At 42.4% G+C, this 57,180-nt stretch carries 55 protein-coding genes and 1 tRNA gene (1 of these 56 running past the window's edge); 28 read left to right on the top strand and 28 right to left on the bottom strand.

Going from position 1 to position 57,180, the window contains the following annotated elements; genetic code table 11:
* On the bottom strand, positions 1-921 hold a 921-nt coding region (gene tssI / locus Xvie_RS03730; RefSeq protein WP_139838804.1), incomplete at its 3' end, for a type VI secretion system tip protein TssI/VgrG.
* Between the two features lie 899 nt (positions 922-1,820).
* On the opposite strand from tssI, the gene Xvie_RS03725 reads away from it, so the two are divergent.
* Together Xvie_RS03725 and Xvie_RS03720 are read left to right on the top strand one after the other, a co-directional pair.
* Positions 1,821-2,012: a hypothetical protein gene (locus Xvie_RS03725; protein WP_086108015.1), complete on the top strand. Its 192-nt coding sequence runs from the start codon at positions 1,821-1,823 to the stop codon at positions 2,010-2,012.
* Positions 2,013-2,495: 483 nt separating this feature from the next.
* The gene (locus Xvie_RS03720; RefSeq protein ID WP_086108014.1) at positions 2,496-3,413 is read left to right on the top strand and encodes an integrase domain-containing protein; all 918 of its coding nucleotides are present in this window, start codon (positions 2,496-2,498) and stop codon (positions 3,411-3,413) included.
* Between the two features lie 135 nt (positions 3,414-3,548).
* Here the strand turns inward: Xvie_RS03720 and Xvie_RS03715 are convergent, their stop codons facing one another.
* From Xvie_RS03715 to Xvie_RS03690, 6 genes are all read right to left on the bottom strand, one after another.
* Positions 3,549-5,468 (bottom strand): tetratricopeptide repeat protein, encoded by a 1,920-nt coding sequence (locus Xvie_RS03715; protein ID WP_086108013.1) that lies wholly within the window; start codon positions 5,466-5,468, stop codon positions 3,549-3,551.
* A 182-nt stretch (positions 5,469-5,650) separates the two neighbouring features.
* Positions 5,651-7,297, bottom strand: a complete 1,647-nt coding sequence (locus Xvie_RS03710) for a DUF2326 domain-containing protein (protein ID WP_086108012.1) — start codon at positions 7,295-7,297, stop codon at positions 5,651-5,653.
* The gene (locus tag Xvie_RS03705) at positions 7,287-7,511 is read right to left on the bottom strand and encodes an ABC-three component system middle component 7 (protein WP_086108011.1); all 225 of its coding nucleotides are present in this window, start codon (positions 7,509-7,511) and stop codon (positions 7,287-7,289) included. Before Xvie_RS03705 ends, Xvie_RS03710 begins: the two co-directional genes overlap by 11 nt.
* Positions 7,508-8,269 carry an ABC-three component system protein gene (locus tag Xvie_RS03700; protein ID WP_086108010.1) on the bottom strand — a complete coding sequence of 254 codons (762 nt, stop codon included), beginning with the start codon at positions 8,267-8,269 and terminating at the stop codon, positions 7,508-7,510. Before Xvie_RS03700 ends, Xvie_RS03705 begins: the two co-directional genes overlap by 4 nt.
* Before the next feature lie 343 nt (positions 8,270-8,612).
* On the bottom strand, positions 8,613-9,107 hold the full coding sequence (locus tag Xvie_RS03695) for a tyrosine-type recombinase/integrase (RefSeq protein ID WP_086108009.1): 495 nt from the start codon (positions 9,105-9,107) through the stop codon (positions 8,613-8,615).
* 201 nt (positions 9,108-9,308) lie between these two features.
* On the bottom strand, positions 9,309-10,079 hold the full coding sequence (locus Xvie_RS03690; RefSeq protein ID WP_086108008.1) for a restriction endonuclease: 771 nt from the start codon (positions 10,077-10,079) through the stop codon (positions 9,309-9,311).
* Between the two features lie 657 nt (positions 10,080-10,736).
* Here Xvie_RS03690 and Xvie_RS03685 point away from each other — a divergent pair.
* The 6 genes from Xvie_RS03685 (at position 10,737) to Xvie_RS03660 (ending at position 17,906) form a co-directional block, all read left to right on the top strand.
* Complete coding sequence (locus Xvie_RS03685; protein WP_086108007.1) at positions 10,737-12,518, top strand: ATP-dependent nuclease; 1,782 nt, start codon at positions 10,737-10,739, stop codon at positions 12,516-12,518.
* Entirely contained in the window at positions 12,511-14,286 is a 1,776-nt protein-coding gene (locus tag Xvie_RS03680) for an ATP-dependent helicase (RefSeq protein WP_086108006.1), read from the top strand. Before Xvie_RS03685 ends, Xvie_RS03680 begins: the two co-directional genes overlap by 8 nt.
* 394 nt (positions 14,287-14,680) lie before the next feature.
* Entirely contained in the window at positions 14,681-15,586 is a 906-nt protein-coding gene (locus Xvie_RS03675; protein WP_279625671.1) for an SAM hydrolase/SAM-dependent halogenase family protein, read from the top strand.
* A gap of 757 nt (positions 15,587-16,343) precedes the next feature.
* Positions 16,344-16,790: an antirestriction protein gene (locus Xvie_RS03670; protein ID WP_086108004.1), complete on the top strand. Its 447-nt coding sequence runs from the start codon at positions 16,344-16,346 to the stop codon at positions 16,788-16,790.
* Positions 16,780-17,241: an antirestriction protein gene (locus tag Xvie_RS03665; RefSeq protein ID WP_086108003.1), complete on the top strand. Its 462-nt coding sequence runs from the start codon at positions 16,780-16,782 to the stop codon at positions 17,239-17,241. Before Xvie_RS03670 ends, Xvie_RS03665 begins: the two co-directional genes overlap by 11 nt.
* Positions 17,242-17,363: 122 nt before the next feature.
* Complete coding sequence (locus Xvie_RS03660; RefSeq protein ID WP_086108002.1) at positions 17,364-17,906, top strand: hypothetical protein; 543 nt, start codon at positions 17,364-17,366, stop codon at positions 17,904-17,906.
* A gap of 10 nt (positions 17,907-17,916) precedes the next feature.
* Here the strand turns inward: Xvie_RS03660 and Xvie_RS21990 are convergent, their stop codons facing one another.
* Positions 17,917-18,159 (bottom strand): hypothetical protein, encoded by a 243-nt coding sequence (locus tag Xvie_RS21990; RefSeq protein WP_208612506.1) that lies wholly within the window; start codon positions 18,157-18,159, stop codon positions 17,917-17,919.
* A 137-nt stretch (positions 18,160-18,296) separates the two neighbouring features.
* On the opposite strand from Xvie_RS21990, the gene Xvie_RS03650 reads away from it, so the two are divergent.
* The 4 genes from Xvie_RS03650 (at position 18,297) to Xvie_RS03635 (ending at position 22,314) form a co-directional block, all read left to right on the top strand.
* Positions 18,297-19,220, top strand: a complete 924-nt coding sequence (locus tag Xvie_RS03650) for a DUF1281 domain-containing protein (RefSeq protein WP_086108001.1) — start codon at positions 18,297-18,299, stop codon at positions 19,218-19,220.
* Between the two features lie 108 nt (positions 19,221-19,328).
* On the top strand, positions 19,329-20,012 hold the full coding sequence (locus tag Xvie_RS03645; RefSeq protein WP_086108000.1) for an N-6 DNA methylase: 684 nt from the start codon (positions 19,329-19,331) through the stop codon (positions 20,010-20,012).
* A 162-nt stretch (positions 20,013-20,174) separates the two neighbouring features.
* Positions 20,175-21,206, top strand: a complete 1,032-nt coding sequence (locus tag Xvie_RS03640; RefSeq protein WP_086107999.1) for a TraI domain-containing protein — start codon at positions 20,175-20,177, stop codon at positions 21,204-21,206.
* Between the two features lie 58 nt (positions 21,207-21,264).
* Positions 21,265-22,314 carry a tyrosine-type recombinase/integrase gene (locus Xvie_RS03635; RefSeq protein ID WP_422645942.1) on the top strand — a complete coding sequence of 350 codons (1,050 nt, stop codon included), beginning with the start codon at positions 21,265-21,267 and terminating at the stop codon, positions 22,312-22,314.
* Positions 22,315-22,657: 343 nt separating this feature from the next.
* On the opposite strand, the gene Xvie_RS03630 is transcribed toward Xvie_RS03635, so the two are convergent.
* The 4 genes from Xvie_RS03630 to mutY form a co-directional block, all read right to left on the bottom strand.
* Positions 22,658-22,733: transfer RNA gene (locus Xvie_RS03630), tRNA-Phe, on the bottom strand.
* A gap of 164 nt (positions 22,734-22,897) precedes the next feature.
* Positions 22,898-23,971 (bottom strand): membrane-bound lytic murein transglycosylase MltC, encoded by a 1,074-nt coding sequence (gene mltC, locus Xvie_RS03625; RefSeq protein WP_086107998.1) that lies wholly within the window; start codon positions 23,969-23,971, stop codon positions 22,898-22,900.
* A 107-nt stretch (positions 23,972-24,078) separates the two neighbouring features.
* Entirely contained in the window at positions 24,079-24,351 is a 273-nt protein-coding gene (locus Xvie_RS03620; protein WP_086107997.1) for an oxidative damage protection protein, read from the bottom strand.
* Positions 24,352-24,377: 26 nt separating this feature from the next.
* On the bottom strand, positions 24,378-25,418 hold the full coding sequence (gene mutY, locus Xvie_RS03615; RefSeq protein ID WP_086107996.1) for an A/G-specific adenine glycosylase: 1,041 nt from the start codon (positions 25,416-25,418) through the stop codon (positions 24,378-24,380).
* A gap of 256 nt (positions 25,419-25,674) precedes the next feature.
* On the opposite strand from mutY, the gene trmB reads away from it, so the two are divergent.
* From trmB to Xvie_RS03595, 4 genes are all read left to right on the top strand, one after another.
* Complete coding sequence (gene trmB, locus Xvie_RS03610) at positions 25,675-26,394, top strand: tRNA (guanosine(46)-N7)-methyltransferase TrmB (protein ID WP_086108077.1); 720 nt, start codon at positions 25,675-25,677, stop codon at positions 26,392-26,394.
* Complete coding sequence (locus tag Xvie_RS03605; RefSeq protein ID WP_086107995.1) at positions 26,394-26,720, top strand: YggL family protein; 327 nt, start codon at positions 26,394-26,396, stop codon at positions 26,718-26,720. Before trmB ends, Xvie_RS03605 begins: the two co-directional genes overlap by 1 nt.
* A 28-nt stretch (positions 26,721-26,748) precedes the next feature.
* A complete protein-coding gene (glsB, locus tag Xvie_RS03600; RefSeq protein ID WP_086107994.1) occupies positions 26,749-27,720 on the top strand; it encodes a glutaminase B in 972 nt (323 codons plus the stop codon).
* Between the two features lie 64 nt (positions 27,721-27,784).
* Complete coding sequence (locus tag Xvie_RS03595) at positions 27,785-28,519, top strand: DUF2884 family protein (protein WP_086107993.1); 735 nt, start codon at positions 27,785-27,787, stop codon at positions 28,517-28,519.
* A 185-nt stretch (positions 28,520-28,704) separates the two neighbouring features.
* Here Xvie_RS03595 and Xvie_RS03590 read toward each other — a convergent pair whose 3' ends face one another.
* From Xvie_RS03590 to Xvie_RS03580, 3 genes are read right to left on the bottom strand one after another with little or no spacing between them, the layout of a single operon-like run.
* Entirely contained in the window at positions 28,705-29,523 is an 819-nt protein-coding gene (locus tag Xvie_RS03590) for a class I SAM-dependent methyltransferase (RefSeq protein WP_086107992.1), read from the bottom strand.
* Between the two features lie 11 nt (positions 29,524-29,534).
* Positions 29,535-30,689 (bottom strand): cysteine desulfurase family protein, encoded by a 1,155-nt coding sequence (locus Xvie_RS03585; RefSeq protein ID WP_086107991.1) that lies wholly within the window; start codon positions 30,687-30,689, stop codon positions 29,535-29,537.
* Between the two features lie 12 nt (positions 30,690-30,701).
* Positions 30,702-31,586, bottom strand: a complete 885-nt coding sequence (locus Xvie_RS03580; protein WP_086107990.1) for an LPD16 domain-containing protein — start codon at positions 31,584-31,586, stop codon at positions 30,702-30,704.
* 761 nt (positions 31,587-32,347) lie between these two features.
* On the opposite strand from Xvie_RS03580, the gene Xvie_RS03575 reads away from it, so the two are divergent.
* The 3 genes from Xvie_RS03575 (at position 32,348) to Xvie_RS03565 (ending at position 34,909) form a co-directional block, all read left to right on the top strand.
* Complete coding sequence (locus Xvie_RS03575) at positions 32,348-33,292, top strand: siderophore ABC transporter substrate-binding protein (RefSeq protein WP_086107989.1); 945 nt, start codon at positions 32,348-32,350, stop codon at positions 33,290-33,292.
* Between the two features lie 311 nt (positions 33,293-33,603).
* Positions 33,604-34,089, top strand: a complete 486-nt coding sequence (locus Xvie_RS03570; protein WP_086107988.1) for a YbhB/YbcL family Raf kinase inhibitor-like protein — start codon at positions 33,604-33,606, stop codon at positions 34,087-34,089.
* A 40-nt stretch (positions 34,090-34,129) separates the two neighbouring features.
* Positions 34,130-34,909: an L-threonylcarbamoyladenylate synthase gene (locus Xvie_RS03565; protein ID WP_086107987.1), complete on the top strand. Its 780-nt coding sequence runs from the start codon at positions 34,130-34,132 to the stop codon at positions 34,907-34,909.
* Between the two features lie 63 nt (positions 34,910-34,972).
* On the opposite strand, the gene Xvie_RS03560 is transcribed toward Xvie_RS03565, so the two are convergent.
* Positions 34,973-35,890, bottom strand: coding sequence for a LysR family transcriptional regulator (locus tag Xvie_RS03560; RefSeq protein WP_086107986.1), 918 nt, complete (start codon positions 35,888-35,890; stop codon positions 34,973-34,975).
* A 280-nt stretch (positions 35,891-36,170) separates the two neighbouring features.
* Between Xvie_RS03560 and Xvie_RS03555 the strand changes: the two genes are divergently transcribed.
* Both Xvie_RS03555 and Xvie_RS03550 read left to right on the top strand, forming a co-directional pair.
* Entirely contained in the window at positions 36,171-37,469 is a 1,299-nt protein-coding gene (locus tag Xvie_RS03555) for a 3-isopropylmalate dehydratase large subunit (RefSeq protein WP_086107985.1), read from the top strand.
* Positions 37,466-38,017 carry a LeuD/DmdB family oxidoreductase small subunit gene (locus tag Xvie_RS03550; protein ID WP_086107984.1) on the top strand — a complete coding sequence of 184 codons (552 nt, stop codon included), beginning with the start codon at positions 37,466-37,468 and terminating at the stop codon, positions 38,015-38,017. Before Xvie_RS03555 ends, Xvie_RS03550 begins: the two co-directional genes overlap by 4 nt.
* 59 nt (positions 38,018-38,076) lie before the next feature.
* Here Xvie_RS03550 and hemW read toward each other — a convergent pair whose 3' ends face one another.
* From hemW to Xvie_RS03525, 5 genes are read right to left on the bottom strand one after another with little or no spacing between them, the layout of a single operon-like run.
* The gene (hemW, locus tag Xvie_RS03545; RefSeq protein ID WP_086107983.1) at positions 38,077-39,207 is read right to left on the bottom strand and encodes a radical SAM family heme chaperone HemW; all 1,131 of its coding nucleotides are present in this window, start codon (positions 39,205-39,207) and stop codon (positions 38,077-38,079) included.
* Positions 39,200-39,793, bottom strand: coding sequence for an XTP/dITP diphosphatase (locus Xvie_RS03540; protein WP_086108076.1), 594 nt, complete (start codon positions 39,791-39,793; stop codon positions 39,200-39,202). Before Xvie_RS03540 ends, hemW begins: the two co-directional genes overlap by 8 nt.
* 49 nt (positions 39,794-39,842) lie before the next feature.
* The gene (locus tag Xvie_RS03535; RefSeq protein WP_086107982.1) at positions 39,843-40,406 is read right to left on the bottom strand and encodes a YggT family protein; all 564 of its coding nucleotides are present in this window, start codon (positions 40,404-40,406) and stop codon (positions 39,843-39,845) included.
* 32 nt (positions 40,407-40,438) lie between these two features.
* Entirely contained in the window at positions 40,439-41,260 is an 822-nt protein-coding gene (gene proC / locus Xvie_RS03530; RefSeq protein ID WP_086107981.1) for a pyrroline-5-carboxylate reductase, read from the bottom strand.
* 52 nt (positions 41,261-41,312) lie between these two features.
* Positions 41,313-42,008, bottom strand: coding sequence for a YggS family pyridoxal phosphate-dependent enzyme (locus Xvie_RS03525; RefSeq protein WP_086107980.1), 696 nt, complete (start codon positions 42,006-42,008; stop codon positions 41,313-41,315).
* A gap of 22 nt (positions 42,009-42,030) precedes the next feature.
* Here Xvie_RS03525 and Xvie_RS03520 point away from each other — a divergent pair, with 22 nt between their 5' ends.
* Positions 42,031-43,032, top strand: coding sequence for a type IV pilus twitching motility protein PilT (locus Xvie_RS03520; RefSeq protein WP_086107979.1), 1,002 nt, complete (start codon positions 42,031-42,033; stop codon positions 43,030-43,032).
* Between the two features lie 106 nt (positions 43,033-43,138).
* Here the strand turns inward: Xvie_RS03520 and ruvX are convergent, their stop codons facing one another.
* The 4 genes from ruvX to rsmE all read right to left on the bottom strand — a co-directional run bounded on the left by ruvX (position 43,139) and on the right by rsmE (position 45,934).
* Entirely contained in the window at positions 43,139-43,561 is a 423-nt protein-coding gene (ruvX, locus tag Xvie_RS03515) for a Holliday junction resolvase RuvX (protein WP_086107978.1), read from the bottom strand.
* Complete coding sequence (locus Xvie_RS03510) at positions 43,561-44,124, bottom strand: YqgE/AlgH family protein (protein WP_086108075.1); 564 nt, start codon at positions 44,122-44,124, stop codon at positions 43,561-43,563. The genes ruvX and Xvie_RS03510 overlap by 1 nt, the downstream gene beginning before the upstream one ends.
* 118 nt (positions 44,125-44,242) lie before the next feature.
* Entirely contained in the window at positions 44,243-45,193 is a 951-nt protein-coding gene (gshB, locus tag Xvie_RS03505; RefSeq protein ID WP_086107977.1) for a glutathione synthase, read from the bottom strand.
* A 9-nt stretch (positions 45,194-45,202) separates the two neighbouring features.
* A complete protein-coding gene (rsmE, locus tag Xvie_RS03500; RefSeq protein WP_086107976.1) occupies positions 45,203-45,934 on the bottom strand; it encodes a 16S rRNA (uracil(1498)-N(3))-methyltransferase in 732 nt (243 codons plus the stop codon).
* Positions 45,935-46,257: 323 nt separating this feature from the next.
* Here rsmE and Xvie_RS03495 point away from each other — a divergent pair, with 323 nt between their 5' ends.
* Both Xvie_RS03495 and Xvie_RS03490 read left to right on the top strand, forming a co-directional pair.
* Positions 46,258-46,761, top strand: a complete 504-nt coding sequence (locus tag Xvie_RS03495; protein WP_339373923.1) for a prepilin peptidase — start codon at positions 46,258-46,260, stop codon at positions 46,759-46,761.
* A 184-nt stretch (positions 46,762-46,945) separates the two neighbouring features.
* A complete protein-coding gene (locus tag Xvie_RS03490) occupies positions 46,946-47,761 on the top strand; it encodes an MBL fold metallo-hydrolase (RefSeq protein ID WP_086107974.1) in 816 nt (271 codons plus the stop codon).
* A gap of 1,036 nt (positions 47,762-48,797) precedes the next feature.
* Here the strand turns inward: Xvie_RS03490 and Xvie_RS03485 are convergent.
* Positions 48,798-49,682 carry an MBL fold metallo-hydrolase gene (locus Xvie_RS03485; RefSeq protein ID WP_086107973.1) on the bottom strand — a complete coding sequence of 295 codons (885 nt, stop codon included), beginning with the start codon at positions 49,680-49,682 and terminating at the stop codon, positions 48,798-48,800.
* A 146-nt stretch (positions 49,683-49,828) separates the two neighbouring features.
* Here Xvie_RS03485 and Xvie_RS03480 point away from each other — a divergent pair, with 146 nt between their 5' ends.
* On the top strand, positions 49,829-50,743 hold the full coding sequence (locus Xvie_RS03480) for a LysR family transcriptional regulator (protein WP_086107972.1): 915 nt from the start codon (positions 49,829-49,831) through the stop codon (positions 50,741-50,743).
* Here Xvie_RS03480 and Xvie_RS03475 read toward each other — a convergent pair.
* Positions 50,740-51,669 (bottom strand): LysR family transcriptional regulator, encoded by a 930-nt coding sequence (locus Xvie_RS03475; RefSeq protein WP_086107971.1) that lies wholly within the window; start codon positions 51,667-51,669, stop codon positions 50,740-50,742. The two genes, Xvie_RS03480 and Xvie_RS03475, sit on opposite strands and share 4 nt — an antisense overlap.
* 155 nt (positions 51,670-51,824) lie before the next feature.
* Between Xvie_RS03475 and lysA the strand changes: the two genes are divergently transcribed.
* Positions 51,825-53,096, top strand: a complete 1,272-nt coding sequence (gene lysA / locus Xvie_RS03470; protein WP_086107970.1) for a diaminopimelate decarboxylase — start codon at positions 51,825-51,827, stop codon at positions 53,094-53,096.
* A 60-nt stretch (positions 53,097-53,156) separates the two neighbouring features.
* Here the strand turns inward: lysA and fadE are convergent, their stop codons facing one another.
* Positions 53,157-55,604 (bottom strand): acyl-CoA dehydrogenase FadE, encoded by a 2,448-nt coding sequence (fadE, locus tag Xvie_RS03465; protein WP_086107969.1) that lies wholly within the window; start codon positions 55,602-55,604, stop codon positions 53,157-53,159.
* A gap of 253 nt (positions 55,605-55,857) precedes the next feature.
* Here fadE and lpcA point away from each other — a divergent pair, with 253 nt between their 5' ends.
* A complete protein-coding gene (gene lpcA / locus Xvie_RS03460) occupies positions 55,858-56,439 on the top strand; it encodes a D-sedoheptulose 7-phosphate isomerase (RefSeq protein ID WP_086107968.1) in 582 nt (193 codons plus the stop codon).
* Between the two features lie 49 nt (positions 56,440-56,488).
* Positions 56,489-57,180, top strand: the 5' portion of a protein-coding gene (locus Xvie_RS03455) for a class II glutamine amidotransferase (RefSeq protein ID WP_086107967.1). Its footprint extends 76 nt past the window's final position; only the first 692 of its 768 coding nucleotides appear in the window; it begins with the start codon at positions 56,489-56,491; the stop codon falls past the right edge of the window.

Below are 57,180 nucleotides of genomic sequence, written 5' to 3'. Positions count from 1 at the left end.
GAATTCGGCCGGCCACACGGGATTTTTGAAGGTGTAGTCTTTGAGTTGCACCTGGGCTGGGCGAACCTGTGCCCGGTGTGTCAGGTTGCTCACCGCCGGTTCTCCCAGTGTACTGGTGTCACCCGGCTGGTAGGGCAGCGCAATGCCCGGCGGGACAGAGCCGGCATCATCGGCAAACACCAGCGTATTACGCCCGTTGCCACATTCAAAAAAGTAGAAGATACCTTCTTCCGTTGTCAGCCGTTGCAGGAAAGCAAAGTCACTTTCCTGATATTGCACACAGAATTCCCGTTCCGGGTGGGCATGGCGCAGGCTGAAGACGACATCACGGATACCGTGCTCTTTCAGAATGGTGGTGATAATGGCCGCAATGTTCAGTTGCTGGAAGATCCGCGAATTCTGACGCAGGGTGGTGCGCCACAGATCCGGGCGAATACTCATCTGGTAGGTGGTTTGGTGTAGTCCGGTATTGCCCTGTTCAAAGCTGGCGACGATACCGGTGATACTTCGACTTTCCACGCCATCTTGTGTAATCGTCAGGGTGGCGGTGCGGTCGAGTACCGCCGGAAAGTCGATCGCCGGGTCCGCACTCGCCAGCCCCATTTCCAGCTGGAATGGCTGGGAAAAGTGTTCATTCAGGGTAAAGTCGGTGACGACAAAGGTTTGTGGTGCCAGACTGCCGGCGGTCAGCGTAAATTGCAGGCCGCTGGGCGAACTTTCGCCCCCACCCCCCGGCAACTGGCTGGCTTTTTGCAGGGCTTTGGTGGCGGCGTGCTGGCCATCTGCTGCCCGTTTGGCCAATCCCTGTCCGTGGCCGCCCAACATCCCTGCGGTTTGCTGAGCCAGACGGGCGGCTTGTTGCCCCTGCTCAAACAACTCCTTTCCTTGTTGAAGTTTCGCAATGTGCTTTTTTACTGACATGGTATATCTCCCTGAGATAATGACGGATAACGTTATGGGGCAGGTTATCCAGCCTGATAGCCGTGCAGGCCATAACGTTCGGGCACAAGATTTCAATCAGACTAACGTTGTTTCTGACAAATTCGATAATTAAAAAATCACTACGCGGTGTTATTTCTTTTCCGGCATCCAGGTAAGCTGAAAATTTCACACAGCGGTATTGATATAATTTGAATAAACTTTGATGTCAGAATACATTAGTTAATTCATGGTAAAAATAATGATGGAAAATAATAAATAACGGACAAGTAAAAACCAAATGAAATCAAGTGAAATAAAAACTCTCATCCTACAACGGTGGGATAAAAAATTAAAATGATTGCTGAATTAGCGTGATATGCCATGTTTTTATATATAATAAACTTATTATTTTACAGGATGTTGCCATTAGATAAATAGAGGATGCTATAACACGTTGAATTGAAAATAAAAAATAAAATTTATTCTTTTGAAGGTCATGATCATTTTCATTTTATGATAATGATCGCAAAAAATTATTTTTAAAAAGATGAATACATTTATTAACCCAATTATTAAATGGAATGGTATAACAAAAATAAGTATTTAATTTATGTAAAAGTGTAAATTAAGTTTCTGTTTGAGATAAAGATTAATCTTTCTATAAGATAATTCTCATATGGGCAATATTAAAAATATATTTCTGTCCATTTTGTCGAGAGAGATGTTCGAATTGATGGGAGATACTCAATGAAAAATGAGGGATAGCATAAAGCAAAAGTTTGACCGTTCCTGATGTAATCGTTAATATCTTCTTGTTATCTTAATGATCCCATCGCCTGTAAGGATCACCTCCGGGTGGCGAAATAAAACTCCTGTAGCCTGCAAGGGAGTGCATCATAATGCGGTACATCTGCACACTTTTGGAAGCAGATATCGTCGGACACCTAACCCATCGTCTGGCGATGAAAGTTTCCCAATTTCGTTATGAGATCGGCTTACCACCTAACAGACAGAGCATCTTCTGGCTCACGCTGACCGATACCATTTTAATCGGTATGGCATTCATCTATGTTTTCAATTCATCACGATAAACGTCCCGAAAACTGTGCGGCGTCACTTGCGTAACAGCGCAGCGATTACCAAGTGACGCCGCAAAGCGGCAAACGTCCATAGCCCATCCGGCCTGGCTTTACGACCGATTTGAATCCCGCATTACTCAGTGAAACCACGTAAAACAGACTATTAACCACCCTGCTGTCTGATGGATAAACGATTGTCCTATCGGATTTTCAACCCACTGCCTGATTGCAGGCTGATGCAGTAAAAATTAAGGAGAAATGAATCACGTCAAGATAATGAGGCGTTCATCCTGATGAGATCAGGCACTGAACGGGGAGCATGTCATCGCTGTGCTGAGCACGTCGCGAGCTCCTGCAATAACTCAACACAATCTCACCCTGCTACACATTGTCTGACGCACCACGGAACGGTGAACCTGAACCGACACGCAGGGAATTGTTTTAAAAACGACTAAAAATGAATAAAACAAACGCAAAGTAGCAGAAGAGGCGAGAATGGCGCAGGGATCGACACGTTCAAAGGTTGAGCTGTTCAGAAAAGTTTTTATCACGCATGCCCGACAGGCAGGCGGAAGTTTTGTTACGGTGGCGGATCGGGCGCGGATTGCCCGGCACTTCCTTGATTATTTGAAAGACAATGGCATCAAACTCCGCCAAATGGATAGCCTGAAGGTGAAATATATTGAGCACTACATCGCTGAACGCAAAGCCAACAATATCAGTCATCGGACACTGCAAAATGAAATGTCGGTGCTGCGAGCCATTTTAGCGCAGGCGGGAAAGCATAAGCTGGCTGATCCCGATAATGCCCGCCTGAGTAACCGGGCATTGGGTATCGCGGATACCAGCCGCAAGGGAACGAAAATGGCGCTGGCACTGGCTACATTCCGGGACATTTTTCAGCAGGTGGAACAAAAAGACCGGCGTGTCGCGGCTGTTATGCAACTGGCGTATGTGCTGGGACTTCGTACCAAAGAAGCGGTGGAAGCCTACAAATCGTTAGCGACCTGGAAGAAAGCACTGGAAAACGGGCATACGTCTGTGCGGGTGGTGTTCGGTACTAAAGGGGGACGACCCCGGCAGACGGTCATACTGGATCGGGAAGCCCTGCAACACGCGATTGCTTATGCTGAACGCGAGCAGACCGGGCGTGGCAGTAAACTGATTGATAAGCCGACGATCACGCAGGCCATCGACCGTTACCGCTATATTGTCAGAAGTGCAGGACTGAGCGGTAATAAAGCGCCACACAGTATGCGTTATCATTTTGCTCAGCAATCCGGGGAGCATTATATAGCGCAAGGATTCAGCGAGCGGGAAGCGCTGGCACTGGTCTCAATGGATTTAGGGCATGGTGATGGGCGAGGGCGCTATATTCGGCAGGTGTATTACCAGAATATTGAGAGTGAATAAACTGTATTGGATCACACGGCCTGCGGCTTTATATGAGCAAAGCAACCTTGAATTTTAGGCGATTATTAATATGTTATTGCTAACTCGCTTCTGGACAAAAGAGAGTTAGTTGGTAATAACTCACTGCAACTATTGTCATGTCATAGTATTCAGTTCAAATCCGGTAATACAGAAAACAGATTCTTGTCCTGAAGGCTTATGAGTCAGGATCATACAGGCAAACCCACTAAAGGCATTACGAAAAGCTATGAACCCTTCTTTTTTCCCTCTATTTGTTTGACCATATATTGTATGTTGTTTTGTCGTTATACTGATTTCGGTGAAGTTAGAATACTCACTCACATAGCCTGTGACAAGAACATAATTTCCAAATACTACCCCAGCTTTGAATGCAGTAACTGTATCGGTAAAATCATTAATGTTATCGTAGTCTTGCGTTATAATTGGTGTGTCGATTTTGCCAGCCCACATAATACCAATACCTATTTCTTTACTTCCATTCTTTGTTGTAATCATTTCAACTCCATTATAATTAATGTGATATTTGTTTTGGCTGTAATTAGTGATCGAAATGATGCTTATATCATTCCAACGTAAATCTACAATTACTATGCTTTTCCCCATTGGTAATGAATTCAGTTCATTTTTATATGAATAAATCAAATACAAAATACCTTTTTTATCTCCTTTTTCTAAAAGACACCATGCTTTTCCTAAATTTGCTTCTTTGTTTTCAGGCTGAGATTCTATGCATCGTTCAAAATATCTAAGTGCCTCATCATAATCCCCATAAAAACGCGTAATTTCTCCCTTGCACGTCAATGCATCTGGCATTCCAGGAGCCTGCAATAACGCTTTATCTATATGAATGCTGGCCTCAGTGAATAAACCAATCCTATATAAAATATAGGCTAGAGATATTCTGGCAATGATATTATTTTCATCAGCTGCGATGGCTTCCCGATAAAATTTCTCAGCCATTTCTGGCTTTTGCTTCTTAGCATAACAAGTTCCTATTTGATATAACGTCGACGTATTGCCTGAGTCCTTGTCATTAGCAGAAAGGAATAGTTCGAGTGCTAAATCAACCTTATTGGCATTCAGCATCAGAGAACCTTTAATACTCAGTGCTTCAGGATGTAGGGATTTGAGTGTTAATGCTTTTTCGCACCAAGAAAGTGCCAAAGTGTCGTTATTAAGAAAAGAATATATAGCAGCACAACGGCAATAAATAGACACTGATTCAACAAACTCAGCTAATTTTAGATACTCTGATAGTGCTTCTTGATATTTTTCTTTTACAAGACAATCTTCTGCAAGTGATATTTTGTCATTTACGCTTTTTATTACTTGATCAGGAGCGATTTTTATTCTATTAAAGTGTCCAGACTTAATATCAGGTGTTTGTTTTGTGAACGGCGAGATGACATGGCTCTTTAATATTGAAATAAAGTGATCTTTTGTAAGAAAACCTCTTTCATTTCGAGCTATTAAAATGATATACAACAGTTCACTAAAAGCTCGCCCTGAATCTAAGAGCAATCCTTTTTGAATTCCCCAATCCATAATCCAGTATTTAATAGTCTCCTCAATGTGATCTATTGAGACAGACTCGATATTCCAGTTGTCTTTCATGATGTACAAATCGTCTGGACTGAAATTATGCTTCTGCATGATTTTAATGAAATCACACTGTTTGATTATTTTGTCTACTTTAGTGGCATCCGATGATTGGAAATTCTTGTACTGTTTTAAATACGTAATGAATGTTGAAAGCTTTTTATCAATATCAAGCCCTATTAAGGTTGTGTAGGGTTTTAAATAATTTTTCGCTATTTTATGTGTGATTGTTGAATATTTGACTTGAAAATGCTTAGTGTGAGAGGAAAACAATAGTGTAAAATCATCATCAGTCTCAATCCCAGTGGAGAGAAATTCACTGTTATCTATATTTTTCATTGTAAAATATAGGGTACAGAAACCTTGATACATATCCCCAATGGAAGAGAATGCCCCTCCAGACTTTTTTTTACTAAAATAGCTATCATGAGTCATAAGAATAAAACCAAAAATATTTCCGTATCATCATTTTATATAATAGACAATAAATGGACAATTTCTATTTAGAGTTTTGATTCGAAGCCGCCTGCTTCGGATAAGTTCAAATTGGGCAAACGGAGTAGGCGACTTTTTGTTCGAAATCATTGGCTGCTGACACTGCGAAACAATGCTATTGTCTACTGACGGCGAGAAGGTTCATATGTGTTAGGACTTTTTTTTTCTCTCCAATCCTTAACATATAAAACATCTTGGTTGGTAAGTTTAATTACTTTTTTTTCTTCTAATGTTTCCTTTGTTTTTTGGCCGTATTTTTCTATTTCATCAATTGCTATGAAAGATTGCTTATCTTGTTTTAGATATAAATCAATGAAATGGGAAACGGCATCATTTGCTATATTCTTGTATAAGAGTGAGTCATGAATAAGGATAGGCAGTTTTGTTAGCTCAAATATCGCAATGTCAAGGAGCAATAAGTTTGAATATGCCGTTCCTGTCCCTGTATTATCAATAGTCTTATATTGATAGTTTTTGTCGTTCAACGTTAACTCTGGACTTTTATGATTTTTGCTGTATATGAAAGTAACTAAGCTTTTTATTTTATCGTTGATCAAATCCTCAATAAACTTCAGGATTTTTTCCTTCTCAGACTTTAAGTCAGATTTCATATCGTTGATGGATAACTTTATGTTTTCTTCGGTTTCAAAGTAATTGTTCTCAATAACTGTTTCTTTGTGAGAATTAGATAGATTATACACACGGTCAACGATTATTTCAGGATTATCAATTTTTGATAGAGTTTTGTTAATTCTTTCATCTATTTTCTTGATCTCATCTGTAATTAATTCAAGATCTTTTTGAAGCTCTCTCTCGCTTGCTTTTAATTCTGATTTCAGTATTTTTGTTATATTGCAATGAAACTCTTCTATCTCTGCAATTTTTTCTTCATTCACATCAGGGAAAAATTTTTTGAGGCCAGCGAAGTGTGTACTTTTAATGTGGTTATTCTTATTTAGGTTATTTCTAACTCTAGATAACCTACTAGTGATAGAGGTTTTTCCATCAAGCAATAGATCTTTTTGTTCCTTCAGCTCTAGGAACTCCTTACTTGCTATTTCACTGAGATTGATTGCATACTTTGCAAGATTTGATTTTATTTCTTCAATTTCACGTTGAATCCTATCAATTTCTTTTAGGTTTTTCCTATATTGGGTTTTTGTTATTTTTGGAATAAATTTTTGTCTAAATGCTCCAGATAAAACCTGCTTCTCAGTATTTTTATCTTTTAATTGTTGTGATAACTCCCTGATGGTTGTGTACCTTTCAAAAAGCTTAATTATCTTTTCTATGCATTCTTCACCATTGTTTGATGGATGATCATGCAAAGGCTTTTTAACTTCTAGGTTTTCTCTTCCCCAAATTCTGGAAAACAGGGAAATTATTGCTCTGAATGATAATTCAATTGTTTCTAATTTATATTGAGCCTTAAGAAAAACTTTAAAATAATCTAATGTAATTGCTTCCTGTTCTTCATAATCGTTTGAACAGATATATATTAGGTCTGGTTTAAATGTACCTCTCTTGAATATGTATTTTTCTTTTCCAAATTCATGTATTATGAAATACGAGTGGTGGCCTAAATTTTCAACTGCTCCACCATCATTTTTGATAAATGATTCACCACCAAAAGAAAAATCCACAAGCATCAGTAATGTAGATTTTCCAATTGAATTAGTTGCGACCGAATCACCTAATACAACATTTAATCCCTCATGAAATTTAATAGTTTTGTTCTTGAAAACGTCAGATCGTATTTCAGTTAACATTGGTTATTTCTCCACCATCTCTATTCAACTCGATACGACCAAGAATATATAGCACATCAATACATGCGATAAATTCGCTCACATCTTCAAAGTTTTTTTCTACCTTTTCATATAGTTCGTTTAATCGACTAACTACTGGTAGAGCTTCTAATATATAGTGAAGCTTGCTTAACAATGACTGTTCGAATGAAGTAAACTTATTCGGTGTAATCATTCAAACACCTCACAGTTTTGAATAAAAAAAGATGCCAATATTTCTGCCGCATCACTAGACTTAGGCTTCGTCTTAGAGTTGATCCAAGCCACAATATTCTCAAAAATAATCTGTTGGTCATAACCAAAGCGTTTTTGTTTTAAATAAAAGGTTTTTATCTGCAGGGAAATCATGTCAGATAAATCTGGGTCATTTTGATCAAATGAGGCTAATTTTCCTTTTATAAAAATATAGTAATCTCCTACATTGTTTTTTATTTTTCTCTTTGTAGGTTTTGTTATTGTTTCGTTTAATTTTTCATCAATGTTTTTAGGCTGATATGATATTTCACAATCATCGTTCAGATCATATTCATTGTACAAAGCGTCAATTATGTCACATATTTCATCTTCTATGGCGTAGGTTTTCCATAGTGCTTCCTGACCAGATCTTTGTATTAACCTTTTCTTTATCGCTATTAATTCTCGGTATTCTTCAATTGCTCTTGGTTTGTCAAACTTGCCATGGCAAACCTCGCATAATGGGATTACATTGTCTTCGTCATTAACATCTTTACTTAAACGTTCTTCGCTCTTTAGCAATTCAACTTCAGCATCTGAAGGATTTAGCGGGTAAATATGCGCAATCTCATAATTCTTATAGCTTTTGCCATTCTTTTGGTAAAAGAGAGGTTCATCGCATAGTGGACAAACTCTGCTCACTTGAGCAACTAGGGCAACATTTTGTGCTGATGAGTACTGATGACGTTTATTTCCCATTAATCTAAAATTCCTTGAATTTTCAAAATGTTGACTAATAATTCTAACAACTTATTAGATCCCAAATTGGGGAGGATAAATAAACCCTCCTACTTTTTCCTTTAATAACGAATCCTCCAAAAATTAAAACATGATAACATACTGTTTTAATTTTATTTTTAGGCTAAATCAATTTTGTGATTGGGACAACATCCTATGTAGGAGGATTTACTACATAAGAGTTAATAAAGTTATAGCTTATCATTAGCATGAGTATGGTAATGAAACAGGGTGGACCGATGGGTGTCCGCTAATGCCAAATGGCTTTGGGACAGTGGCCCCCTATAATTCAGGGCCACATGACTTAACAATCTATTCCTTCTGAAAGTCGGAGGGCATCCTCCAATTCAACACCAAGATAACGGATCGTGTTATCTACCTTTGTGTGTCCCAGTAATAGTTGAACTGCACGAATATTCTTAGTTTGAGCGTATACAAGCGTTGCTTTTGTTCTCCTCATCGAGTGAGTGCCATAGAAACTTGGATCCAATCCAAGATTTGATGCCCACGTTCTAACGAGATACCTATAGTATGAGTAGCTAATTGGTTGCTGCTTACGTCTTAAACTTGGAAAAAGATAATTGCCAGCAGTCAAAGAAGCAGAAAGTATCCACTTAATTAAGCTATTCTGAGTCTTAGAGGTAATCTCAAATTGGACTTCAATATCAGTTTTCCGCTGAACATGTTTAACCCTATCAAATACCATACCTTGTGACGAAACATTGCAAACTTTAAGAGGTAGCAAATCACTCGCTAGGAGTTTGCTATCGATTGCCAAATTGAGTAAAGTCAGTTGCATCAGGTTATATTAGAAGCCGAGGCCGCGAGTATGTATACAGAAGATCGGAATACACGACAGGATTGATGTCATATGATGAGTCGATTTATGATTTAATTCGGTGACCGTTTAATATGAAATAACGATTACACAAAATACTAAACAAGGTCTCGTATGTAATCGTTTCTCTTTTTTTCAAACCTCTAATGCATTTTTGGCTGATCAATAACCGCTATTCAAAAATCTTGCTCCCACTTCTTCAGGTGTCAGAATTGTGCCGGGCCATTTCCCTTCATTATCCATTCCGAAAAGCATAACTGATATTTTTACACATCCCTTAGCTATAATTGTGCTTTTTAGAAAAAAGTTTAAAGAATGCTGAGGCAGTCCACGCACTACAAATTTTTCCTTGTCTCTAATGCTTTGTAGAAAGCTCATTGCGTCATTTTTTGATATAAATAATGGAATTATAGTATTTTTAAATCCTTCTCTTATCGACCAATAGTCACCTTGCAATTTCCCATCGCTATAGCCCATCAAAGCCCAAAATGGTTCTCCAACATAACTTTCATCTGGTAAGGCAACTGACTTTAATCGATTTGCTACTATTACATTCAAAGAAGGTAAATCATCAATTGTTAATAATTTTATATTATAATGACTTGCATATTCGATTGCGCCAGACTGATAACCTTCCTTGCTAACAAAAATACCCTGAATATTGCCAATATCCTGAAGTTTACCATGGAAATCTATTACTTCAGATTTTTCTACCTTCCGACCTTTGAATTTACATTCAAAAGCAACCTTGTGGATAACACCAGAATTTTCAAATTGATAATATACATCAATTTCATGCTTCGCATTTGACCTCCCTTTAATGATAGTATTTGAGCTTACAATGACACCCTGATCTTTTAAATTTAATAAAGATGAATAAACAAATTGCACATAACTCTCTAAGCTTTTTGGGGTTTTTATTATGCTTTTCAAAGTGTTTTGTTCCTAAGTTTATTAATGATAAATTTCATTGTATAGATTTCTAAACGGATTTATAGAAATACTATTGCTTTTTTGCTGAAATTTCGTACAGATGTGTCCCTAACATTTCTGGCCCTTAGAATCTATCCCTTGAGGCTACTTTATTTGCTATTTTGGACCTTGGTGACGCTCACAATCCTCACATACAACCTGTACACTCTGGTTGTTCTGTATTCTTTTCTATTGCTCAGCCTTCTACCTACCTTTCTCGCTTTTAATAAAAAAATTGAAAATCATCAAGTTGCGTGAATTTTTTGCGTTCATCAAGGATGAATCATGGACAAAAACTTTTCAGATCACTTGCTAAATTCGGCTTGTATCGAATTAGAATAAATACCAAGGATAAAAACTTCCTCTAAGTTGGTGATCACATTCAATGAACTACTACACTGGATACATATGGGGAAGTGGACAATAAATCCTTGCCGGATAGTTAGCTTTATCATTGAAGGATGCCCAGTAGGTTATGTTTTCAGTATTATTTGGCATTAATGTGCTTCAACTCAAATTCTAGTCTATTAATTTAAATGTAAAATTACCGTTATTAACCTATTGCGAGTTTATGCGGACTTTAGCATTGGAACGCAATTTCTTATAAGGGAGTAAGGTGTGTACTTATCAAACCTAATTATTCGAAACTTCCGTAACTTTGAGTATATCGATATTCCGCTGGTAAAAAACATAGTTCTACTTGGGGAAAATCGAGTAGGAAAAAGCAACTTGCTACACGCGATTAAATTAGTACTCGATTCTTCTTTACCTGACACTGAGCGGCACTTAAAGCTGTCGGACTTGTGGGATGGCTGCGATCTATCAACTTCTCCACAAATAGAAGTACACCTTGATTTCGCAGACTTTGACAGTGATGTGTCACTAGCAGCATTGTTGACAGATTTTCGTAGAGCAGACGCTCCGACAGTGGCGCGACTAAGTTATGTGTTTAGAAAGAAAACTGATCTAACAAAACCTATAACCTCAAGTGAGGACTATGAATTTGTAGTTTTCGGGGGAGGTGATGAGACGCGTTCAATCCCAAGTAGAGTGCGTCGCCGAATATCTTTAGACATGTTACATGCTCTGCGAGATGCAGAAGGACAACTTGCATCTTGGCGTAACTCTCCTCTTCGGCCATTGCTTGAAGATGCCATTGCGTCGGTTGATCGCGCTGACCTAGATGGTGTCGCCAGCGACCTTGAGTCGGCAAACTCTAAGGTAGAATCATTTGACTCAGTCAGGAAACTTGAAGACTCACTGAGACATAGAATTTCCGAGCTTTCAGGAACCACCCAAGACATTGATGCCCGCCTTCGTTTTTCTCCTTCAGACCCAATGCGTCTATTTCGTGCTCTTTCTCTTTTTATTGATGGGGGAAAGCGCGGTATAGCCGAAGCTAGTCTCGGTTCAGCTAATGTTGCACTGTTGGCGCTTAAGTTGGCCGAGTTTAGTTGGCTACGTCAGAAAAATGAGCGTAACTACTCGGTGTTGTGCATCGAGGAGCCAGAGGCACATCTTCATCCACAACTTCAGCGTTCAGTTTTTAATAAGCTCTTTAATGACCTTGACTCAGAGCAGTCTCTATTAGTTACAAGCCATTCACCTACACTTGCAGCCGTTGCACCAGTGAGGTCAATAATTAACTTACGACGTCAAGGTGAGTCAACTAAAGCATTCTCGCTTGCACAGCTTCCGGTATCACCTGACGAATTGGAAGATATAGAGCGTTACTTAACAGCAACCCGCTCAGAATTGTTGTTCGCACGAGGTGTTATTTTTGTGGAGGGGGATGCAGAAGAAAATCTGCTGCCTGTATTCGCAGAGGCTCTCGGACATAATTTGGATCAACTAGGGATTACGGTTTGCAATGTAGCAGGCGTCAATTTCAAGCCTTATGTAAAATTGGCAGCTGGTTTAGGTTTACCCTTTTCGGTAATAACCGACTGGGATCCACTTGATGGAACTAGGCAGCCTCTAGGTGTTGAGCGCACATTAGGTATTTGGGATGCTTACTGCCAAGTTTCAGGAAAAATACCATTAACCGATGAACAAAAAAAAATATATAGCTCAACTGTCGATTTTGATACGTTCTACACTCAATGGTCATCTGCAGGAATTTTTCTGAACGATCAAACCTTTGAGGTAGCTGTAGCAAATACCCCAAGCCTTCAAGGTGCTCTTTTGGATATATTGAATGAGCAAGGATTTGGTTCCACACGAACCAAAAGAATCAACTCATGGAGAACTAGTCAGTACATAGATCCCTGTCATCTTCTTTCAATGGTATCTGATATAGGGAAAGGACGATTAAGTGGTAAGCTCACTAGAAAGGTTCATGGGTTGATGCCTCCACAATACATTACTTCTGCAATCAACTTTATGGTTTCTTATGTCTAAGCCTAGAGTTCTTGAGTTAGCTTTAGAAGAGCTAAATAATAACCCTGAACAACAGCAAGCTGTCTATGCAAGCGGTCACTGTATTGTTCTTGCCGGACCTGGGAGTGGAAAAACTAAAACCCTAACTATAACTATGGCAAGACTCTTATCGGATGAAGTTAAGGAACCTCGTGGTGTAGCATGTATCACTTATAATAATGAATGCTCCCTCGAGCTAGAGTCCCGTTTGGTTAAGCTTGGTATCACCACCAACGAACGTGTTTTCATCGGCACTGTCCATAGCTTTGCTCTAACTCAAATTATCTCGCCATATGCCCGCTGCATTCCTGGACTTTTGCCGACGGACTACCGCATAGCAACAAAAGTAGAGTGCCGCACCGCGGTCGTGCTTGCTTACAGCAAAGTGTTCAATGACGGAGGAGACCCTCACCAGCGCTGGAGAATGGCTGAGCAAAAGCGTCGGCAAGACATAGATAGAAATCTTCCAAATTGGCGAGGGCGTAATGAAGAATTATCCCACTTCATCGAGGCCTACGAGGCAGAGTTACACCACAAAGGACTCATCGATTTCGATGATATGCCCCTAATTGCCTATCGAATGGTTAAGGATCATCTTTGGATAAGGCGAGCTTTGCTATCTCGCTTTCCTATATTACTAGTTGATGAATACCAAGACCTAGGTCACGCTCTTCATGAGCTGGTAATGCTGCTTTGTTTTGAAGGAGGTATTCGTCTATTTGCTGTAGGAGATGCAGATCAGTCTATTTATGGCTTTACTGGTGCAAATCCAGAGCTTTTACAAGAACTTACTTTCAGACCAGATGTGTCCACTGTAAGGCTTCGCTTTAATTATCGTTCTGGAAGTAAAATCATTCGAGGATCTATTGGTGCACTTGGCGAAGAACGAGATTACCGCGGACTGGATGGATCAGCCGAAGGTGAAATAAGCTTTTGCTCCGTTCAAAGCAATATAGGTGGCCAAGCAACCTATATCGCTCAAACGTTATTACCCCATTTACTTTCCAAAGGAATAAAATCTGAGCAAATAGCGATTCTTTATAGAGCAGCTTGGCTTGGAGATAAGGTTGCGGGAGCACTTGATTTTACTGCAACACCATATTTGCGAACAGATGGTAATGCACTGATAACTAGGAGTTCAAAGTTAGCTCGCTTTATAGAGGCTTGTGCAAATTGGACAACTGGAGGATGGATTGAAGCTTCCCCTACATTTCAGCGATTGCATAGAGAAGCTTGTTCACTAGTTTATGGCGGTAGTGTGACGGATACTGAAAAGAGCTTGCTCTCGCAGCAGTTAATGAATTTTCTTCACAGCGGTATTGGTATGAACGAATTCACTCACTCATGGCTACACCGCTTTTGGATTGAGTTGATCGAGCCATGGAAATTGGTATGCCGTAATGTCCACCAAGAGTGGGATCTTTGCTTAAGGCTGCTTGAGCGAACAGATCCTAAAAATGACCAAGATATGCCGCTCAATATTTTTGCTGGTCGTATAGAAGATTCAGGTCGAATAACCCTAAGTACTTTGCATAGTGCTAAGGGGCGCGAGTTTGATGCTGTAATTATGTTTGGTGTCAATCAAAATGAGCTACCCAGCCAGCGGGACTTGCAAAATGAAAAGAGTCTTAGAGAAGCTCGCAGGCTATTTTACGTGGGAGTAACACGCCCAAGATTATATTTGTCTTTTGTATTCCAAAAGGACTTTTACTCCCCATGGATACTAGATTTGTACAATAGAATTAAGTAACCATTTGGTTCGTTTAATGGCTTAAGCCAACAGTATCAATATGGTTTCATCCCACTAAACTTTTACCGTTGCAACAAATACAATTTAACTATGCCATAACTCACTTTGGGGCAAAAGCGAGTTAGTTGTACCAATGTGATTACCAAATAAGACTCGATCTGACACTATTGATGATCTGAGCTAGACCTAATCTGATGAGATGGACGCCCCGTATGGCATCAAATGTACCAAAATGAAATAAATATATTGTGAGATCTCTGACTTCGACTGACAGATCATTTTTAGCTATTTAAATTGAACGCTTAAAGGTGTTTACTGTTCCATTGTTCCCAAAATCCCTATGAACTGTATATTTTGTCTCCCGTTATTAAATGAAAAGGATTCAGTTATGGATATTCGAACTACTCTCCAGGCTGCGAGTCTTTCTCTCGCTCTTGTAAGTACGGTTACTGTTGCCAATGAAGCCCTGGTGTTTCAGACAGATTTCGGCCTAAAAGATGGGGCAGTATCGGTTATGAAAGGGATATCTTTCAAGGTGAATCCTAGCCAGCCTATTTATGATCTAACACATGAAATTCCACCTTATAATATTTGGGAAGCTTCATATCGCCTTTACCAGACTCTACCATACTGGCCCAAAGGGACTGTCTTTGTAAGCGTGGTGGATCCGGGAGTGGGCACTGACAGGCGCTCAGTGGTTCTCAAGACACAGAGTGGTCATTACATAGTCTCACCGGATAATGGAACATTGACCTTGGTAGCTGAACACTTTGGTATTGAATCTGTACGTCAGATTGACGAGAAGTTCAACCGTGTACCTGGCTCTGAAAAATCATATACTTTTCATGGACGTGATGTATACGCATATACTGGGGCACGACTTGCTTCAGGTATTATTAGCTATGAACAGGTGGGGCCGCTGTTACCAAATAAAGTAGTAAAGATCCCTTATCAGACTGGTGTAGCTGAAAGGGATGGAACTCTTAAGGGTACTATTCCAGTTCTAGATGTACGGTTTGGTAACGTCTGGAGTAATATCAATGACAGCCAGGTCAGTAAGGTGGGTATTCACAAAGGGGATAAGGTCTGCATTAAAATAAGTGAAGGGGATAAGATCCGGTATGAAGGCAAAGCCCCATATGTCAGCAGCTTTGGTGAAGTTCCTGAAGGTCAACCTTTGGTGTATCTCAACAGCCTGCTACAGGTATCGGTAGCACTCAATATGGATAACTTCGCTGCCAGATACCAAGTGCAGTCTGGTGATAACTGGCGCATCAGCCTAAAAAAGTGCTCAGATTAAAGGGAACTGGCAACTACACAAAATGCTAATTAAGGTCTGGGTTTTCCACTATATTTACATGCACCTTTGATTACTTAACCCATTACTGGTCTGGCGCAGCAGGTATTCCCGTGGCGAACGGTCAGTACACTGTGCAGATGCTGCCCGCTCAAAGAATCTCGGGCAGTTTTGAGCGAATAGCCGACTTAACTTAACACATTACTATGGTGCAAACTTACGTTGTGTTTCGGTTATGCACCATAAAGCCAATTAGTTGAGTCTTTCTTATTAACTCTTTTAATTAGTCATTAGATTTTCTAGGTGACCCCATCCAGTTTAACTTTTTTAACAGGAGTAGTGTGCAACACATTTTGGGGCATAAACGTGTTAGACCAAACGGCCTGAATGGGTCACCGCGTATTGACAGGCTCTCTCTGACGCCCAAAAATTTCGTCGTGCTCCTGACATTATTTTTTGTACCGGGAAATGAATTACCCATTGACCTGATGATTTTCGTTTATTAGCGTAGTCAGACTTATCCATGATCCGGTCGCTTGTGAGGATCACCTTCGGGCAGCGACAGCAACACTCCTGTAGCCTGCAAGGGAGTACACCACGGTGTGGTACATCTGCGCCCCTTTGGAAGCAGATATCGTCAGTCTGATGACGATGAAGGTCGCTTAATCTCATCCATAATGGCCAACCGGCCAGTCACCCAACGGGGAACACATTTCCCATTGGGTCAGGTGTTCTCCGTTGTTTTTATCAGGAGAATACTATGCAACAACATACCCCCCCAGCCACGGTGCACACTGTGTCTCCGGCTGAACGCTCCCCTTTTGCTGACATTTTTCCGCACACCGGTTCACTGGAACTGATGTTGCTGGAGCACACGTTCATTAAAGCTGCTGCCGGGCTGTGTGACGATGACCGGTGTGACCGATGGCAATACCGCAAGGTGTCAGACCACATCGCCTATATCGTGCCGGCCCGGTTGGAGCCTGCGGTGGTCAATGTGAGTACGACGGACTTTAAAGGTGAAGTCTCCGCCGATGCCTTTGGGCTGATGGTGACCCTGAGCGTATTAAGTTATCTGACTGACCTGATGAAGCTGGACGGATATGCTGAGCGGCTTTGCACCCTGCGTGAATATGCGCGGCAACATCCTCAGGCTCAGTGTATCCGGGCGGCTCTGGGCTTAAAAGGAGAATGTGATGCCGGATAATGAACTGATGCTGCTGGACAGTCTGGCCCTGTCGGTCGTGTTCCCCGACAAAACTCCACTGGAACGGTTGTTTCTGGGTTTCCTGCTGGCAAATACCGCCTCACAGTTGTGTGGTGAATATCGTCCTGAGCAATGGAGCAGCCGGTACGTGTCTGGATCCCTGACGTATATGATACCCACCGCGGCAAAAACCTATTCGGTTTATCTGCCGGAGACGACACTGACGGCCACGTTATCTGCGGATGCGTTTGGTCTGGCTGTCACCGCGATTGTGTTTGCCCGTATTGCTGAGTTAGATGAACCGAATGCCGATGCGTTTCGGTTCTGCGAACTACGCGAATACGCGCTGCACCATCCGGAAACCGGGCTGCTGCGTGCGGTACTGGCGATGCAGCCCAAAGAGGAAATCATCAGCTCGTCACTTATCCATAACAACCATAATCATCACTGACGTTATCAGCCCATGAGGTTGTTAACCCTTTTCTTTAGCGCCTGACCGGGGAGCCGACAACATCTTCCTGTTACCGGGCGGGTGTTGTCTTTTATTGACCTCAAATCAAGGAGAGCCACACCATGAACCCGATTTTTTTACCTGCGCCGGAGAGCACGACACCGGCGTCGCAGGAAGCTATTTTTATCGTACAGGTCACCGGCCTGATACAGCATCCCCAACGACCTCAATCGCTGCGGGAGGAAACTCTGACCGTGTGTGAGACCGACTCGGTCACCGAAGCGGTACAGCGGCTGAAAGTGATCCATCTTTTGGGTGACTGGCCGATACCGGAAATGCCCTCAGCTCAGTGCCGGCGGGCTTTTTTTCCACTCACGGTGATGATTTATGACGCCAAAGATAACAAGGTGCTCGGTGGCCGCTTTTATGACGAGATTGTCTGGGCACAGCCGATCACCGTGACATCAGAGCGTTTATCACTGGTGCAGAAACAACAGCGCTTGTGTCAGTCGGCCACGTTTGAGCTGAGCTGGCAGAATGCCGAGGCGGCGCGTGTCTTGTGGCATGAGGCGAATTTACTGTCGCTGCATGTGGTATCGCCGCGTTATCAGCATCATCATGAAGTGCAGGATATTCTCCGGCACAGCACAACCCTCAGCGTTTAAAGGTGGGGTATCACCCTGGCACCTTTACGTTTAACGGTCTGGCGCCGCGCTGCTGAAACGCCATTCTGGCCTGAGCCTGAACGATACGGTGTTGTGTGAAACCGATACGGTAGCCGGACTCATGGCTCACGGCATCCGGTCCTCTGACGCCATTAATGACTGAGTGGATAAATACGATTTTACCCGGCTGAACGCCCCCGGCAATGACGCCCGGCACACCGTATCTGGGTGTGTATGATGAACTGATGGTCATTTTCGACAGTCAGGTTGCCGATATCTTCAGACGGGATTTCAACTGACACTTTCTTCAATCATCCATCGGGGGAACTGACTCCCGTGGGGGGAACAGTTTCTCCGGTTTTTAAACTTAAAAATCAAAGGAAATTAACCATGGCAGAATGGGTCACTAATCAACTGGACGTCACCGGTAAATCCGTTTGTCTCGATGTGATGCAGCAATGGGTTTGTGGGGAAGAATTTCCCCGTTACCGTCAGGCGGTCTTGCAGAGTCTGCGCCTGTTTCTGGCGGGCTGTGCGGGGATACTTAAACCCACCAAACCCCTCACTTACACACCGTATCCGGAGCTGGTAAGGGGCATGGCAGCGCCGACCGCGCAGAATCTGGCGTTTGAACAGTGGCTGGCGTTGTTGCAGGACAATGTGCTGCTAACCACAGAAAACATGAAGCGGATTGACAGTATCTACCGCCAGTCGGGCTTAAGCCTGCTGCGCTGGGAGAATGTGCCGGCGTCAGCGCGTGACATGATTGCCCGCCTGCTGACCCGTCAGTATACCGACTGGTTTGGTGTGGTGGGCTGGTCTGATAATCTCGATATCGGCGCGTGCTGGGAGAAGCTGGCGGTTTACCCGACCTCGGCTCAGCCCTGCGATATGCTGATGATACGACCGACCCGGCTGGCTCCGGAGATTAACGGCAACAGTGGCTTATTAAAAGGAATGACCACCACAGCGCAGTGCTACGATGAGCACTATGGGCTGGAATGGCCGTTCGGTCATCATGTCCGCTGGGAACGGCGTAATGTCAGCAGCTTAACAGTACATTTTGACACGCCGTGGGTACCGCCTTCGGCGGAACTGATGGGCGGGCTGTCATCGGTGTTTGACTGTGAAATCCGCCACTGGTACAGCGAACCATCAGGCCAGTTAAAAGGCTATGATTGTTATGACCAGGGTGAGCATGTGGACAGTCATAACGGGCAGGTAGGACACGAAAACCGTCCGGCACTGTATCTGGTTGACGGAGACAAAACCGACATGCCACGGGCCTTACCGGCGATGGCCGTCGGGCAGTAATTTTTTGTTCAACGCAGTATCCACTTATCTTGACTTCAACCGAAAGGGGAAACACATTCTCCTTCCGGGGTGTGTTTTCCTTTTTGACTCTTATCAGGAAAACACGCCATGGCTTCTCGCCCTGACTACCAAAAAGACTTTATTTCGCTGTTTAAACAAACCGCCCGTTACCGTAACCGTTATCGGGTTTTTCAGGATTTTTGCAACTGTGCGATGGCGGCCATTCACAACAAATACTGTTTCAGTGAGGAACTGGAACAGTTCTATCTGAAAACCATCAACAAGTATGAACGGGAAGATATTGACCGGATTGTGGAACTTTTCTCAACTACCGTGCTGGCACTGGCGGAAGAACCCGGTGATTTTCTCGGCAGTGTGTTTATGCAACTGGAACTGGGCAATAAGGAACTTCAGCAATTCTTTACACCCTGGAGTGTTGCCAGAGTCATGGCACAATTGCAGTTGAATGAGGTGTCTGAATTGTTGCAGACCCGACCCTTTGTCACCTTCCACGAACCTTGCTGCGGTGCGGCCTGTATGATGTTGGCGGCTGCCGAGGTATTAAGGGAGCAGGGACATGATCCGTTGTCCAGTATGTGGGTGTCTGCGATTGATATCGACCCACTGGCGGCAGTGATGGCCTATATCCAGCTTTCCCTGACGGGTATTCCGGCGGCGGTCACGATCGGTGATGTGCTGAAGGATCCCGGCAGCCAACGAACCCGCTACACACCGGCCCATTATCTGGGCAATTGGTCACAGCGTTTGCAGGCCTATGAAAAAGCAGCCTGATTTCTGTTTTCATCTTCTTGATTTCACTACTGCGCCTTTCGGGGCGCTTTTTACGTTTAAGGGTAAGTCATACAAACAATTTTCATTTTCGCAAAAAGAGTTTCGCCTTGTTTCAGAGTGGGATTGACCGACACTGAGCCAAATTTGACAAGGAGAAAAGTGATGTTTACACGTTTTAAATCGCACTTTACCCGCTCGCCAGCATTACAGAAAAAATCATCAGGGCAAAAAACGAGCGGGGCCTGTGATAACGGGGACTATTTCCGGCCACAATCAGTGGAGGCGTTGCTGGCAACCCCCTTGCGCCATCAGTGCCTGCAACAATTGTGGCAAAACAGTACGCTGCCTGAAGGGTTGTATCAGCGTTTTTATCTCGCCCCGATTAAACAATTATTGGGCAGTGTTCAGCAGATACCTGCCTCTCCGGAAGGAAAATGGTCAGGCAGTGGCGGATTTGCTGACCTGACACTGCAATTTACCACTTGTGCCGTGCGGTTAGCGAAGGGACATTTGTTGCCGCCGGGTGTGGCACCGGAAACGCAGGCCGCACAGGGAGTTTTATGGCAGGCGGTGGTGTTCTGGGTGGCGTTGTTTTACCACCTGCCTTTGTTGCGGCAGCTCGAAGGGGAACTGGAAGACGGGCAGGTCTGGCAACCGGGCATCGGTATTCCCGACAAACCGTTTCGTTTCCGTTTCCGTGCACCGGAGAACATACCGTCGGCTCCGCAGGAAGTGTTGCTGGCTGCCTGTCTGTTACCGGAAAAAGCCATGATGTGGCTGGTGACTGTACCGGAAGTCTGGCACTGTCTGATGCAGCATCTTAACGGGCGTCCTTCCTCTGTCCCGCTGATAGAGGCATTGCTTCAGGCCGCTGCCGGGCAAGTTCAATCCCCTTTGCGGGGGAAACAGGCGGTTTCTCCGTCTCCGGCGAAGGAAGCGGCGTTCTCTGCCGAAGGCAATCCGGTACCGGAAATCACATCCTCGCCTCCTATCAGTGAAATCACAACCCCACCGGCACCTGTGTCTGACGATACCCTGACATTATTATCCTTATTTCAGTCACCGTATGCATCTTCTCTGCAAAATCAGAGAAAAAATCACCACGCCGACTCGAAACTGACCAAACGGTCAACACGGGAGAAAGAAAGTGTTGCCCCTGACAGTCACCTGCACTCATCATTTAAAGATAAATAATTCAAATGGTTATTTGTATTTTATTGCCGCGAATTGTTTTTGGACAGGAAACGGCAGGATGAGCCGAGGAAAAAATAACATGTTGCACACCGTAGACACCCTCAGTTGGGAAGAATTATTAGAAGAGTACTTTTTTTCACATATCCTGCGACCGGATACCGAATGGAGTTATCGCAAGGTCACACGGGGTTTTATCCGGTTTATGGGAGAAGCCGCATCACCGGCACAGGTTATTCACCGGGATGTGCTGCGGTGGCGGCGGCACCTTCTGGTGGAGAAAAAGCAGTCAAGCCATACCTGGAATAATAAGGTGGCTCATCTGCGGGCGATTTTTAATTTCGGTATGGAGCGAAAACTGCTGCCTCACACCGAAAACCCGTTTAACAACGCCGTGACTAAAAAAGAGAAGAAAAAGAAGAAGATTTTGAGTCAATCGCAGATAAACCGCATTAATCTGTTGATGGGCAAGTTTGCTGAGGAAGAAAGAGTCGAGATGCCCCCACGGGGAGGGCGTTGTGCCCTGTATCCGACCTGGTATTGGTCAACAGTACTGGCGACATTGCGTTTTACAGGAATGCGTCAGAACCAGTTACTGCACCTACGGCTGCGGGATATTAATCTGGACAGCAATTATATTGAACTGGGGCTGGAAGGCAGTAAAAACCACAGTGAATGGGAAATACCGATCATTCCGCCGCTTAAACGCCGGCTGACAAAATTAGTGGAAAGGGCAGTTGCTGCCGGTGCGAAAGCCCACGATCCGATTTTCGATCTCAGCCGGTTGAGTGTCCCGCACCCAAGCCGGCTTTCCCGTTACCAATACGATATCAACCGGGAAAAACAACAGCTCCGTTCTTTCTTTCGCCGGCTGTCCAAAGAGTGTGATTTTGCGGTCTCGCCTCACCGTTTTCGTCATACGTTGGCGACGACCCTGATGAAATCGCCGGATCGTAATCTGCCGCTGGTGAAACGCTTACTGGGGCACCGTAATGTGGCGACCACGATGGAATACATTGATCTTGATATGGAAGTGACGGGCAAAGCGCTGGAGCGGGAACTGGGGTTGTATACTGATTTTGTTGATGAGCATGCCGATGAGAATGAATAAAACGGCGTAAAAAAGACAGGGCAGGTCTCAGACAGGATTGAGGTGGAGGTGTGAGTGAACTGCCCTGCATCAATAGGGATGGTATGAAAAATGGCTAATATCGATCCGGCATCCCGTAAAGTTTTTCCCTTACTTGACATCAGAATCAATTACTGAAATCATTACCTTAAACGAGAAAATGGTAACTGTTAAAACAGCTACCCTGTTATCTTGTCTTAAATGTTCTTTTCAACTAAACAGTACAAATTGAACTGATTAGGATTTAACATTTAATTAACGATTGATTCTTTTTTGCGCTTTTGTCAGGGAATTTAACAACCTAGGACAAACCCGCATGGAAATTTGGTGCCCGGACTCGGAATCGAACCAAGGACACGGGGATTTTCAATCCCCTGCTCTACCGACTGAGCTATCCGGGCTAACGGGGCGCATTAAACCGTATTAAGCCTAATCCGTCAAATATTTTTTGCATAAATTTATTCGCATGTTCTTAAATTGCACAATAAGTTATAAATATAACCAAAGTGGAGAGAAAGTAGTCTCTCCATTTTGTTATTTAATGACCAAACTAATTTGTTACCAACTATCTGCGATAGCTTTTCTGGGCATTATTTACTTTCATTAAATAGCGACGTGATTCGGCAGAAGGATGCTTATTGGTCAGAGTTTCATAAATATTGCCCGGTTCCATTGAGTTGATGATCTGAGCCGCTTTTTTCCTGTCACTGGAGAATACGCGCAATACACTGCCTGCACCGCCATTATAAGCAGTGATAACAGCGTAGCGACGTGCGGTAGCGTTTTTGATTTCACCTAAATATGTATTTTGCAATATTGATAGATAGGCTGTACCAGCATCAATGTTGTTTTCAGGATCAAAGAGATAGCTGCGGCTAGGCTGGCCTGACTTTCCTTGCATTTTGAAAATATCTCGTCCGGCTGTGTGCTGCATTACCTGCATAAGTCCCAAGGCATCAGAACGGCTGACGGCATAAGGGTTAAAACTGGATTCAGTCTGAATGATGGCAAGGATCAGTGATTCATCAACGCCATATTTAATGGATGCTTTGCGAACTATAGGAAGGTATTTATGGGCGCGTTTATCTAAATGGTTAGGAACCAATTGCATGGTGACTGACCAAATGATGTGTAGCCCCGATTGGCGTTTTTGCAATTTATTCTGGACTAAATAATTGGCAAAGTGGTTTGCGCGCCATTCCCAGCGAATGGGTTCACCTGTGTTATCCAAAACCTGTCCATATAGAAATGGTTCTTTGCTGATCTGAATATCGTTAGCGTCCGAATAAAGGTCAATGGTTCCCGGATCGTCTCCCATTAGCAAAGTAGTAATGATCGCTTTGCGTAAATGTTCAGTGGGTTCAATTGGGGATATGGTTTCAATCGTGATGCTTCCCGCTTCAAAATTAATATGGCTGCGGGTTTTATATTGATCTGTGTATTTAACGTAATCTTTTGAGCCTGCGATTAAAACTTCCTGCAAACCCCAAATGTTTTCAATATTGTGAGCAAATTGTCCCATCAAAATATCGAAACCATTGGTATCTTTTACATATTCTTCGTTGTATTCAATGTCTTTTTTGCTAGAGCAGGAAATCAAAAGTGGGGCGAGGAGAATCAGAGCCAGCAGTCTTTTCATTTTACAATGCCGTAGGATATTAATGCTGTTGAATATTGAGATTTCGTTAATATTCAATGTTTAGAGCCATACAAAATGGCTCTTATTATGCCAATCGAGTAGTAATATTATTGTTCCGGTGGTGTATAACCATCGATTTGGATGTCATGTCCTTCAAACAGGAATTTTACCATTTCTTGTTCAAGCAGCTTGCGATCTTCTGGATTCATGGTGTTTAGTTTTTTTTCATTAATCAGCATGGTTTGTTTACCCATCCATTGCTGCCATGCTTCTTTAGAAATCTCATTGAAAATACGCTTGCCCAATTCTCCTGGATAGAGCTGAAAATCTTGGCCTTCGGCTTCTTGTTGTAAAAAAGTACAAAAAATGGTTCTGCTCATAATTAATCCTCAAAATAGTGGGCCAATTAACCCAATTGTTGCAAAAGGTACTCAACGGGAGCTGCCAATCCAATTGTTGCTGGCTGGCGTAAGTTATACCAAAGTCCTTTGTTTTCATCCATGCAGGAATCAAAAGATAAAATATCAATTCTAATGGGGACGATATCTAAATGAAAATGACTGAATGTATGGCGAAATGCCGTTAATTGTTCAAGTTTGCTGTGAGAGATGCCTGAATTCTCCAGCCACTTTTCCAGTGATTCCTGATTAGCAAATTGCGGGAAAGCAAATAAACCACCCCAAATACCAGAAAGTGGGCGCTGTTCCAGCCAAACAGTTTCGCCATGTTGCATTAATAAAAAATAGGCTGTTTTTTCAGGGATGCTTTGTTTCGGTTTTTTCCCCGGATAATTTGCCCAGCTATGATCGGCGTAAGCGGTACAACCTGCATTAAGTGGACAAATTTCACATTTTGGTTTGCTGCGGGTACAGACCATGGCACCCAAATCCATCATCGCCTGATTAAAAAACTCGACGCCTTGTTTGGGGGTAACACGTGTGCTGATATCCCATAATTGGTTCTCAACCTCTTTTTTTCCCGGCCATCCGTCAACGGCGTAACAGCGGGCTAAAACACGTTTCACGTTACCATCAAGAATAGGGAAATGCTTGCCTTGAGACAGTGAAAGAATGGCTCCGGCAGTTGAACGCCCTACGCCGGGCAAAGCAACAACATCATCAAATGTTGTCGGAAATTTGCCGTTGTGTAACGTTACAATCTGTTGTGCGGCTTTATGCAAATTACGGGCACGTGCGTAATATCCCAAACCTGTCCACAAATGGAGAATTTCGTCCAATGGGGCAGCAGCCAAAGAGGCAACATCGGGAAAACGTGAGATAAATTTTTGGAAATAGGGAATGACCGTCACGACTTGAGTTTGTTGCAGCATCACCTCTGAAAGCCAGACGTGATAGGATGTTTTTTCCAACTGCCACGGCAGAGTTTTGCGACCATAGCGGTGATACCACTCAAGTACCACCTGTGAAAATTGCTCAGCTTCCATCATTAGAATAATTGTCTTTATATCGGATTATTGTTTCGTGAACAGGATTGCAGCATAGTGTAACCTCAGTGTAAACCCGAACTTTGTTTCGAAGCGTTATGCAAACTCGTATTAAAGTTGTGCTTATGGGCACTGAATATGGACACTGAACTTGATAAACTCAGCCATCTTTGCATAATTGCGCTCTCTTTGGGCAATCCTGCGGTACATAAAATCCCAGACGCCTGAGCAAATGCTTTTAAAACTGACAAAAAGTACCATGATAAATAACGTAATTTCACCGGAATATGATAAAAATGGCAGGGCGTTGCGCCGTGTCCGCAGTTTTGTGCGTCGGCAGGGACGATTAACGAGTCGCCAGCAACAAGCACTTGATAATGTGTGGCCGAAGATGGGGGTGGACTATCAGGCAGAAATATCCAATATGGAAGTGCTTTTTGGTCGTGAAGCCCCTATTGTGCTGGAAATCGGTTTTGGGATGGGTACATCATTGGTTACGATGGCAAGCCAAAATCCAGAGAAAAACTTTTTTGGAATCGAAGTTCATGCACCGGGAGTAGGAGCATGTTTGGCATCCGCAGAAGAAGAGAAGCTCAGTAATCTGCGAGTGATGTGCCATGATGCCATTGAAGTGCTGAACAATATGATCCCAGATCAGAGTTTGGTGATGGTTCAACTTTTCTTCCCTGATCCATGGCATAAGGCCCGTCACAATAAACGAAGAATTGTGCAGCCTGAATTTGCTCAATTGATTAAAAGTAAGCTGAAAATCGGTGGTATCTTTCATATGGCAACCGACTGGCAGCCATATGCAGAACATATGCTGGAAGTGATGAGCGCTGCAGAAGGGTATCGCAACTTATCGGAAAACGGTGATTATGTGCTACGCCCTGATTCGCGCCCGGTCACGAAATTTGAGATGCGTGGTCAGCGGTTAGGTCATGGCGTATGGGATCTAATGTTTGAGAGGATAAAATAATGGCTAAAAACCGTAGTCGTCGTCTGCGTAAAAAATTGCGTATTAATGAGTTTCAGGAGTTGGGTTTTTCTGTAAAGTGGAATTTTCCGGCTGATACATCCGTTGAGGTTGTTGATAGTACCGTTGATATGTTGATTGAAGAGCTGATCGAGCCAAATGGCCTTGCTCTGGATGCCAGCGGTTATTTGCAATGGGAAGGTATTGTCTGCCTGCAAAAAATCGGCAAATGTACTGAAGAACATCGCCAATTGGTAGAGAAGTGGTTGAAAGATCGCGGTATGGAAGAAGTTATCACCTCAGAACTGTTTGATGTGTGGTGGGATTGATTCGCTGTTGTATAAAAAATAGCGCTGTATGCAGGGGCTCCTTGGGGAGCCCTGTTTGTCTGGAGATAAAGTGGTGAAGGTAAGGTTCTCTAATTCGTTATTGGCAGATATCTTAGAAGAAGTACGCCCTTTGATTGGCCAAGGAAAAGTAGCAGATTATATTCCTGCTCTGGCGGAAGTTCCGGTAAATAATTTGGCAATGGCCATTTGCACGGTAGATGGGCAGGTTTTTAAAGCGGGAGATGCAGAAAAACGCTTCTCTATCCAATCGATTTCTAAAGTGTTGAGCTTAACATTAGCAATGACACGTTATAAGGAAGAGGATATCTGGCAACGAGTAAGTACGGAACCTTCGGGGCAGCCATTTAATTCATTAGTGCAGTTGGAATTAGAAAAGGGAATTCCTCGCAATCCGTTTATTAATGCGGGTGCATTGATTATTTGCGATATGCTGCAATCACGTTTGAGTGCACCTAAGCATAGGATGCTGGAGTTTGTCCGCAGCCTTACTGGACAAAAAGATATTTGCTACGATGATGTTGTTGCCCGTTCAGAAATGGAACATTCCAGTCGTAATGCTGCGATAGCTTACCTGATGAAATCATTCGATAATTTTGAGAATGATGTTATTACGGTTCTGCAAACGTATTTCCAATATTGTTCCTTGAAAATGAATTGTGTTGAATTGGCTCAGTGTTTTATTTATTTAGCCAACCAAGGACGCATGATCAGTTCAGGCCAACAAATTTTGAGCCTTCGACAAACTCGCCAGATTAATGCGCTTATGTTGACGTGCGGTATGTACGATGGTTCTGGAGAATTCGCTTTCAGAATCGGTATGCCGGGAAAATCGGGTGTTGGTGGGGGAATTATTTGTGTTGTTCCGGGGGAATTCACCGTTGCGGTGTGGTCTCCTGAATTGGATAAATCCGGTAACTCATTGGCGGGTTGTGCGGCACTGGAAAAATTGGCTGGACGTATTGGACGTTCTATTTTTTAATTTTGCCCGTGCTGATGAAAAGCTATTACATAAAAGAAATACGCAAAAAAAATCAGGAGTACATATGTTTCGCAGAATCACGATTGCTGCATTATTATTTGCGTCTCAGGTAGTTATTACTCAGGCACAGGCGGGTTCTGAATGTCATGCCACTCTTAATGATGACATTATTGTCACACCAAACTCTGTGCAGATTGCAGGGGCGAGCGGAAGCATGAAAATCTTGCCTGATGGTTCCATAGCTCGTGATGGTAAAACGTTATTATTGAGTACAGAACAACGTAACAAAGCCCTGCAATATCAACAGACGGTTCGTCAGGATTTGCCTTGGGTGAAGAAAGAAGCACTGAGTCATTTGGCGAGCGCACGCCAGTCGCTGGATAAAGTGGTTATTGAAACGATGGGCAAGGAAAGTAATATTCGTAACCGCTTATCTCAATTGGAATCTGGTCTCCATAAGCAAATTGATAAAGTGATTGAAACTCGTGCTAATGGTTTTGCATTCAATGCTCAGGCTGTTAAACAGGTCGAATCTGAAGGCAAAAAACTTATCGAGCAGAGCCTTGGCGGCATTTTGCAGGATAGCATTAACGAAATGAGCCGTAAAAATAGCAATCAGAATGGTGACGGCAAACAGATGTTAATGTCCCTCCTTGGTGGATTGGGCGGAATGCAAAATGGTTTCGAAGCTGAATGGAAGAAACAGGAACAAGAGTTAAAGCACTTAAAAGAGGAAGTGTGTAGCAAAGCCAGTAAATTAGAACAACAGCGCATTAGTCTTATGAGTTCTATTAAGTAAATCACAGTATGCCAATCCAAGAGGAATCATTAATAAATTGATTTTTCTTGATTTATTTTGAGAGAAATATTCTCTTACAAAGCAAGGTATTCAGAAACAAGCCGGGCTGGATGCCCGGCGACAGTTAAGTTGAATATACTTCAGAAGCTAAGGCAGCTAATTCACCTGACAAAAATAGGAAACTGTCACGGGCGATAGCCGACAAAAACTGCACGCGACAACCTTTGTTCAACTGAAATTAATTGAGTGGTGGACAAGAATTTCTGCATATTATTAAACGCTTCGTCACCTTCCATTGCGGTAAGCTGTTCCTTGCGCTTTTCACGCGCGACACGCCAGCGTTCACTCAGCTCAACAACGCTTTGTGTGAGATCTTCTTGCATTTCAAGGCAAAGACCAGCTTCTTTGATCAAACGCTCGTTCAATCCGACCGGACTATAGAGGAAATAACCCGGCGTACCCCGCAACATAATCTCTTCTTTACTGAGCATACCCGTTACCAATGTGGGGTCGGTATACAAAAAACGTCCACCTGGTTTCAGTAGCCGATACCATTCGCGCAGCAGGGCTAACCGATCCCAAATATGAATCACGGAGTCGATACACCATAATGCGTCAAAAGTACCATCAGGAAATGGCAAAGGCTGGCGAACATCACTGTCAACAAAGTTGCAGCGGGATTGCAGCTCGAAATCTACCGCAAGTTGTCTGGCAGTAAGAAGGCCATCAGGGTGAATGTCGACTCCCGTCACCCTACAACCGTTGGTTTTTGCCAGAAACAGTGCCGGCCCGCCAGAACCGCTACATACATCCAACACATGCGAGCGATCGGATAGTTTAAGCCATTGCGAAAACTTTCTAAATTCATCAACAGAGGACCAGTTGTTTTGTCCCAAATCTTCTCCATAGGTTTCTTTGCGCACTTCGGAAATGGCTGTGGAAGAAAAACTTCCAAAAGCTCGCTCATAAAAACCAGAACTTGGGGAAGAGGTCTGCATGGTCATGGATAGTTCTCCTAACGAATTGAATTTAACCGGAAGACGAGATGTTCGATTGCGGTATCTAATGCATCATTGTCAAGATCCGGACTTAGGCAAAAACGGACTGATGAACCGGCTTGAGCAGCACTTAAACCGACAGTTGTGAGAACGTATGAGGGTTGTAATTCTGTGGAGTTGCAAGCAGATCCTGACGATATAGCTACTTGATGCAAACCAGAGATGAGTGCTTCCGAAGCAATACCTTCAAATCGTATGTTCACGACATAGGGTGAACTGCAAGAAAGATCTGTGTTTAACACAGCATTTGGTACTTTTTGCAGAAGACGGGTCACAAAATGGTCTCTTAGTGCCGTGACTTTTGTTTTATGTTGAATAAGATTTGACTGAGCCATCTGACACGCAAGACCGAACCCTACAATCAACGGTGTTGGTAAAGTGCCGCTACGCAAATGATTCTGGCCGCCACCATAGATAAAAGGCCTCAAATGTTTTGTGATGCGTGAATCGACAAAGAGCGCCCCGATTCCTTTCGGCCCCCGCAGTTTATGGGCGGAAAGTGATAATAAGTCAACCCCGGTGTCTTTAACATTCAAGGGAAGTTTTCCGACGGACTGAACTGCATCTACATGTAGCCAAGTTCCTGATCGGCGTGTGATCGCAGCTATTTCATCTATCGGCTGAATCGTACCTAGTTCAGAATTCACATGAGCAACACTGATAATACGAGTGTCAGCTGTCAATTTGGTCATGACATCTTCTGGTTGTACTCGACCATTAGCGGCAACAGGGAGGTAGTCGATAGCAAGCTCCCGGCGAGCTAATTCTTTACCAACATGCAGCACAGATTTATGGTCAATGGGGCAAAGCAGTGCTCCCGCAGGAGCACGTTCGTTGTGGGCAAAACTTGAAAAAAGCGCGATATTATTGGCTTCTGTAGCACCCGATGTAAAAACAATTTCTTCTGGGCGAGCACCGATGAGCGATGCAATTTGCTGAGTTGCACACTCGACAGCATATCGGGCACGACGCCCCATCACATGAGAAGAAGACGGGTTACCAAATTCATTGTCCATGTAAGACCGCATGATATCAGCAACTTCTGGAAAACACGGCGTTGTGGCACAGTGGTCCAGATAGATGATGCCATTAGCGTTTTCATTGACATTCATAACAACTCTCCGTCAAGAAGTGAAAACCTCAACGTTAACGAGCTTCGAAAAGATCTCTTCTGGTTGCATTTCTCCGCTTCCTCCTGGATCTGCGACGATGACCTTCATGCCAGACAGTCCATATAGGGAGAGAGCTGTACTTACTCCTGTTTTGACGGGTTGGAAACACTCTCCGGGGGCAAAGATAACCAGAAGACGATGCTGCGCCTTATAGACCTCAGCTATCATTTCGGTAATTTCTCCTGCACATCCGGTAACGCCACAGGTAATGAGAGGTCTATAGTCGCCGTTTTCATCCACAAGGGAGACTTCGGTGCCGGCATTCGGGCCACTATCAAGAACGCGACGTTCTAAGCGTCCGGCTTTGACTAACTTATCGGCGCTTTTTTGGAACCGATATTTCAGCCAGGTTTCCGGATAAGCAATGGGATGCTTTCGGCTTGCAAGTATGTTTTGCTCAGAAAATTGCCCACTACGCTCTAAGACAGATTTGTACGAAGCCGGAAGTTTGTTGAATTGCTCATAGAAGGCTTGTCTTAATTCGGATGCAGATCCGCTGTCGTGCGAAACATATTGCCAATCATTAATGAGTAACAGAAATTTGATTGCGTCGAATTTCTGCTCAAGCTGCTCTGCAACCCGAACACCAAGTTCCCAGCTATATCCCGGAAAAATACCTACACGTCGCGCGATTCTTTCGCGCATGGGTGAGGTATTTTCTTCAATAATCCCCGGAACAAGACACTTTTGTTCTTCGTCAAGGAAAAGCATGAAATGCCCTCCCATAATAACGAGATCAGTATGTGATGTGTCAGTTACTTCGGTAAGAATCAGCTCGAGTAGTTCCGCTTCGGATTGAACCAGACGGTGGCTGTTTGTCATATTGAGTTGTTGCATATGTGCCTATATTTTATTTATTAGTAACTTAAAGGCTGTGCTATAGCTTTGAAAACTGAATGAACAGTTTCAACTTTTTTTCGTAGATCACCGAATTTCACTCACTATGCACACTATTTTCCTACAACTTCAGCAATTATCTATCAGGAAGATAATTATTCATATATTTGCATATAACTAATTAGCTAACAATTAAATGAATATATTATTAGTATTATTTCTATAATATTTTTTATTGCATGATTTCATATAATAATTGCTAGGTTATTAATCTAGAAGTAAATACGGTTGTATTCCTTTTGAGTAATCCATTCGGCGCTTTTAATTTATAGATTATTAACCGAGTTTTATAACCTTTATTATGCTAATCAGATATATATGTTAATGGTTCTAAAGTTCTTAATATGTAATTTTAAATCAGAGTTATTTCGTATATTAAATTAATAAAAATTCGGATGTATTTATTAATGAAATTATTTCATTTCAACAATATTCTATCTGTAGTTTTTATTTGTAATTTCCATTTATAGCGATGCGGATTTCTTACCTGATATGGCATTTATGGGTTTTGGCATTAAGGCAAAGTTGTCCACACTTGGTTGGCAAGACATGTACAGTTAAGTGTAATTCTGAGGATAACTTGGTCGCTTTTGAAGCAAATAAGAATCAATATGAAATTGATTCTTATTTTATTGACATATTGATGTTGCTACCTAGAATGCAAGTCATCTTTTACTAATAGGTTCAATTTAGGTGTAACAATGAAAAAAATCCTGCCAATTGTCATTGCATCATTACTTTCTGTCACCAGTTACTCTGTATTCAGTCAATCTTCAGAATTATTTGCACCGAATTCAATAACAGCTCAGTTTGGTGATTATGTCACGGTAAAGCATCTTTCCGGTGAAACTCAGGTTAAAAAAAATCCAAAGCGGGTTGTTCTGTTTGATTTCGGAACTTATGATTCAATGGCGAAATTAGGGTTATCTGATCGAGTGATTGCGCTCCCAATCAATAATTTGCCCGAATATGTACGTAATGGCGTGCCTGCAAATATGCATAATGCCGGGGGAATGAAAGAGCCGAATTTGGAAAAGTTAGCTGAAATAAAACCAGATTTGATTGTTATTACAGGGCGTCAGGGATCTTTTTATGATCGTTTGTCACAAATTGCACCAACCGTGGATTTAAGCACAGACAGTAAAAATTATCTGCTATCCGTTGATAGTAATCTTAAATTATTAGGCGAATTGTTTAATAAGCAGGAAACTGTTAAAACCCAATCTGCTGATTTGGAGAAAACTATTGCATCCGCACAGGAAAAAGCGAAGGCAGCGAATAGCAAGGTATTGGTACTACTGCACAATGCTGGCGAATTATACCCAAATAATCAACCCATTGTTTACAACGTAATTAAAGCGCCTCGTGCTGTATTACCGGCTAAATCAGACACAGACAAAAGTCGTTCTGTGACGGCAAACATGATTGCACAAGCAAATCCTGATGTGATTTTTATTATCGATCGTAGTAAAGCAATTGGTGCAGGTAAGTTGGAAAAAGCTCAGTTTGAAAATGATCAGGTCAAATCAACCAATGCCTATAAAAACGGTAAGATTGTGTACTTACAGTCTGATCTCTGGTACTTGTCTGGTGGCGGTTTGGACAGTATGACGCAACAGATCAATGCAATTGCTGATGCATTGTAATTTCGCTAATTAATATTTATTTTCCCTGAAATTACTCCGAAACTTAACTATCTGGATTTCGGGGTAATTTTTTATTTTTCTATTGTTAATAAATAATAGGAAAGCAAAGGACAATAAAAATCATTCTTGCAGAATATTTAGAAACTGAGTTTTCCGTAAGAGAATACAAGGAAAAGATACATCATCAAAATATCTTCGCGACTCACTTATTGTTCCTAAATTGAAACAATCAGGCAAAATCATGGCTTAGTCTTGCAGCAGAGAAAAACTGCGCTAGGATGTTTTAAAAGGCATTGAATGGGGACACAAGCATGATTATCAGTTCAGTTGAATTTAAGAATAATGACTTCTTGAAAAAAGAGCATGAATTTAATGAATTTGGTGGTAATGGTGATAGCCGTTCCCCCGAACTCGCTTGGGCAGAAGCACCAGCCGAAACTAAAAGTTTTGCTATTACTGTCTATGATCCTGATGCACCGACAGGCAGTGGTTTCTGGCACTGGGTCGCTTTTGATATCCCCACTGAAACTCAATTCTTACCTGCGAATGCAGGACAAAGTGATGGTAGCAAATTACCAATCGGTACGGTTCAGAGCAGAAATGATTATGGCCTGATCGGTTTCGATGGCCCTTGCCCGCCTGTCGGTGATAAAGCGCATCGCTATATTTTCACAGTGCATGCCTTATCGGTGGAAAAACTGGGAGTTGATGCTGAAACAACAAACGCCGTTGCGCGTTTTATGATCCAAGCCAATACCTTGGCAACAGCTTCTATTACCGGTTACTACCAGCGTTAATTGATTAATAATTCTTCCGTTTCCAGTAGAGGGTATCAATATGAGCAGCAAAAAAATTCAATGGAATAATGGGTTACAGCAGGAAGCGGTAGAGATCCTCTCTAATGACGGAGGAATGATCGTCTGCCCAACCAAAGTTGGCTACATTATCATGACATCTGATGCGCAAGGTCTGGAGCGCAAATTCGAAGCTAAGCTGCGTAATCGCAACAAGCCGGGTGTTGTTTTATGTGGATCTTTGGAACAGTTGAAAGAGCTGGCTCAGCTTAACGCGGAAATTGAAGAGCTTTATCAAAGACATTGGGATGAAGATGTATTGTTAGGTTGTATTTTGCCGTGGAAAGAAGAAGCAGTATCCCGTATCCCAGATGATGGTTCTAAAGATTTGATGATGGATCAACGTGGTACGAGCTGTTTCGTGATTAAATTTGGTAAACCGGGTGAAATATTGGCAAAAGAACTTTGGGAAAAATATGGTAAGTTTTCTTTTGCCAGTTCAGCTAATCCATCAGGTAAGGGTAATCGTGGATTGGTTGAATGTATCGGTGAAAGGATAGAAGAACGGGCTGATTTAATTATCTCTGCCAATGACTACGTTAAATCTATCCAACCAAATGAATCCGAGCAAACCCGTTATGAACAAGGTGTTATGGTTTCAATGGTAGATGAAAATGGTAAATTAATTCCCCTGCAAAAAGGCCAGCGCGATATTGCTCCGTGTCCGGTATTAATTCGCAAGGGGTTGGATGTAAATAAAATCATGGCGATGATGTCCGATATTTTCACGACTTGGGATTACCGCCACGGTAATTATTATTGACCTTTCTTATAGGTTATATCTTTCTTTGGCGGGTGCTAGTTGTACCCGCATCGTTTTCTATCATTACGATTGTTTTCCTCTTTCCAAATCGTGCTTTAGCTTGCGTTGCAAAGAATTTGCAAACTGTTGCACACGCGAAGATAGCGTATTTTCTGATTTAAACAGTATCCATGCTTGATAAATATCCATCTCCCATTCAGAGAGGAGCCGCACTAACTTTCCTTCTGCCACCGCTTCATGAGTAACGTAGTCGGGTAGATAAGCAATACCAGCACCCGTCAGAGCAGAACTCATTAATGCCATACTGTTATTAATGCGGAATCTGCTGCGTACTTCAATATCCAACTTATTTCTCTCTTTACGGAACGGCAGGGAGATGGTATGTGCAGGGCCACGAAATAGAAGGTAATCATAGCGAGGGAGATCTTCAGGCTTTTCTATTGGCGAAAACTGGCTGATGTAGTCTGGTGTCGCGTAAAGCCCCCAGGTAATATCAATCAAAGGCATGACAAGTGGATATTGTGGGGTTTCGCGCCCGATGCTGATAACAATATCGTATTGATCTTCTTCCATATTAATCGTTCTGTCAGTCAGTTCCAGATCTACGCTGATGTGAATATTTCCAGCGATAAAACTATTCAGGGCGGGAACAATACATTGACTGCCAAAGGATACCGGAGCAATCAAGCGCAAACTTCCCATCGGTTCTTCATGGAAATTACGTATAAAATGTTCGGCATTTTGGGCTTCGGTAAGAATTCGGTGACAGTATTGGTAATAACTCATCCCGACTTCTGTCACTTGAATTTTGCGCGTCGTACGGTTGAGTAATTGGGTACCTAATCTTACTTCCAATTGTGCAATCTCGCGGCTGACAGAAGACTTGGAAAGTCTTAACGATCTTGCAGCTTCGGTAAAGCTCAGTGTCTCTACGACACGGGCAAAGACCACCATTGAGGTAAGATTCTCAATATTATTCATGCAATAACCTGATGATTTACTCGTGGGAACCACTCTATAACATATCACATCTCCTATAGTGAGATGCCAATATTCCTTTTTCATGTGCTTGCCCATACGAAAAGGTTATGCAGAAAAATCATGCCAGATTCAACGGGTGAGAATTTCCCATTTTGTGAACAACTGTCCCATACTGGGAACAGTGAACAGCAGGATGGTATTTCCCTACGTTAAGGAGTAGTAATCTTGTTAGGATGACAATCTATCGAGTCTGTTTCAATCTTTCGGAGGGCCATGTGAGATGAGCCAAACTATTACACAAAAAATTCTTGCACGAGCAAGTGGGCGTGAACAAGTCACTCCGGGTGAAGTGGTTTGGGCGAAGGTGGATATTCTGATGTCTCACGATCCCTGCACACCGGGTGTAGCCAGCGTATTTAAAAAGGAATTCGGGCAGGATGCAAAGATATGGAACCCCGAACGTTTTATTTTAATCCCGGATCATTTTGTCTATTCGGCTGACTCACAAGCTAATCAGAACATTCGGGTGATGCGTGAATTTGCCGCCGAACAGAATATAAAATATTTTTACGATGTAGGGACACCCAATTATAAAGGTGTATGCCATATAGGACTCGCAGAGGGAGGGCATACCCGCCCCGGCGAAGTATTATTGGGCACTGACTCACATACTGTTACTGCGGGTGCTTTTGGTGCATTCGCCATTGGGTTGGGGATCACCGATGCAGCCTATGCGTTAGGGACAGGAGAAATTCCTCTCAAGGTGCCGACTACCATTCGGGTAAATTTTACCGGAACTAAACCAGCCCATGTTTTGGCTAAGGACATGATTTTGTCCGTGTTATCAGAGTTAACTGTCGATGGTGCGACATATCAGGCCATCGAATTTGGTGGGAATGTCATTGATGAGTTATCAGTAGAAGAGCGCATGACGATTTGCAACATGGTTGTTGAGTGTGGGGCTAAGAACGGCATTATGGTTCCCAATCAGGCGACTCTGGATTATTTAGCAGAACGAAATAATCTCCCTTTCGAGATTGTTTACCCTGACGAGGATGCACAGTATAGCCGCGTGTTAAATATTGATGTTTCTACAATGCAACCGAAGATTGCCAAACCCCACTCTCCGGATAATGTCGTTTCTATTGAACAAGTTGCTAATGTTGCCATTTCTCAGGCATATATTGGTTCCTGTACGGGCGGTAAGCTGGAGGATTTTGTTGCGGCGGCCCGCATTATCAAAGGGCATAAAGTTATCATTCCGACTTACGCAGTACCTGCAACAAAAGAAGTTTTCCATAAAACGATTACGACCCAAATTGATGGTGTTTCTGTCTACCAAATTTTAAGTGATGCGGGCGTTAAACTTTCCTCTGAGTCAGGATGTGCAGCCTGTTGTGGCGGCCCACTGGATACTTTCGGGCGTGTCAATGATCCAATATCCGTGATATCTACAACCAATCGTAATTTTGTCGGCAGGATGGGGCATAAACGCGCCAATATTTATCTGGCTTCCCCTTACTCTGTTGCAGCCGCCGCTATTACTGGTCAAATAACAAATCCTGAGGAGTTTTTATGAGTGAGTTAAAGGAAAATATCATTCGGGGTGAGATTTATGTATTGGCCGATAATATTGATACTGACCAGATTCTTTCAGCCGAATACCTTCAGGTTAATCCTTCCACCCCTGAAGGGTATGCACAATTAGCTTCACTGGCGATGTGTGGATTGCCTGAAGGTTCACTGCCTTTCATTGACGAAGGCAAGAAAAAAGCCAAATACCCAATTATTGTGGCAGGGCAGAATTTTGGCTGCGGATCTTCGCGTGAACATGCAGTTGCAGCATTAGGTGCCTCAGGTGTAAAGGTGGTTCTTGCTCAATCTTATGCCCGTATATTCTTCCGGAATTGTGTATCAACCGGGCAGGTTTTGCCTGTTGCAGCACAAGAACGTTTGTGTGACAAATTAGTCACAGGGGACAGTATTGAGATTGATATTGAAAACCAGACGGTCATTCTGCTGAAAAGTGGTGAGAAATATCAAATTGATCCAATTGGTGAACTTGCCAATATTGTATCTGCCGGAGGGTTATTTTCTTACGCCCGTGCGACAGGAAGAATTAAATAATGTGGAATAAACTGCACCTGAAAATTAAAAGGTGCAGTTTCTTTTATTAATTTCTTTCTTTAAAGAAACAGTTCCAGTAAGGAATTCAGGAACAGTTTTCCGTGTTTAGTAATTTGCCAATGTGTTTCGCTTTCAGCAATATAGCCTTTAGCCAGCGCTTCATCAATTTGTGGACGAATGGCACTTTCCGGTAACCCGGTGAAATCACTAAAATCCTGACGTGGCATTGATTCCAGCAAGCGAAAACGGTTCATGAAAAATTCAAATGGACGATCTTCATTATCCACTTGATTTTGTTGATCCAAATAACGCCCCTGCATATAACCGCGTGGATGCTTGGTTTTTACGGTACGAAGGATACGGCCGTCTTCAAACGAGATTTTTCCATGTGCGCCACAACCAATTCCCAAATAATCACCGAACCGCCAGTAATTGAGATTATGCTGACATTGATAACCCGGTTTGGCATATGCTGACGTTTCATATTGTTGATAACCTGCTTCTGTCAGCAATTGATGACCTTGGGAAAAAATATCCCACAATGCGTCATCATCCGGTAAAACCGGAGGGCGAGAGCCGAAACTGGTATTAGGTTCAATCGTCAGTTGATACCAAGACAAGTGTGGCGGAGATAGCTCAATGGCCTGACGCAAATCATTCAATGCTTCATTGAGTGTCTGGTTGGGCAAACCATGCATCAAATCCAGATTGAAGCTGCGTAGCCCAAGTCCGTCAGCTAATTTTGCTGCTCGTTTGGCCTCTTCTGGGCCGTGGATGCGCCCTAAACGGATAAGTTTATCTGAACCAAAACTTTGTACGCCAATGGAAATTCGATTGATGCCCGCTTGTTGATAGGCGCTAAAACGATCGGCTTCAACGGTTCCCGGATTGGCTTCCATTGTAATCTCTGCTTGCGGAGAGAGTGGCAGTGAATCTCTGACACCATCAAGCAATCGCTGCATACCTTCGGCACTTAACAGGCTTGGGGTTCCTCCACCAATAAAAATCGTTGATACCTCACGATCACCAACCATTGGCAGATCAGCATGCAAATCAGCCAATAGATGATCAACATATTCTTGGTGCGGCACGTCCCCTTTTAAGGCATGTGAATTGAAATCACAATAAGGGCACTTTTGCACGCACCACGGAATATGAATATAAAGACTCAGAGGTGGCAACTTAAGCATTGCGCATAGCTTCCAACAACATTGCTAATGCTTTCCCTCGGTGTGAAACGGCATTTTTCTGCTCACGAGTTAATTCGGCTGCTGTGCAGTTAAATTCTGGAGCATAAAAAATGGGATCATAACCAAAACCACCTTTTCCGGCAGGTTCACGGGTAATAAAGCCTGACCAGCGACCGTGAAATACCAAAGGAGTAGGATCTTCAGCATGGCGTAAGAAGACCAGTACACAGTTGAATTGGGCTTGACGCTGTTCATCAGGAATATCGCGCATGGCTTCTAATAATTTTTCCAGATTCTCCTGATCAGAAGCATCATTACCTGCATAGCGAGCGGAATAAATGCCGGGTGTACCGCCCAGTGCGTCAACAGATAATCCTGAATCGTCTGCAATTGCAGGTAAACCTGTAACTGCTGCGGCATGGCGAGCTTTGATGATTGCGTTTTCGATGAAAGTGAGGCCCGTTTCATCGGCTGAATCAACGCCTAAGTCGGTTTGAGCTACGATATCTAAGCCAAAGTCAGCTAATAAATCAGCCAGTTCACGAACTTTGCCAGCATTTCCCGTGGCGAGAACAACTTTTTGCATTGCCATTTATTTAATTAACCTATGTATCCAATTGATCTATTTTATCTAATTAACTTGCAAATATTGACATCAACCATTTCGTCACATCGGAACGCAGGGCATTCAATGCGTAGAGAATAAGAATGACAATCATGGCAGAGAAATCAAGGCCACCCATAGAAGGAATAATACGGCGGATAGGAGCCATTAATGGTTCGGTCAATTGCAGCAGGACATAGTCGACTGGATTGCGCCCTTGACTAACCCAGCTCAATAACGCACGGGCGATGACTAACCAGAATACAAGTTTTCCGGCAGCAGCCAGTAATTCAATCACCCCAAACAAGAATATAACACCAGAAGGTATTAGAAATTGTCCTACGGTAAGCCATATAGACAACAAGATCTTGAGAAGAATAAGCGGGTAGGTGAGAACTACAGACGCTGTATCAATGGGACCAATGGCAGGAATGACCCTGCGCAATGGGCGCACCACAGGTTGGGTAATTTTAACGATAAATTGTGCAAATGGATTATAGAAATCACAACGTGCCCACTGCATCCAGACGCGCAGCAATAAAACGGCAATATATAAATCTAGAACTGTAGAAAAGATGAAGTTTAAAGATTGCATGTAGCAGCCCTGATTGAATTAAACCAATTGAATTAAAATAATTTTTCCATTTCCTGAGCCCGGCGGATAGCGGCTTGCATGGCACTGGACACAATTTCAGGCAGCTTACCTTCATAAAAAATGCGCAGTGCTTCAGCCGTTGTACCGCCTTTAGATGTTACCTGCTCACGCAGAATAGCAAAAGGAAGATCTTTTTGCGTCTCAGCAAGTCTAGCTGAACCCGTGACTGCTTGCAGAACAAGTTCTCTGGCTGTTTCGCTGTCAAATCCCAGACGTTCCGCTTCTTGCTGCATTGATTCCATGAACAGGAAAAAATAAGCAGGGGCACTGCCTGCGACGGCGATAATATTGTTGATACCGCCTTCATCGTTTACCCAGCAAACTTTCCCGACACTGCTCATTAATGAAGCAGCAAATTCACGATCAGATTGCTCAATATGTTCTGGCGCAAACAATCCGCTAATCCCTTGCCCGACAAGAGAAGGAGTATTTGGCATAATGCGGATAATATTGAGGTTATCCTGCAAAAGCATATAAAACCGGGAAATTGGAATACCTGCTGCAATAGAAAGAACGAGTTTTTGACTGAAATTGACATGTGAGTGCAATGACTCACAAACTTCCGCCATCATCTGTGGTTTAACTGCTAGAACAATGACATCAGCTTCTTGAGCGTAATGAATATTATCACTTTGACTGTTAATGCCATATTCTTTTGCCAGCACATCACGGCGGGTTGTATTTGGAGAACAGACAGTGATGAGTTCAGCAGGGTAGCCTTTTCTGACTAATCCGGCAATGATGGCATGAGCCATATTTCCGGCGCCAATAAAGGTGATTTTACGATTTCCCATTAAATAATCTCGCATCATTAGTTAGTTTTAGAGGTTAGATCAGTTGGTTACGTTAAGAACTATACTGACGAGCACCGAATATTGCTGTTCCAATCCTAACCAGTGTAGAGCCACAAGTAATGGCGGCTTCCATATCATCCGTCATACCCATTGATAGTGTGTCAACTTGGGAATATTGCCTTTTCAGTTCGATAAATGCTTGTTCCATTTGGCGAAAAATGGTTATCTGGCGTTCAACATTGTTTTCTGGCGCAGGTATTGCCATCAATCCGCGTAAGATCAGGTTAGGTAATCCATTAATAGTTGCGGCTAGTTCCATTAAATCTTCCAATAAAATACCTGATTTGCTCTCTTCTCCACTGATATTAATTTGGATCAGAATATTGAGAGGCCGTATGTTTTCAGGCCGTTGTTCGCTTAACCGCTGGGCGATTTTCAATCTATCGACGGTATGACACCAATCAAAATTTTCTGCAACCAGACGACTTTTATTGGATTGTAATGGGCCAATAAAATGCCATACTAAATCGTCCCGATGATTAAAGAACTGAATCTTTTCAACCCCTTCCTGAACGTAATTCTCGCCAAATTCCCGCTGACCATTGGCTATAGCTTCTGCGATGGCATCCGCAGGTTTGGTTTTACTAACTGCAAGCAAGGTAATTTCTTCTGGAGAACGCCCGCATTTTTGAACTGCAAGAGTAATGCAGTTCCTGACATCCTGAAGATTTTGTTCGATATTGTTCATAATTGACTCAGGAGATAAAAAAATGAATATGGAAAAATTGGTGTCCCTTAGTGTAAAGCATAATGCTTCCGATCTGCATCTTTGTGTCGGGCAAGTTCCAGTTCTGCGCATCAATGGTATGTTATATCCACAGAAACAATTGGAAGAAATTCAATCCCATACCCTTATGGCATGGGGTGAGAAAACATTATCGGAGATGCAGAAACAGCAGTTACAGAAGCACGGTCATGTCGACTTTGTGGTAGTAATGCCAGATAAACAGCGACTCAGGGGAAATCTATTCTATCAACAATCTCATTTATCGTTGGTATTGCGATTGATTGCAGATAAGTGTCCGACATTGGAACAATTATATGTGCCTGACATTATCCAGCACCTTAGTTTACAGGAGGTGAGTGGGTTGATATTAGTGACCGGAGCGACAGGAAGCGGAAAATCCACTACGCTGTCAGCCATGATTAATGCTTTAAATAGTCAGGCTTGTAAACATATCATCACACTGGAAGACCCAATAGAATTTGTTCACCAAAGTCGGAATTGTTTGATACAGCAAAGACAGATTGGTAAGGATGCCACAGATTATCAAACGGCGCTGAAAGGGGCGCTGCGACAAGATCCTGATGTGATTCTATTGGGAGAATTACGAGATAAAGAGACGATTCGGCTAGCGCTGACTGCGGCCGAAACAGGGCACTTGGTTTTGTCGACGCTGCATACCCGTGGTGCCATTCAAGCGATAGATCGCTTAGTTGATGTTTTTTCCGCAGAAGAAAAAGGTTGGATTCGCAGCCAATTGGCCGGAAGTTTAAAGGCGGTTATTTCTCAGCAACTACTTCCGGCCAAAGACGGCGGTAGGGTAGCTATTCATGAAGTTCTGGTCATCAATCAAGCGGTTAGCCATTTGATACGAGAAGGTAAAAATCATCAAATAGCATCATTGATGCAGACTGGTGCTGCTTGCGGTATGCAAACTTATGAACAAAGCCGACAACAGCGCGAGTCTTTGGGATTGTTGGCAGTGTAAAAAAAGTAAAAAGTAGAGGGTAAAGGTCTCTGGCAATTGTTTTAAGATGAACAGCTTGTGGTAACAGCCATGCCTAATGATGAGTATGGCTATTACTGTACGGTTGTTAGCTATATTGCTGCTCAAACCAGCTTTCCAGAATAATAACAGCAGAAGCGGAATCAACCTTACCTTTATTCAGAGCTTTATAGCCACCGTGATCAAACAAGTGAGAGCGTGCTTCCACGGTGGTCAATCGTTCATCGTGTAGCTCCACTTGAACTCCGAAACGTCCATGTATGCGATTGGCGAATTTACGGGCCTGCGCAGTGACAGGTTGTTCTGTGCCATCCATATTAAGTGGTAGACCGACAATAACCAGATCGGGTTGCCACTCTTTGAGTAGTTTTTCAATGAGTTCCCAATTGGGAGAACCTTCATTTGCTTTAAAAGAAGACAATGCTCTGGCTGTACCCGTAATTTCTTGCCCGATGGCAGCCCCAATACTGTGGGTTCCAAAATCAAAAGCAATAATTGTGCGATTTTTCATCAGGCATGTCCTGCTTGTGATGCAAGATTGTGAATACTAACTCCCAGTAAAGAAGCGGCTTCACGCCAGCGGTCAACGATAGGGATATCGAAAATAATCGAAGGTTCAGCACCGACAGTGAGCCAACTGTTTTCCATAATTTCTTTTTCCAACTGACCTGTTTCCCAACTTGAATACCCGAGAGTCATTAAAATATTTTTCGGTTGGCGTGGTGTTCCCAATGCTTCCAGCACATCTTTGGACGTTGTGATCATAGTGTGATCAGAAATCAGGATGCTGGAGCTGAAACCTGATAGTGGCGTATGCAAAATAAAGCCGTGCTCTTCAGACAGTGGGCCACCGGCCATCACTGGTCGATCAAGATTTATGGTATCGTCTCTATCTTCCGGGGCGATATCTAACTTTTGCAAGATACTTTGGATAGAAACTTGAGCTATTGGCTTATTTATGATTAATCCCATTGCCCCATTTTGATCATGTTCGCAGATATAAACTACAGAACGATTGAAATAAGGATCAGAGAGCGAAGGCATGGCAATAAGAAAATGATGCTGTAGATTCATGTGGTTTCTGATAATTATTTTGGCAATGTAAGAATGATTTGGCCCACCAGTATGTGGGCTCTTATTATAAATGGCAAATGTTGCCAAGAAACGAATGTTGTTTAGCCTGTTATGCTATCTATTTTTCCAATCGTTTTTCGATAGCGTTCATCAACATTCCAGTAATGGAAATTTCTGGGAATGCTGTTTCTATTTCACGTACACAGGTTGGGCTGGTAACGTTGATCTCAGTTAAACGGTCACCAATGATATCCAACCCAACAAAGATTAATCCTTTTTCTTTTAGTACAGGCGCAACTGCGCGGGCAATTTTCCAATCACTTTCTGACAATGGGCGAGCTTCTCCGCGTCCACCGGCAGCAAGATTACCACGGGTTTCTCCCTGAGCCGGGATACGGGCAAGACAATAAGGCACAGGTTCTCCATCAACAACCAGTACGCGTTTATCTCCATCTTTAATGGCAGGCAGAAAATTCTGCGCCATACAATAACGGCTGCCGTGCTCAGTCAGAGTTTCAATGATAACTCCTACATTGGCGTCATCTTGCTTCAGACGGAAGATGGAAGCGCCTCCCATACCATCCAATGGTTTAAAAATGACATCGCCATGTTTTTGATGGAACTCGCGTAAGTTTTTAGCATTGCGGGTGACCAGCGTATCGGGTGTCCATTCAGGGAACCAAGCTGTAAACAATTTTTCGTTACAGTCGCGCAGGCTTTGGGGCTTATTAACGATTAGGCTACCTTTGGCTTCTGCTCTTTCCAGAATGTAGGTCGCATAAATGTACTCAGTATCAAAAGGTGGATCTTTGCGCATTAAAATAACTTGCAAAGTATCGAGGGCGATTTCTTGTTCACTGCCAAATTGATACCATTGCTGTGGATTTTCTTCTACTGTGAGTAAACGAGAACGGGCACGAGCCTCTCCTTGATGCAGGTAAAGATCATTCATTTCCATGTAATGAATTTCCCACCCGCGCTTTTGTGCTTCCAGCAGCATGGCAAAACTAGTGTCTTTTTTGATTTTGATGGATGAAATAGGATCCATCACTATACCGAGTTTGATCATTTTTTCTCCTTAACCCAGATCACCGAAACGCACTTGTAATGCAGTAATTGCGGTGAGTGCAGTAGTTTCTGTCCTCAGGATACGAGGCCCTAACAGGATATCAGTAAATTGATATTTTGCGGTCATTTCTATTTCTTCGGCAGACAATCCTCCTTCAGGTCCAATCAGCAGACGTACTTTTTCCACGGGAAGCGGGAGGGTATTGATACTGTGGCAGGCACGGGGATGCAGATTCAATTTTAGACTTCCATCATTTTCCGCGCACCATGCTTCAAGTGGCATAGCGGGTCGAATCTCAGGAATTCGGTTACGTCCGCATTGTTCACAGGCAGAAATGGCAATTTTTTTCCATTGTTGTAATTTTTTTTCTAATCTTTCTGCATCCAGCTTTACACCACAACGTTCAGACAATAATGGAGTAATTGTATTGACGCCTAGTTCAACAGATTTTTGGATAGTAAATTCCATTTTTTCGCCACGGGACATAACTTGCCCCAGATGCAGGTTCAGTGGTGATTCATGATCAGCTAATTTGCCATTAAGGATAGACACTTTGACCGTTTTTTTACTGGTTTCAGTGAGTTCTGCATCAAAAACCTGATTACTGCCATCAAAGAGTTGCAATGCTTGCCCGTTATTCATTCTAAGTACGCGACCAACGTGATTGGCTGCATCATCACTCAAATAAATTTCAGTTCCTGTTGAGAGCAGTTCAGGATGATAGATGCGTGGAATTCGCATATTTCTTCTTTCCTTCTTTTTTCCGGCATGGCGCAAACAGCCACATTACAAAGTTAATTCATGGCCATGATAAATGAGCGTTGTTTGCGTGATCAAGTTATCTCTTAGCTTAAAGAATACAAGACATCTCCTTGCGAGCTGGCTCGCATATTTATTCTGTAATTGCTTTTTTAGTTAAAATTTTATTGCCAATAGCCGGAATAAAAAATTATTATCCATCTTGTCCTGATTGATGTCAGGAAATAGGGAAAGAAGACAATAACAAGGATGTTATTTATAAAGGGATTTTAATTTTTTACAGATGATGAAAAGGATGTGATTCTATCTTAATTAACATACATTATATAATAATTATTTTTTTCTGTAGTGTTTTATTGTTATTGACTGTCATCGATATAAAAACATATTGCTTGCCAGATGTTATCACGCTTCCTCTATTATGGCTTGGGATTTTGTTTAACGTTGATGGTAATTTGGTTTCGATAAAAAGTTCCATATACGGCGCCATATCAGGGTATCTTTTTTTGTGGTTTTTATATTGGTTATGTCGATATGCTTTAAATAAAGAAGGAATAGGTCATGGTGATCTTAAATTAACCGCAGCAATCGGTGCATGGTTGGGTGTGGAAATAATACCAATATTGATGTTGATGGCTTCATTATCCGGACTATTTGGATTTATAATGATTGGAATAAAAAGAAAATCTTTCCCTGAATTTATTGCATTTGGTCCTTATTTATGTTTTTCCGCAATAGTATTGGTTGGTTGTAGTATTTTTGGATACAGTATTCTTGGCTATAGTATTTTAGACAATAGTGTTTTATAACATGATATTGGGCTTTTTTCTGAGTAAATTTTATATTTAATAGGTTATCTATGGCCAGATAGATAACTATGCAACAATTTGAGAGGTGAATGGAAACATCGTTATTGTTTATCGTTGATGGCTTGCATATTTTTTGTAAAAAGTTCATTCTCTTACTACCTTAGTAGAAGGGATGAATTCTATCATGACATTAAAGATAACAGCCTTATTGGAAAATCAAGTTTTTCCACCTTACAAAGGAGTTCTGGTAGCTAAATCTGGATTGAGTTTACTTATTGAGACCCCAAAAACGAAAATTATTTTTGACACAGGGCCGGATGAGAGTTTTATTTATAACTCTAAGAAATTAAATATAGACTTATCTTCAGTTTCAACAGTAGTGATATCACATGGGCACTTTGATCATTGTGGTGGTTTACCTTTTTTCTCTACTGATGCTAAATTGATTTGTCATCCTGAGGTTAAAAATGAAAGATATTATGGATGGATAATTACGAAGAGTATTGAATTGACATTCAAGAAATTATCCAGAAAAGTCAAGTACGAAATATTTGATACTTTTTTTTCTAAGGAAGAAGTTTATATTAATGATGAATTTTTATATTCAGGAGAGATAAAAAGAGACAAAAATAAGCAATATGGTGTCATAAGAAATAAAAATAAAGATGAAAATTTTTCACCAGATTTTGTCAAAGATGAAGGGGTTTTAATTTATAGAGCAACAAGAGGTCTCATTATTTTCATTGGATGTGGGCATCCAGGTGTAATCGATATCATCGAATATTCCAAAAGAATTACTGGAATAAAAAAAGTATACGCAATTATTGGTGGTCTGCATTTACGTTATGCTTCGCCATTTAAATTATGGACGATTAGGAACTACATCAAAAAAGAAAATATACAGCATGTTTATGCGTGCCATTGTAGTGGGGCATGGGGAAGATTATGGTTGTCAAACTCAAAAAAACTGTCTACCGGGCAATCTATTGAGCTTGATTGATAGTATTTAATGGTGAAATAAGTAAGTTGATATTAAGGGTGGATAACTATTTTAATGAGGTATAATTATAGATTTTTGAACTGTATTCTATCATTTATTATATTGATATTAACTATAAATAATGGGGAGTAAACAGTGGGAAATAAAAAGTGGCGGAGAGAACAGGGAGCGAACCTATATACACATTCTGCACATGCTAGATGTTGAAAGCATCTAGTTGGCTTAGGCCGCTTTTGCATATGCTAGATGTTAGAAGCATCTAGTTAGCTTAGGCTGCTTATCCTGTATACGCTAGACGTTGGAAGCATCTAGTTGGTTTAGGTCGCTATTCTGTATACGCTAGATGTTAAAAGCATCTAGTTGGCTTTAAGCTACTTGCCCTACATATTTTAGATGTTGGAAGCATCTAATTAACTTAGGCTGCTGGCTTTTCTCTCCGCCGACATCAAATTTAAGAAAAGAGGGATTTTTATTCAAGCTGATTTGTTAAGTTATGGACTATTGATCACAACCTCAGTTTATTCATTATTTCAAATATTAAAAATAAGCTAAATATCACATCAGTTAAGGAAACATTATGTTTATTTTATAGGTTTTTTACATCGAAAAATTTATTGTTTTACTGAATTTTGAATGAGGTTAAATGTAAATTATTAGAGTAGGTATTTATACAAATATTATCAGTATTTGATATGGGGTTTTATTTTTACTTCAGGGTATTAAGGTATTTAAAATTGAAAGGGTAAGTTTTATTAAGGAAAGAGTTGAAATTTGATAATTATGATATCAATATCTGGTTGTTGTATTTATTAAAAAGATACTTTCATGATAAAAACAAATCATTGTAAAATATATTATGGTGTTGTTACTATTTTTTAGAATAGTAAAATTAAGTATGATAAATTATATATAAATGATTGTTAATATTATTCTTTTTTAATCTTATTGATATCTGAAGGGATACTAATTATTTTTCTATATAATTGGTGTGGTTTATATGGGCGTTACTATCTGCAACGCCCGTGATATTTTTAACTTATTGAGGCCACTTCATTTCGCCTTTTAATACTTTGGCACTTAGCTCAAGGCTGGATTCGTCAGCAAGGTTTGGATAGTGTTTTTTCATGGCTGAAATCAAAGCATCGGAGTCTTTTGCTTTCGGTAATTCTTTTTCCAATGTAGTCAGATAATTTTGTGTAAAAGTCACGGAATCTAACGTCATTGATGCATTCCCCAAATAGTGGCCCGGAACAACTGTTTCAGGTTTCAGGCTTTTGATGCGATCCAATGTTTGTTCCCAGTGTTTACGTGATTCTTTGGTCTGGGTGTCTGCAATCCATACATGGATATTGTCAGAAACAGTGACACCACCGACAACTGCTTTCAGTTTAGGGATCCAGACAAAAGTGCGATCTGCGGCTGGGCCATTTAAACCTTCAACAATTAGTTTTTCACCATCAACAGTAAAGGAATTTCCTTTCAATGGCTCGGGCACGACGATCTTTTTTGGTGCCTGATCTGCAAGAATGCCACCCCAATAAGCCAGTTTACCGTCTTTGGTTTCATTGATTGCTTTGATAGTCTCTGGTGATGCGATGACTTTGGCGTCGGGGAAAGCTTCGGTGATCACATCAAGGCCAAAGTAAAAATCAGGATCGGATTGACTGATGTAGATCGTTGTCAGTTTTTTACCTGTTTGCTGGATCATTTTTACCAGTTCTTGTGCATCATTTTTCTTAAATTGAGAATCGATCAGAACAACTTCATGATCACCACTGATAATTTCAGAAGAAACGGGGAAGATACCTTTTTCACCAGGGTTATAAATATCTAATTTGAGATCAGCTGCTTGAGCCAGTGATGCCATTCCCAAAGAAAGGGTCGCCGCCAAAGCGATATTTAATGTTGTTTTGCGAGCCATAATCGAATTCCTATATCAACGTGCTTGTGTGCTGTAATGGTATGTATAATAAGTTGCATATTTCGATTTAAAAACCCCAAAATCAGCAATTATTTGTTGCATAAATCGAACTAATTAGGGCGAAGAAAATAGATAGGTTGGCCGAAATGGATAGGATCACAGCAGCACAAGTGTTTGTTACGATTGTTGAACAGGGCAGTCTAATCGCGGCAGCAGATCGGTTGGATATGTCGCGGGCGATGGTATCGAGATATTTGGCTGAGATGGAAAAGTGGGCGGGAGTTCGCTTATTGCATCGTACAACACGTAAAATTGGCCTAACTTCAGCGGGTGAAAATACTTATCAACGCAGCCTTAAGTTAATGGAACTGGCAGAAGGGATGCCTGTGCAGCAATCTTTGGAAGCGCAAACCTTAAAAGGATTGTTACGTGTGAGTTGTTCCCAATCGTTGGGTATTAGTGCGCTGGCGGTTGCTATTCCTGAGTTTATGCGGATGTATCCACAGATTGCTGTCAATTTGCAGATGAATAATAAAGTTGTCAATTTGGTAGAAGAACGCATTGATTTGGCGATCCGTATTACTAATAATCTGGAACCAAATCTGATCGCTCGTCCATTATCGACTTGCCATTCTATTGTTTGTGCTGCACCGTCTTATTTAGCGGGAAAATCTATTCCCCAAAACCCTGCGGATTTAACATCACATAACTGCCTGACCTATAACTTTTTTGGCAAAAGTTTATGGGTATTTGAAAAACAGAATGAATACTATTCAGTCCCGGTCAGCGGTACGTTAAGTGCCAATGAGTCGACCGTATTGATGGAAGCTGCTTTGCTGGGGGCGGGGGTTGCAATGCAGCCTTACTATTCTGTTTCTTCTTATTTGATGTCAGGACAATTAGTTGAGTTGTTACCTGATTATCAACCTCAGGCTATGGGAATCTATGGTATTTATGCTAGCCGCCAGAATATGCCATCTACTTTACGGGCACTTTTAGATTTTTTGGCGGGTTGGTTTGCTGAATCGACCTATTGGCAGCAATTAATGTCTAAGCCCTAATATTGAAACGCTGATGCCAATTTTTCGGGTAATAGCGCAGCCTGCTGTTTTAAATGAGTAATGAAAGCTTCAACTGGTTCTGAGGAGGGTCGGTGTATGGGCTTGATTAAACTTACTGTAAATGGAATATCGATGCTGAATGCCCGAATACAAATATCTGAATTAATATCCAAATAATCCAATGCAGTTAGCGGGTTTACGATAGAAACCCCGATTCCTTCGTTAATCATGGTGCAAATTGAGGCTGCGCTGTGAGTTTCAATCACCATTTTGCGATTAACCTGATGTTCAGTAAAGATTGTATCAATGAGCTGTCTGTAACTATCTGTGATCGATAGGCTGATAAATTTTTGATTGTGAAAATCTGCTGGTGTCAGTTGTGATTTTTGACTGAGAGGGTGATTGGTAGGTAAGACGCAAACTTCATTTAAGGTGATCAACGTTTCTCGTTCAGTACCTGCTGGGGTCTGTAAATGTTCGGTTAAGCCGATATCGTGGCGCTGTGCTGAAAGCCACTCTTCCAACAAAGGAGATTCTTGCGGAATAATAGTCAGTTTGGCTTCTGGATAGTATTCGATAAAACTACGGCAGGCTTTTGGTATTAAAGATTGGGAGAACATTGGCAAACAGGCAATGGACAATTGTGCCTGTTCAAATTGTCGGATACTGTCAGCTGCGTTGATTATTCTTTCCAGTCCATAATAAGAGCGTTGCACTTCCTCAAATAATCGCAATCCTTGCGCAGTGGGAAACAGACGTCCTTTGATTCGATCAAACAATTTAAATTTTAGTAATTGTTCAAGGCGTGCGAGTTCACGGCTAACCGTTGGTTGGGAAGTTTTCAGTAATAATGCTGCATCAGTCAGGTTTTTAGTGGTCATTACAGCATGAAAGATTTCAATGTGTCGCCATGAGCAGGGATGCATATATTGGTCTCTTTAATGACTAAGCTCTTCTTCAAACGAAGAAAAAATAGACATAACGATATCACAAGCGAATAGACTATAGCCAAATAGATATTTTTATTCCTGCTTTGTTATTGTCAATAATGAAGAATCTGCTGATTTTATGAGACGCTTCAATGACTATATCGACTTTTACTCATGGTTTGGGGGAACATTTTACCCCTGAAAATTTGCTTCGGTTATCTATTCAATATGGAACACCACTGTGGCTTTATGATGGTGACAGCATCATCAAACAAATCAAAAAATTAAAACAGTTTGATGTGATTCGGTTCGCCCAGAAAGCGTGTTCAAATACCCATATTTTACGCTTGATGAGAGAGCAGGGCGTGAAAGTTGATGCGGTGTCATTGGGTGAAATCGAGCGGGCACTTCATGCAGGTTTTAAATCCGGGTGCGATAAATCAGAAATTGTATTCACTGCGGATGTGATTGATGAGGCGACATTGTCGCGTGTTATTGAGCTGGATATTCCGGTCAATTCCGGTTCTATTGATATGCTGGAACAAATTGGTGAACGTCGGTCTGGGCATCCGATTTGGTTACGTATAAATCCCGGATTCGGGCATGGGCATAGCCAAAAAACTAATACTGGCGGCGAAAATAGTAAACATGGGATCTGGTTTCAGGAGCTCCCTCTGGCAATTGAAAAAATTCATCAATATGGTCTGACATTAGTGGGGCTGCATATGCACATTGGTTCAGGTGTAGATTACCAACATCTCTCCAATGTATGTAATGCCATGGTGGAACAGATTATTCTGTGCGGAGAGGATATTCAGGCCATTTCAGCAGGTGGTGGCTTATCAATTCCCTATAAAATCGGTGAAGAATCAGTAGATACTGAACATTATTACAGTTTGTGGCATGAGGCTCGCCAACGTATTGAACAGCATTTGGGGCATCATGTTGAGCTGGAAATTGAACCCGGCCGTTTTCTGGTTGCTGAGTCAGGTATCTTGATGGCGGAAGTACGGGCGGTCAAGTCTATGGGCAGTCGGCATTACGTGCTGGTAGATGCTGGTTTCAATGATTTAATGCGTCCGACGATGTACGGCAGTTATCACCATATTTCTGTGTTACCAATAAATGGTAATGAATGTATTGAAAATAGTAAAAAACTAGAAACTATAGTCGCAGGGCCGTTATGTGAATCCGGTGATGTTTTCACTCAGTTGGCAGGGGGAGATATTGTACCGCGTCTATTACCTCGCGTTCGAGTCGGGGACTACCTGATTTTTCACAATACTGGTGCTTATGGTGCATCCATGTCTTCGAATTATAATAGTCGCCCTTTGATCCCTGAAGTTTTGTTTATTGGGGAAGAAAGTCGTTTGATTCGGCGTCGCCAAACAATTGAAGAGTTGTTATCGCTGGAAGTCATTTAAAATAAAATACGGGGCATTTTATGTCCCGTATTTAGGTTTAATCAACTTTTCTGGTCAGCATCAGGCAGCTTTATTTTGATGCTGACTTTCAGGCTTTTTTGCAGAATTTGGTACGGCAAATGCATCCGGCTCAAATTCATCGACATTGATTGAACGTAGTCGACTGTTTTCCGCACGTTTCAGGATATCTGCTTCTTCCTGTGTGATTTTATGCTCTGCCAATGCTTGTTCAGCTAGTTTATCCAAACGAGTGAAGCTCAGGTTTTTGCCAGCTTCACGGCTCAAGCGAGCATGGATTGGCTCTGCTGCGATAATATCGTGTAATGCTTCTTCCAGTAACCCGTGAGGGTTGTGTTCACTAGGTGTCAGGTATTGTCCACGTCCAATCCGGCTACGGGTTGCGGAAGGGATTTGTAATAGCTGAGCCAGTTTATGATCCAATTTATCGGATGGTGCGGTATGTATACGCCCTAATGGGAAGACAATCACACGCATTAGACCTGCGACCAAACGGTTAGGGAAATTGCGCAGCAAATCATTCATGGCTTGTTCAGCCTGATTCAGGCTATCTTCTACTGCCCATTGTATCAACGGTAAATCTTCTTTCTGGCGTCCTTCATCTTCATAGCGTTTCAAAGTAGCAGAAGCCAGAAAGACTTGACTCAGGATATCTCCCAGACGAGCTGAAATGCGTTCACGGCGTTTCAGGCTTCCACCCAAGACTCCCATTGAAACATCAGAGAGCAGAGCAAGGTTGGAACTTAAGCGATTGAGCTGTTGATAGTAACGGCGAGTAGCGTCATTAACTGGTGAACGGCTGGTTCTGCCTTTAGTAATACCAAGCCATAGGCTGCGTAGGGTGTTGCTGGCAACATGGCCTAAGTGACCAAAGAGGGCTTTATCAAAGTCTTTCACATTGTTGCTTTCTGCTGCCGCTATTTCAGCCAGTACATAAGGGTGGCAGCGGATTGCGCCTTGACCAAAGATGATCATGCTACGAGTCAGGATATTTGCACCTTCAACAGTGATAGCAATTGGTGCACCCTGATAGCCGCGGGCAAGGAAGTTGGATGGGCCAAGACAGATGCCTTTACCACCAGCAATATCCATTGCATCAATGATGGAACGCTGCCCTCTATGCGTACAATGGTATTTCACGATAGCGGACAGAACCGCAGGTTTTTCACCCAGCATGATACCACTGGTAATCATCGTCGCGGCTGCATCCATCAGGTAAGAGTTACCTGCGATGCGTGCCAGTGGCTCTTCAATACCTTCCATCTTACCGATAGGCAGTTTGAACTGACGGCGGATATGGGAGTAAGCACCGATTGCCATCGCTGCGCTTTTTAGTCCCCCTGTTGCGTTGGATGGCAGGGTAATGCCGCGACCAACAGACAGACACTCAACTAGCATACGCCAGCCCTGACCTGCCATTTTCGGTCCACCAATGATGTAATCGATAGGAACAAAAATATCTTTACCACGGGTTGGGCCATTCTGGAATGGAATATTCAGAGGGAAATGGCGGTGACCAATTTCAACTCCAGGAGTATTGGTTGGGATCAAAGCACAGGTAATTCCCAGTGATTCAGTATCACCCAGCAGATGATCAGGGTCATACAGTTTAAATGCCAATCCCAGTACGGTAGCGATCGGAGCAAGAGTAATGTAACGCTTATTCCAATTCAAGCGCATACCAAGAACTTGCTCACCTTGCCATTCTCCCATACAGACAACACCTGTATCAGGAATAGCGCCGGCATCTGAACCTGCTTCCGGGCTGGTCAAGGCAAAACAAGGTATTTCTTCACCACGGGCAAGGCCGGGCAAGTAATGTTTTTTCTGTTCGTCAGTGCCATAGTGTTGCAGCAATTCACCTGGCCCCAAGGAGTTAGGTACGCCAACAGTAATTGCCAGAATACCTGATACGCCAGCCAGTTTTTGTAGTACCTGAGATTGGGCGTAAGCGGAAAATTCCAGACCACCGTATTCTTTCTTGATGATCATGGCAAAGAAACGATTTTCTTTCAGATAAGCCCAAAGTTCTGGGGGCAAGTCAGCCAATTCATGAGTGATTTGGAAATCATTTGCCATGCGGCAGGCTTCTTCAACCGGACCATCAATAAATGCTTGTTCTTCAGCAGTTAACTGCGGTTTTGGATAGTTATGCAGTTTTTGCCAGTCAGGGTTACCACGGAACAAGTCACCTTCCCACCATGTTGTTCCTGCATCAATGGCTTCTTTTTCTGTTGTGGACATGCTTGGCATAACCTTACGGAAGGCTTTTAAACCAGGTGCAGAGAATAAAGAGATGCGTATTGGTGTAAAGACAAGAGGGGATAGGACAATGGCTAATGGTAACAGCAACCAGTAGCTCCAAAGGCCTGTCATGCCCATTATTAGCGTATAGGCAACAAGCAGTAGGCTACTGAGAGCCAGGCTGACTTTGCGGTAACAAAGTCCGCCAATCAAGACTAAAAATAAAATAATACTGAGAGCGGTCATAGTAAAACTCCTGTAAATCTCAGGTTGAGTTGTCAGAGGTCTGACCTGTTGTGGTGTCCTTCTTTTTTAGATGAGGAAAATGTATTTATCAATATGTTTACATCCTAATTACAATCTAGCTCACAAAGTCATTTTATTTTTGCGGATGATAATTCCACTGAAATGTGATGATACCTTCTTTCAGGGGGGGGAATCCGTTACACTGATTGACGAGTATTATTAATTCCGAAGACCTTTCAGGAGTATAAGTTCCATGTACCAAGAACTGATCCGCAGTGAGTTATCCGAGGCCGCAGATACGTTGGCTAATTTCCTTAACGATGACGTAAATATTGAAGCCATTCAAAAAGCCGCTGTTCTGTTGGCTGATTCATTCAAGGCTGGAGGAAAAGTGCTTTCCTGTGGTAATGGTGGCTCGCATTGTGACGCCATGCATTTCGCAGAAGAATTGACAGGCCGCTACCGTGAAAATCGTCCGGGATATCCGGCCATTGCGATTTCTGATCCTAGCCACTTATCCTGCGTGAGCAATGACTTTGGTTATGATTATGTTTTTTCCCGCTATGTTGAAGCTGTTGGCCAGAAAGGTGATGTATTGCTCGGTATTTCGACTTCAGGAAATTCTGGCAACATTATTAAAGCGGTTGAAGCAGCCCGTGCCAAGGGGATGAAAATTATTACCTTGACTGGCAAGGATGGCGGAAAAATGGCAGACACGGCGGATGTTGAAATTCGAGTACCGCATTTTGGTTACGCAGACCGTATTCAGGAAATTCACATTAAAGTCATTCATATCCTGATTCAATTGATTGAAAAAGAAATGGTAAAAGTTTGATTGTTGTTCATTAGAAATAGGCGTTAGGAATAGGTGTTAGAGGTAGGCAATGTGTGAATTACTTGGCATGAGTGCCAATGTGCCAACAGATATTGTTTTCAGTCTGAGTGGCCTAATTCAACGGGGTGGGCAGACCGGTCCTCATAAGGACGGCTGGGGAGTAACCTTCTATGAGGGGTTGGGATACAGGACGTTTAAAGATCATCAATCCAGTTGTCATTCACCTGTGGCTCAATTTGTCCGGGGCTACCCGATCAAATCAGAAGTGATTGTGGCCCATATTCGTCAGGCAAACAGAGGTAATGTTTCTCTGGTAAATACCCACCCATTTACCCGTGAGTTGTGGGGAAAATATTGGACTTATGCCCATAATGGTCAATTTAAGGGACACAATAAGTTGAAAACGGGTAGTTACCGACCGGTTGGGGAGACAGACAGTGAATGGGCATTTTGCTGGATATTGCATCAATTATCGTTGAAATATCCCAAGCGTCCTTCCAATTGGCCGGCAGTGTTTAAGTTTATTGCTTCTCTGGCTGATCAGCTGAGAGAAAAGGGTGTTTTCAATATGCTGTTGTCGGATGGACAGTTTGTCATGGCTTACTGCTCGACTCAATTGCATTGGATTACTCGTCGTGCTCCTTTTGGTAGTGCTAAATTACTTGATCAGGATGTTGAAATTGATTTTCAGCAGCACACCCAACCGGGGGATGTAGTATCAGTAATTGCCACTCAGCCTTT

This window comes from Xenorhabdus vietnamensis, assembly GCF_002127535.1.
GTDB classification, from domain to species: Bacteria; Pseudomonadota; Gammaproteobacteria; order Enterobacterales; family Enterobacteriaceae; genus Xenorhabdus; species Xenorhabdus vietnamensis.
Note: the sequence above shows the minus strand (reverse complement) of the source record. Positions and strands in the feature narration are given on the sequence as shown.

Coding starts and splice junctions, on each gene's coding strand:
- Xvie_RS03475 (WP_086107971.1), bottom strand. CDS start 51,669: ATGCATCCCTGCTCATGGCGACACATTGAAATCTTTCATGCTGTAATG.
- Xvie_RS03485 (WP_086107973.1), bottom strand. CDS start 49,682: ATGGCTCGCAAAACAACATTAAATATCGCTTTGGCGGCGACCCTTTCT.
- Xvie_RS03565 (WP_086107987.1), top strand. CDS start 34,130: ATGAGCAGCAAAAAAATTCAATGGAATAATGGGTTACAGCAGGAAGCG.
- Xvie_RS03555 (WP_086107985.1), top strand. CDS start 36,171: ATGAGCCAAACTATTACACAAAAAATTCTTGCACGAGCAAGTGGGCGT.
- Xvie_RS03665 (WP_086108003.1), top strand. CDS start 16,780: ATGCCGGATAATGAACTGATGCTGCTGGACAGTCTGGCCCTGTCGGTC.
- Xvie_RS03645 (WP_086108000.1), top strand. CDS start 19,329: ATGGCTTCTCGCCCTGACTACCAAAAAGACTTTATTTCGCTGTTTAAA.
- Xvie_RS03605 (WP_086107995.1), top strand. CDS start 26,394: ATGGCTAAAAACCGTAGTCGTCGTCTGCGTAAAAAATTGCGTATTAAT.
- Xvie_RS03695 (WP_086108009.1), bottom strand. CDS start 9,107: ATGCAACTGACTTTACTCAATTTGGCAATCGATAGCAAACTCCTAGCG.
- proC (WP_086107981.1), bottom strand. CDS start 41,260: ATGGGAAATCGTAAAATCACCTTTATTGGCGCCGGAAATATGGCTCAT.
- Xvie_RS03595 (WP_086107993.1), top strand. CDS start 27,785: ATGTTTCGCAGAATCACGATTGCTGCATTATTATTTGCGTCTCAGGTA.
- Xvie_RS03585 (WP_086107991.1), bottom strand. CDS start 30,689: ATGAATGTCAATGAAAACGCTAATGGCATCATCTATCTGGACCACTGT.
- Xvie_RS03550 (WP_086107984.1), top strand. CDS start 37,466: ATGAGTGAGTTAAAGGAAAATATCATTCGGGGTGAGATTTATGTATTG.
- lpcA (WP_086107968.1), top strand. CDS start 55,858: ATGTACCAAGAACTGATCCGCAGTGAGTTATCCGAGGCCGCAGATACG.
- Xvie_RS03560 (WP_086107986.1), bottom strand. CDS start 35,890: ATGAATAATATTGAGAATCTTACCTCAATGGTGGTCTTTGCCCGTGTC.
- Xvie_RS03480 (WP_086107972.1), top strand. CDS start 49,829: ATGGATAGGATCACAGCAGCACAAGTGTTTGTTACGATTGTTGAACAG.
- Xvie_RS03590 (WP_086107992.1), bottom strand. CDS start 29,523: ATGACCATGCAGACCTCTTCCCCAAGTTCTGGTTTTTATGAGCGAGCT.
- Xvie_RS03635 (WP_422645942.1), top strand. CDS start 21,265: ATGAGCCGAGGAAAAAATAACATGTTGCACACCGTAGACACCCTCAGT.
- Xvie_RS03650 (WP_086108001.1), top strand. CDS start 18,297: ATGGCAGAATGGGTCACTAATCAACTGGACGTCACCGGTAAATCCGTT.
- Xvie_RS03525 (WP_086107980.1), bottom strand. CDS start 42,008: ATGAACAATATCGAACAAAATCTTCAGGATGTCAGGAACTGCATTACT.
- Xvie_RS03720 (WP_086108014.1), top strand. CDS start 2,496: ATGGCGCAGGGATCGACACGTTCAAAGGTTGAGCTGTTCAGAAAAGTT.
- Xvie_RS03575 (WP_086107989.1), top strand. CDS start 32,348: ATGAAAAAAATCCTGCCAATTGTCATTGCATCATTACTTTCTGTCACC.
- mltC (WP_086107998.1), bottom strand. CDS start 23,971: ATGAAAAGACTGCTGGCTCTGATTCTCCTCGCCCCACTTTTGATTTCC.
- Xvie_RS03715 (WP_086108013.1), bottom strand. CDS start 5,468: ATGACTCATGATAGCTATTTTAGTAAAAAAAAGTCTGGAGGGGCATTC.
- hemW (WP_086107983.1), bottom strand. CDS start 39,207: ATGCTTAAGTTGCCACCTCTGAGTCTTTATATTCATATTCCGTGGTGC.
- Xvie_RS03725 (WP_086108015.1), top strand. CDS start 1,821: ATGCGGTACATCTGCACACTTTTGGAAGCAGATATCGTCGGACACCTA.
- lysA (WP_086107970.1), top strand. CDS start 51,825: ATGACTATATCGACTTTTACTCATGGTTTGGGGGAACATTTTACCCCT.
- Xvie_RS03540 (WP_086108076.1), bottom strand. CDS start 39,793: ATGCAAAAAGTTGTTCTCGCCACGGGAAATGCTGGCAAAGTTCGTGAA.
- Xvie_RS03680 (WP_086108006.1), top strand. CDS start 12,511: ATGTCTAAGCCTAGAGTTCTTGAGTTAGCTTTAGAAGAGCTAAATAAT.
- Xvie_RS03490 (WP_086107974.1), top strand. CDS start 46,946: ATGACATTAAAGATAACAGCCTTATTGGAAAATCAAGTTTTTCCACCT.
- Xvie_RS03640 (WP_086107999.1), top strand. CDS start 20,175: ATGTTTACACGTTTTAAATCGCACTTTACCCGCTCGCCAGCATTACAG.
- Xvie_RS03570 (WP_086107988.1), top strand. CDS start 33,604: ATGATTATCAGTTCAGTTGAATTTAAGAATAATGACTTCTTGAAAAAA.
- mutY (WP_086107996.1), bottom strand. CDS start 25,418: ATGATGGAAGCTGAGCAATTTTCACAGGTGGTACTTGAGTGGTATCAC.
- trmB (WP_086108077.1), top strand. CDS start 25,675: ATGATAAATAACGTAATTTCACCGGAATATGATAAAAATGGCAGGGCG.
- Xvie_RS03705 (WP_086108011.1), bottom strand. CDS start 7,511: ATGATTACACCGAATAAGTTTACTTCATTCGAACAGTCATTGTTAAGC.
- Xvie_RS03710 (WP_086108012.1), bottom strand. CDS start 7,297: ATGTTAACTGAAATACGATCTGACGTTTTCAAGAACAAAACTATTAAA.
- Xvie_RS03535 (WP_086107982.1), bottom strand. CDS start 40,406: ATGCAATCTTTAAACTTCATCTTTTCTACAGTTCTAGATTTATATATT.
- Xvie_RS03660 (WP_086108002.1), top strand. CDS start 17,364: ATGAACCCGATTTTTTTACCTGCGCCGGAGAGCACGACACCGGCGTCG.
- fadE (WP_086107969.1), bottom strand. CDS start 55,604: ATGACCGCTCTCAGTATTATTTTATTTTTAGTCTTGATTGGCGGACTT.
- Xvie_RS21990 (WP_208612506.1), bottom strand. CDS start 18,159: ATGACCATCAGTTCATCATACACACCCAGATACGGTGTGCCGGGCGTC.
- Xvie_RS03700 (WP_086108010.1), bottom strand. CDS start 8,269: ATGGGAAATAAACGTCATCAGTACTCATCAGCACAAAATGTTGCCCTA.
- Xvie_RS03580 (WP_086107990.1), bottom strand. CDS start 31,586: ATGCAACAACTCAATATGACAAACAGCCACCGTCTGGTTCAATCCGAA.
- gshB (WP_086107977.1), bottom strand. CDS start 45,193: ATGATCAAACTCGGTATAGTGATGGATCCTATTTCATCCATCAAAATC.
- glsB (WP_086107994.1), top strand. CDS start 26,749: ATGCAGGGGCTCCTTGGGGAGCCCTGTTTGTCTGGAGATAAAGTGGTG.
- rsmE (WP_086107976.1), bottom strand. CDS start 45,934: ATGCGAATTCCACGCATCTATCATCCTGAACTGCTCTCAACAGGAACT.
- Xvie_RS03520 (WP_086107979.1), top strand. CDS start 42,031: ATGAATATGGAAAAATTGGTGTCCCTTAGTGTAAAGCATAATGCTTCC.
- ruvX (WP_086107978.1), bottom strand. CDS start 43,561: ATGAAAAATCGCACAATTATTGCTTTTGATTTTGGAACCCACAGTATT.
- Xvie_RS03670 (WP_086108004.1), top strand. CDS start 16,344: ATGCAACAACATACCCCCCCAGCCACGGTGCACACTGTGTCTCCGGCT.
- Xvie_RS03510 (WP_086108075.1), bottom strand. CDS start 44,124: ATGAATCTACAGCATCATTTTCTTATTGCCATGCCTTCGCTCTCTGAT.
- Xvie_RS03620 (WP_086107997.1), bottom strand. CDS start 24,351: ATGAGCAGAACCATTTTTTGTACTTTTTTACAACAAGAAGCCGAAGGC.